Annotated in this window: 52 protein-coding genes and 2 pseudogenes (2 of these 54 cut by a window edge); 26 read left to right on the forward strand and 28 right to left on the reverse strand. The window is 54.0% G+C overall.

The genetic code is table 11. The features are described from left to right. The 3 genes from sucD to NNO04_RS01015 all read left to right on the forward strand — a co-directional run. A protein-coding gene (gene sucD / locus NNO04_RS01005) for a succinate--CoA ligase subunit alpha (protein ID WP_271443079.1) crosses the window boundary here: on the forward strand, positions 1–515 show its 3' portion. It extends 358 nt beyond the left edge of the window; 515 of the gene's 873 nt are visible here — the last part of the coding sequence; its start codon lies off the left edge, out of view; the stop codon is at positions 513–515. Between the two features lie 211 nt (positions 516–726). Continuing rightward, the gene (locus tag NNO04_RS01010) at positions 727–2,226 is read left to right on the forward strand and encodes a DASS family sodium-coupled anion symporter (protein WP_271443080.1); all 1,500 of its coding nucleotides are present in this window, start codon (positions 727–729) and stop codon (positions 2,224–2,226) included. Positions 2,227–2,237: 11 nt separating this feature from the next. Then, the gene (locus tag NNO04_RS01015; protein ID WP_271443081.1) at positions 2,238–3,311 is read left to right on the forward strand and encodes an Ldh family oxidoreductase; all 1,074 of its coding nucleotides are present in this window, start codon (positions 2,238–2,240) and stop codon (positions 3,309–3,311) included. Here the strand turns inward: NNO04_RS01015 and NNO04_RS01020 are convergent. Then, positions 3,300–4,658, reverse strand: a complete 1,359-nt coding sequence (locus tag NNO04_RS01020) for a sigma-54-dependent transcriptional regulator (RefSeq protein ID WP_271443082.1) — start codon at positions 4,656–4,658, stop codon at positions 3,300–3,302. The two genes, NNO04_RS01015 and NNO04_RS01020, sit on opposite strands and share 12 nt — an antisense overlap. Continuing rightward, entirely contained in the window at positions 4,648–6,396 is a 1,749-nt protein-coding gene (locus tag NNO04_RS01025; RefSeq protein ID WP_442870719.1) for an ATP-binding protein, read from the reverse strand. Before NNO04_RS01025 ends, NNO04_RS01020 begins: the two co-directional genes overlap by 11 nt. A 394-nt stretch (positions 6,397–6,790) precedes the next feature. On the opposite strand from NNO04_RS01025, the gene aphA reads away from it, so the two are divergent. Then, positions 6,791–7,504 (forward strand): acid phosphatase AphA, encoded by a 714-nt coding sequence (aphA, locus tag NNO04_RS01030; protein ID WP_271443084.1) that lies wholly within the window; start codon positions 6,791–6,793, stop codon positions 7,502–7,504. 140 nt (positions 7,505–7,644) lie between these two features. Beyond that, complete coding sequence (locus tag NNO04_RS01035) at positions 7,645–8,001, forward strand: MmcQ/YjbR family DNA-binding protein (protein WP_271443085.1); 357 nt, start codon at positions 7,645–7,647, stop codon at positions 7,999–8,001. Positions 8,002–8,091: 90 nt separating this feature from the next. Here NNO04_RS01035 and uvrA read toward each other — a convergent pair whose 3' ends face one another. Further along, positions 8,092–10,914: an excinuclease ABC subunit UvrA gene (gene uvrA, locus NNO04_RS01040; protein ID WP_271443086.1), complete on the reverse strand. Its 2,823-nt coding sequence runs from the start codon at positions 10,912–10,914 to the stop codon at positions 8,092–8,094. A gap of 250 nt (positions 10,915–11,164) precedes the next feature. Here uvrA and ssb1 point away from each other — a divergent pair, with 250 nt between their 5' ends. Continuing rightward, complete coding sequence (ssb1, locus tag NNO04_RS01045) at positions 11,165–11,695, forward strand: single-stranded DNA-binding protein SSB1 (RefSeq protein WP_192613760.1); 531 nt, start codon at positions 11,165–11,167, stop codon at positions 11,693–11,695. Between the two features lie 105 nt (positions 11,696–11,800). Here the strand turns inward: ssb1 and NNO04_RS01050 are convergent, their stop codons facing one another. Continuing rightward, positions 11,801–12,082: a YjcB family protein gene (locus tag NNO04_RS01050; protein WP_271443087.1), complete on the reverse strand. Its 282-nt coding sequence runs from the start codon at positions 12,080–12,082 to the stop codon at positions 11,801–11,803. 756 nt (positions 12,083–12,838) lie between these two features. Here NNO04_RS01050 and NNO04_RS01055 point away from each other — a divergent pair. Beyond that, positions 12,839–14,425: an EAL domain-containing protein gene (locus NNO04_RS01055; protein ID WP_271443088.1), complete on the forward strand. Its 1,587-nt coding sequence runs from the start codon at positions 12,839–12,841 to the stop codon at positions 14,423–14,425. A gap of 2 nt (positions 14,426–14,427) precedes the next feature. On the opposite strand, the gene soxS is transcribed toward NNO04_RS01055, so the two are convergent. After that, positions 14,428–14,751, reverse strand: coding sequence for a superoxide response transcriptional regulator SoxS (soxS, locus tag NNO04_RS01060; RefSeq protein WP_162381798.1), 324 nt, complete (start codon positions 14,749–14,751; stop codon positions 14,428–14,430). Positions 14,752–14,838: 87 nt separating this feature from the next. On the opposite strand from soxS, the gene soxR reads away from it, so the two are divergent. From soxR to NNO04_RS01085, 5 genes are all read left to right on the forward strand, one after another. After that, positions 14,839–15,297 (forward strand): redox-sensitive transcriptional activator SoxR, encoded by a 459-nt coding sequence (soxR, locus tag NNO04_RS01065; RefSeq protein ID WP_271443089.1) that lies wholly within the window; start codon positions 14,839–14,841, stop codon positions 15,295–15,297. Between the two features lie 357 nt (positions 15,298–15,654). Then, the gene (locus NNO04_RS01070; protein ID WP_271443090.1) at positions 15,655–16,323 is read left to right on the forward strand and encodes a glutathione S-transferase family protein; all 669 of its coding nucleotides are present in this window, start codon (positions 15,655–15,657) and stop codon (positions 16,321–16,323) included. Positions 16,324–16,653: 330 nt separating this feature from the next. Continuing rightward, complete coding sequence (ghxP, locus tag NNO04_RS01075; protein WP_271443091.1) at positions 16,654–18,003, forward strand: guanine/hypoxanthine transporter GhxP; 1,350 nt, start codon at positions 16,654–16,656, stop codon at positions 18,001–18,003. Positions 18,004–18,157: 154 nt separating this feature from the next. Further along, complete coding sequence (locus tag NNO04_RS01080; protein WP_271443092.1) at positions 18,158–19,804, forward strand: Na+/H+ antiporter; 1,647 nt, start codon at positions 18,158–18,160, stop codon at positions 19,802–19,804. A 249-nt stretch (positions 19,805–20,053) separates the two neighbouring features. Continuing rightward, entirely contained in the window at positions 20,054–20,545 is a 492-nt protein-coding gene (locus tag NNO04_RS01085; RefSeq protein WP_271443093.1) for an REP-associated tyrosine transposase, read from the forward strand. 57 nt (positions 20,546–20,602) lie between these two features. On the opposite strand, the gene NNO04_RS01090 is transcribed toward NNO04_RS01085, so the two are convergent. After that, positions 20,603–21,505: a LysR family transcriptional regulator gene (locus tag NNO04_RS01090; RefSeq protein WP_271443094.1), complete on the reverse strand. Its 903-nt coding sequence runs from the start codon at positions 21,503–21,505 to the stop codon at positions 20,603–20,605. A gap of 103 nt (positions 21,506–21,608) precedes the next feature. Between NNO04_RS01090 and NNO04_RS01095 the strand changes: the two genes are divergently transcribed. Beyond that, entirely contained in the window at positions 21,609–22,019 is a 411-nt protein-coding gene (locus tag NNO04_RS01095; RefSeq protein WP_271443095.1) for a CidA/LrgA family protein, read from the forward strand. Next, positions 22,012–22,701 carry an LrgB family protein gene (locus NNO04_RS01100; RefSeq protein WP_271443096.1) on the forward strand — a complete coding sequence of 230 codons (690 nt, stop codon included), beginning with the start codon at positions 22,012–22,014 and terminating at the stop codon, positions 22,699–22,701. Before NNO04_RS01095 ends, NNO04_RS01100 begins: the two co-directional genes overlap by 8 nt. Before the next feature lie 79 nt (positions 22,702–22,780). On the opposite strand, the gene NNO04_RS01105 is transcribed toward NNO04_RS01100, so the two are convergent. After that, positions 22,781–23,284, reverse strand: a complete 504-nt coding sequence (locus NNO04_RS01105; RefSeq protein WP_271443097.1) for a YbjP/YqhG family protein — start codon at positions 23,282–23,284, stop codon at positions 22,781–22,783. Then, positions 23,284–23,652, reverse strand: a complete 369-nt coding sequence (locus NNO04_RS01110) for a hypothetical protein (protein WP_271443098.1) — start codon at positions 23,650–23,652, stop codon at positions 23,284–23,286. Before NNO04_RS01110 ends, NNO04_RS01105 begins: the two co-directional genes overlap by 1 nt. Positions 23,653–24,002: 350 nt before the next feature. Between NNO04_RS01110 and NNO04_RS01115 the strand changes: the two are divergent. Together NNO04_RS01115 and NNO04_RS01120 are read left to right on the forward strand one after the other, a co-directional pair. Further along, positions 24,003–24,203 (forward strand): annotated as a pseudogene (locus NNO04_RS01115) (LrgB family protein); the annotation flags it as partial. Between the two features lie 82 nt (positions 24,204–24,285). After that, the gene (locus NNO04_RS01120; RefSeq protein WP_271443099.1) at positions 24,286–25,233 is read left to right on the forward strand and encodes a DUF4431 domain-containing protein; all 948 of its coding nucleotides are present in this window, start codon (positions 24,286–24,288) and stop codon (positions 25,231–25,233) included. A gap of 47 nt (positions 25,234–25,280) precedes the next feature. On the opposite strand, the gene actP is transcribed toward NNO04_RS01120, so the two are convergent. From actP to acs, 3 genes are all read right to left on the reverse strand, one after another. Next, positions 25,281–26,930, reverse strand: coding sequence for a cation/acetate symporter ActP (actP, locus tag NNO04_RS01125; RefSeq protein WP_162381818.1), 1,650 nt, complete (start codon positions 26,928–26,930; stop codon positions 25,281–25,283). Further along, positions 26,927–27,241: a DUF485 domain-containing protein gene (locus NNO04_RS01130; RefSeq protein WP_271443100.1), complete on the reverse strand. Its 315-nt coding sequence runs from the start codon at positions 27,239–27,241 to the stop codon at positions 26,927–26,929. The genes actP and NNO04_RS01130 overlap by 4 nt, the downstream gene beginning before the upstream one ends. Positions 27,242–27,474: 233 nt before the next feature. Next, positions 27,475–29,433 (reverse strand): acetate--CoA ligase, encoded by a 1,959-nt coding sequence (gene acs, locus NNO04_RS01135; RefSeq protein WP_271443101.1) that lies wholly within the window; start codon positions 29,431–29,433, stop codon positions 27,475–27,477. 434 nt (positions 29,434–29,867) lie between these two features. Here acs and nrfA point away from each other — a divergent pair, with 434 nt between their 5' ends. The 7 genes and pseudogenes from nrfA to gltP all read left to right on the forward strand — a co-directional run bounded on the left by nrfA (position 29,868) and on the right by gltP (position 38,295). Next, on the forward strand, positions 29,868–31,304 hold the full coding sequence (nrfA, locus tag NNO04_RS01140; RefSeq protein WP_271443102.1) for an ammonia-forming nitrite reductase cytochrome c552 subunit: 1,437 nt from the start codon (positions 29,868–29,870) through the stop codon (positions 31,302–31,304). Between the two features lie 43 nt (positions 31,305–31,347). Beyond that, positions 31,348–31,914, forward strand: coding sequence for a cytochrome c nitrite reductase pentaheme subunit (nrfB, locus tag NNO04_RS01145; protein ID WP_271443103.1), 567 nt, complete (start codon positions 31,348–31,350; stop codon positions 31,912–31,914). Continuing rightward, positions 31,911–32,582, forward strand: a complete 672-nt coding sequence (gene nrfC, locus NNO04_RS01150; RefSeq protein WP_162381823.1) for a cytochrome c nitrite reductase Fe-S protein — start codon at positions 31,911–31,913, stop codon at positions 32,580–32,582. The genes nrfB and nrfC overlap by 4 nt, the downstream gene beginning before the upstream one ends. Continuing rightward, positions 32,579–33,535 (forward strand): cytochrome c nitrite reductase subunit NrfD, encoded by a 957-nt coding sequence (gene nrfD, locus NNO04_RS01155; RefSeq protein ID WP_271443104.1) that lies wholly within the window; start codon positions 32,579–32,581, stop codon positions 33,533–33,535. Before nrfC ends, nrfD begins: the two co-directional genes overlap by 4 nt. A 4-nt stretch (positions 33,536–33,539) precedes the next feature. Further along, positions 33,540–35,907: pseudogene (gene nrfF, locus NNO04_RS01160) on the forward strand (heme lyase NrfEFG subunit NrfF). Between the two features lie 125 nt (positions 35,908–36,032). Next, positions 36,033–36,635: a heme lyase NrfEFG subunit NrfG gene (gene nrfG, locus NNO04_RS01165; protein ID WP_271443154.1), complete on the forward strand. Its 603-nt coding sequence runs from the start codon at positions 36,033–36,035 to the stop codon at positions 36,633–36,635. A 346-nt stretch (positions 36,636–36,981) separates the two neighbouring features. Next, positions 36,982–38,295 carry a glutamate/aspartate:proton symporter GltP gene (gene gltP / locus NNO04_RS01170; RefSeq protein ID WP_271443105.1) on the forward strand — a complete coding sequence of 438 codons (1,314 nt, stop codon included), beginning with the start codon at positions 36,982–36,984 and terminating at the stop codon, positions 38,293–38,295. A 101-nt stretch (positions 38,296–38,396) separates the two neighbouring features. Here the strand turns inward: gltP and yjcO are convergent, their stop codons facing one another. Beyond that, a complete protein-coding gene (gene yjcO / locus NNO04_RS01175) occupies positions 38,397–39,086 on the reverse strand; it encodes a Sel1 family TPR-like repeat protein YjcO (protein WP_271443106.1) in 690 nt (229 codons plus the stop codon). Positions 39,087–39,193: 107 nt separating this feature from the next. Next, entirely contained in the window at positions 39,194–41,341 is a 2,148-nt protein-coding gene (fdhF, locus tag NNO04_RS01180) for a formate dehydrogenase subunit alpha (protein WP_271443107.1), read from the reverse strand. Between the two features lie 287 nt (positions 41,342–41,628). On the opposite strand from fdhF, the gene NNO04_RS01185 reads away from it, so the two are divergent. After that, positions 41,629–42,360: a response regulator transcription factor gene (locus NNO04_RS01185; RefSeq protein WP_271443155.1), complete on the forward strand. Its 732-nt coding sequence runs from the start codon at positions 41,629–41,631 to the stop codon at positions 42,358–42,360. A 92-nt stretch (positions 42,361–42,452) separates the two neighbouring features. On the opposite strand, the gene NNO04_RS01190 is transcribed toward NNO04_RS01185, so the two are convergent. The 6 genes from NNO04_RS01190 to NNO04_RS01215 form a co-directional block, all read right to left on the reverse strand. After that, a complete protein-coding gene (locus NNO04_RS01190) occupies positions 42,453–43,460 on the reverse strand; it encodes a carbohydrate kinase family protein (RefSeq protein ID WP_271443108.1) in 1,008 nt (335 codons plus the stop codon). Continuing rightward, positions 43,457–44,317 carry a ketose 1,6-bisphosphate aldolase gene (locus tag NNO04_RS01195; protein WP_271443109.1) on the reverse strand — a complete coding sequence of 287 codons (861 nt, stop codon included), beginning with the start codon at positions 44,315–44,317 and terminating at the stop codon, positions 43,457–43,459. The genes NNO04_RS01190 and NNO04_RS01195 overlap by 4 nt, the downstream gene beginning before the upstream one ends. A 14-nt stretch (positions 44,318–44,331) precedes the next feature. After that, the gene (locus NNO04_RS01200) at positions 44,332–45,015 is read right to left on the reverse strand and encodes a D-lyxose/D-mannose isomerase (RefSeq protein WP_271443110.1); all 684 of its coding nucleotides are present in this window, start codon (positions 45,013–45,015) and stop codon (positions 44,332–44,334) included. Between the two features lie 123 nt (positions 45,016–45,138). After that, positions 45,139–46,080 carry an ABC transporter substrate-binding protein gene (locus NNO04_RS01205; RefSeq protein ID WP_271443111.1) on the reverse strand — a complete coding sequence of 314 codons (942 nt, stop codon included), beginning with the start codon at positions 46,078–46,080 and terminating at the stop codon, positions 45,139–45,141. A 115-nt stretch (positions 46,081–46,195) separates the two neighbouring features. Next, positions 46,196–47,191, reverse strand: a complete 996-nt coding sequence (locus tag NNO04_RS01210) for an ABC transporter permease subunit (protein ID WP_271443112.1) — start codon at positions 47,189–47,191, stop codon at positions 46,196–46,198. Beyond that, positions 47,188–48,708 carry a sugar ABC transporter ATP-binding protein gene (locus NNO04_RS01215; RefSeq protein ID WP_271443113.1) on the reverse strand — a complete coding sequence of 507 codons (1,521 nt, stop codon included), beginning with the start codon at positions 48,706–48,708 and terminating at the stop codon, positions 47,188–47,190. Before NNO04_RS01215 ends, NNO04_RS01210 begins: the two co-directional genes overlap by 4 nt. Positions 48,709–48,822: 114 nt before the next feature. Here NNO04_RS01215 and NNO04_RS01220 point away from each other — a divergent pair, with 114 nt between their 5' ends. Then, the gene (locus tag NNO04_RS01220) at positions 48,823–51,132 is read left to right on the forward strand and encodes a hybrid sensor histidine kinase/response regulator (RefSeq protein WP_271443114.1); all 2,310 of its coding nucleotides are present in this window, start codon (positions 48,823–48,825) and stop codon (positions 51,130–51,132) included. Between the two features lie 69 nt (positions 51,133–51,201). After that, positions 51,202–51,534 (forward strand): DDRRRQL repeat protein YjdP, encoded by a 333-nt coding sequence (yjdP, locus tag NNO04_RS01225; protein WP_271443115.1) that lies wholly within the window; start codon positions 51,202–51,204, stop codon positions 51,532–51,534. A 63-nt stretch (positions 51,535–51,597) separates the two neighbouring features. Here the strand turns inward: yjdP and NNO04_RS01230 are convergent, their stop codons facing one another. From NNO04_RS01230 to NNO04_RS01270, 9 genes are all read right to left on the reverse strand, one after another. After that, positions 51,598–52,068 carry a hypothetical protein gene (locus NNO04_RS01230; protein ID WP_271443116.1) on the reverse strand — a complete coding sequence of 157 codons (471 nt, stop codon included), beginning with the start codon at positions 52,066–52,068 and terminating at the stop codon, positions 51,598–51,600. Positions 52,069–52,137: 69 nt separating this feature from the next. Further along, positions 52,138–52,896 (reverse strand): phosphonate metabolism protein PhnP, encoded by a 759-nt coding sequence (gene phnP, locus NNO04_RS01235; protein ID WP_271443117.1) that lies wholly within the window; start codon positions 52,894–52,896, stop codon positions 52,138–52,140. A gap of 63 nt (positions 52,897–52,959) precedes the next feature. Then, entirely contained in the window at positions 52,960–53,394 is a 435-nt protein-coding gene (gene phnO, locus NNO04_RS01240; RefSeq protein ID WP_271443118.1) for an aminoalkylphosphonate N-acetyltransferase, read from the reverse strand. Then, positions 53,387–53,935 carry a ribose 1,5-bisphosphokinase gene (gene phnN / locus NNO04_RS01245; protein WP_271443119.1) on the reverse strand — a complete coding sequence of 183 codons (549 nt, stop codon included), beginning with the start codon at positions 53,933–53,935 and terminating at the stop codon, positions 53,387–53,389. The genes phnO and phnN overlap by 8 nt, the downstream gene beginning before the upstream one ends. Positions 53,936–53,937: 2 nt before the next feature. After that, positions 53,938–55,074, reverse strand: coding sequence for an alpha-D-ribose 1-methylphosphonate 5-triphosphate diphosphatase (phnM, locus tag NNO04_RS01250; RefSeq protein ID WP_271443120.1), 1,137 nt, complete (start codon positions 55,072–55,074; stop codon positions 53,938–53,940). Then, positions 55,071–55,757 carry a phosphonate C-P lyase system protein PhnL gene (gene phnL / locus NNO04_RS01255; protein ID WP_271443121.1) on the reverse strand — a complete coding sequence of 229 codons (687 nt, stop codon included), beginning with the start codon at positions 55,755–55,757 and terminating at the stop codon, positions 55,071–55,073. The genes phnM and phnL overlap by 4 nt, the downstream gene beginning before the upstream one ends. Before the next feature lie 119 nt (positions 55,758–55,876). After that, positions 55,877–56,635 carry a phosphonate C-P lyase system protein PhnK gene (gene phnK, locus NNO04_RS01260; RefSeq protein WP_271443122.1) on the reverse strand — a complete coding sequence of 253 codons (759 nt, stop codon included), beginning with the start codon at positions 56,633–56,635 and terminating at the stop codon, positions 55,877–55,879. Beyond that, positions 56,632–57,423, reverse strand: coding sequence for an alpha-D-ribose 1-methylphosphonate 5-phosphate C-P-lyase PhnJ (gene phnJ / locus NNO04_RS01265; protein ID WP_271443156.1), 792 nt, complete (start codon positions 57,421–57,423; stop codon positions 56,632–56,634). Before phnJ ends, phnK begins: the two co-directional genes overlap by 4 nt. A gap of 46 nt (positions 57,424–57,469) precedes the next feature. After that, positions 57,470–57,671 carry the final stretch of a carbon-phosphorus lyase complex subunit PhnI gene (locus NNO04_RS01270; protein WP_271443123.1) on the reverse strand. Its footprint extends 866 nt past the window's final position, so 202 of the gene's 1,068 nt are visible here — the last part of the coding sequence; the start codon falls outside the window, past its right edge; its stop codon occupies positions 57,470–57,472.

Raw genomic sequence — 57,671 nt, forward strand, 5'->3', positions numbered from 1 at the left:
TAATCGGCCCGAACTGCCCGGGCATTATTACGCCAGGGGCGTGTAAGATCGGTATTATGCCTGGCGATATTCATCGTCCTGGACGCATCGGCATTATTTCCCGCTCAGGGACATTAACCTATGAAGCCGTTGCACAGACCACGGCGCTGGGGTTAGGCCAGTCGACCTGTATTGGTATTGGCGGCGATCCGGTTCCCGGAACGAACTTTATTGATGCGCTACGTTTATTTGCTGATGATCCGCAAACCGATGCGGTCATTATGATTGGTGAAATTGGCGGGAACGCAGAGGAACGCGCCGCAGAATTTATTCGTCACGAAATGAATAAACCGGTCATTGGCTATATTGCGGGCGTTACTGCACCGAAAGGAAAACGTATGGGACACGCCGGCGCCATTATTTCTGGTGGTAGCGGAAGTGCCGAAGATAAATTCCGTGCCTTTGATCAGGCTGGAATGGCCTGGACACGAAACCCGGCATTAATTGGTGACACGTTGTGGAATGCCATTAAGTAATTAACGGCAGTGTAACAGGGGGCGATAAGCCCCCTTTTTTATGTGTGCGGTTTTATATTCACCTTTTTATACCTGTGCGGAAATTCACGCATTATACCGAGAGTGATTTTTATTAAAACCCTTTAATAACAGCGAGTTAATGTATTTTTAAAAGATGGCATAACACCTGCATTAGAGAAACAGGTCTTTTATCTTTCACGTTGAGGTGATTATGTCATCAGTCCCGAATAATGTTGCGCAAAAGCGTAGCATCATCCCTAATCCCGGTTTAATGCTCGCCATTATTGCCGGTTTAATTATTATGTTCCTGCCGTTAGGCGATTCATTACCCGTTGCCGGGCAACATATGATTGCGATATTGGTTTTTGCGATCATTGTCTGGATAAGCGAAGCGATGGATTATACCGCCAGCGCCATTGTTATTTCGGCGTTAATTATTTTCATGGTTGGCTTTGCTCCGGATATGAACCATCCGGATACTATTCTGGGGACAGAGAAAGCCCTGAAAATGACGCTCTCAGGGTTTTCTAACTCTGCGCTCGCGCTGGTCGCGGCGGCGATGTTTATTGCGGCGGCAATGACGATAACCGGTCTGGATAAGCGAATAGCGTTATTTACCATGTCAAAAATAGGCGCCAGTAGCCGGAGCATAATTATTGGCGCTATTGTCGTGACCATCGTCTTGAGTCTGGTGGTTCCCAGCGCCACGGCCCGTACTGCCTGCGTAGTGCCGATTATGATGGGGGTTATTGCAGCGTTTAAGGTCGATAAACACTCCCGCCTTGCGGCATCCATGATGATTGTTATCGCTCAGGCAACCAGTATCTGGAACGTGGGTATCCAGACTTCCGCCGCGCAGAACCTGCTTTCCATCGGCTTTATCAATAAAACCTTTGGTGCCGGCCATTCGATCAGTTGGCTCGACTGGCTGTTAGCGGGCGCTCCCTGGAGTCTGGCGATGTCAGTGATCCTCTACTTCCTGGCCCGAAAACTGCTGCCGCCGGAAACGGAAGCGGTCGAAGGAGGCAGCGATGCGATTAAAAAGGCGCTGGCGGAATTGGGGCCAACAACGGGGAAAGAAAAACGTCTGATTGCTATCTCGTTGTTGTTGTTGGTGTTCTGGTCTACTGGCGGAAAACTGCACAGCATTGACACGACCTCCGTGACGCTGGCTGGTCTGGCGGTCATGCTGATGCCGGGCATTGGCGTTATGCAGTGGAAAGAAGTTGAGAAGCGCGTGCAGTGGGGAACATTGCTGATGTTCGGTATCGGGATCAGCCTCGGTTCTACGCTGCTTGATACCCAGGCGGCATCCTGGATGGCGAATTACGTTGTGCAAGGTTTTGGTCTGGACGCGTTACCCCCGCTGGCGATTTTCGCCATCCTCGCCGCGTTCCTGATTGTCATCCACCTTGGATTCGCCAGCGCCACCGCGTTAACCGCTGCATTGCTGCCGATTCTGATCAGCCTGTTGAGCAGCCTGCCGCCGGAGTTGGGCGTTAACCCGATCGGTATGACCGTTCTGCTGGCCTTTAGCGTCAGTTTTGGTTTTATTTTGCCGATTAACGCACCGCAAAACATGGTGTGTCTGGGAACCGATACCTTCTCGCCACGTCAGTTTACCCGCGTGGGGATTTGGCTCACGGTGATTGGCTATTTGCTACTGCTGTTTTTTGCCGCCACCTGGTGGAAAGTTCTGGGTCTGATGTAAGGAGATACGCCATGTCACTGCAAATTGCACTGGAAAAAGTCCGTTGGTTAACGGCTGGAATACTGGAGTTGAATGGCTGCGATGCGGATATCGCCCAGGATGTCGCTGAACACATGATTGAGGCCGAACGGTATGGTTTTCCCAGCCACGGCGTCACGCTATTACCTAAATATCTTGAGAACATCGCCAGAGGCGATGTGACGCCGAATGCCCGGCCAGAAGCGCTGGTAAGCGAAGGCCATTTGCTGCGTTACCATGCCCATAATGGTTTTGGTCAGCATGCGGCAAAAGTGGCGATGAATGCGGCCATTGAGCGAGCAAAAGAGCATGGATTTTGCCTGCTCACTTTGTGCCACGCGCACCATTTAGGGCGCATGGGACACTTTGGTCAGATGGCGAGCGATAAAGGGCTGGCGATGCTGGCAATGAGCAATGTCACCGGAAGACCGGCGCTGGTCGCTCCCTGGGGGGGAGCGCAAGCCCGCATGACGACCAATCCGTTCTGTTTTGCCTGGCCGTTTAGTGATGGCAGACCGCCGATGCTGGTGGATTTTGCGACCAGCAGTATGGCGTTGAACAAAGCGCGGGTGATGTCTGTCGAGGGTAAACAAACTGAGCCAGGACAGGTGATTGATGCGCAAGGCAATCCCAGCACCGATCCGGGGGTGCTGTTTACCTCGCCATCGGGGGCGCTGTTGCCGTTTGGCGAACATAAAGGCTTTGGTCTGGCGTTGATGATTGAAATGATGGCGGGGATCTTGTCCGGTGGCGATACGATCGCAGAAGATCATCAGGCCGATGGCTCTGCGCATAACCATCTCTTTGCTTTAGTCATTGATCCGGCAAAATTCAGCGATCAGGCGGAGGCGAAAGGGCATTTTTTTGCCGATTACCTGCTGGCGACCCGGCCGCAGCCGGGGGGCAGGCCGGTCATTTACCCTGGGATACCGGAGGCTGAAACACGGGAACGCAACAGCAAAACCATCACGATCCCGGCGGCGTTCTGGTCATGGGTTGTGGAACACTACGCCCGCAAAGGCATTGATTTGGGTCTGCATCCCCAGACGCCTGCGCTAGCTGGTTGATTCCAGCCGATAGAGCTGGGGCTGGATCTGGTGCTTATTCAGTTTGTCATATAACGTCTTGCGCGGCAGTTGCAGTAGCCGCGCAGTCAAACTGACCTGGCCTTCTGTTTGTCGCAGCATATCCTCAATGAGCTTTTTCTCGAACGCATCAATACAGGCGGTCAGACCGCGTTCTTCTTGCTGGGTCATCGGCACTGACTGGTGCTGTGTCAATAATCCTAATACAAAGCGCTCGGCATTGTGTTTCAGTTCCCGCACATTGCCTGGCCAGCTTTGTGATTGCAGCCAGGCAAGCAGCATCGGCGAAATATCAGGGAGGGGGCGATTGTATTTTTGTGCGGCCTGACTGGCGAACCAGTAAAAAAGCTCCGGAATATCTTCCCGGCGCTGGCGCAGAGGGGGAATACTCAGGCTCACCACATTCAGGCGGTAATAAAGGTCAGCGCGAAAATTATTTTCTTCACTCTGGCGTAGCAGATCTTCTTTTGTCGCGGCAATAACGCGGCAGTTCACTGGGACTAACTGGTTGGCGCCAAGTCGCTCAATGGTGCGTTCTTGCAGTACACGTAAAAGTTTTACCTGCATGCCTGGCGGCATACCTTCAATTTCATCCAGAAATAATGTACCGCCGTTAGCGTGTTCTATTTTTCCAATCCGTTTTTTCAGTGCGCCGGTAAATGCGCCGGGCTCATGACCGAAAATTTCACTTTCAAAGAGGGTTTCAGGTAATCCTGCACAGTTTAATGCGACAAACTGACCTTTATGGCGGGTGCTCCAGTGGTGCAACATGCGGGCGACAACTTCTTTGCCACAGCCTGTTTCGCCGTAAATAAGCACATCGGCATCCGTATCCGCGACATTCATGATCATTTTGCGCAATTGCTGCATTTGCGGGCTACGGCCTATCAGAATTGGACCGTTTTCTTGTTGCAGGCGAGTGAGTAATTGCTTGTTCTCTAATACCAGTCGGCGTTTTTCCACCGCCTTTGCAATAATGCTGAGCAATTTATCGGAGCTACAGGGTTTTTCGATAAAATCGCAGGCGCCATTGCGCATGGCTTCAACGGCCATTTCAACATCGCCATGACCCGTGATTAAAATAACGGGGATTTTGGCATCGATTTCAATAATTCGGTTTAATAGCTCTAAACCAGATATACCGGGAAGTCTGACATCGGTGAGTACAATTATATTCGTTTGACTCTCAATGATGGGTAAACTCTGTTCAGCATGAGAACAAGAGATAACGCGATAACCTGCGAGAGTCAGCGTTTGCTCGCAGGCAAAACGCACATCATCGCTGTCTTCAATATAAATAATGGTAATATCGCTGGCATTATTTACCATTGTCTTCTCTCCATTCTGGCCATGATAAAGTAATCATCGCACCACCTTCCGGATGATTACTGGCGTGGATTGTTCCATTCGAGTTTCTGACTATTTCGTTGACAATAGCGAGACCGAGCCCAATACCTCGACGTTTGGTGGTGAAAAACGCTTCAAATATTCGCTCAATAATTTGGGGTGAAAATCCGCAGCCATTGTCTTTCAGTGTGATGATAACGTTATGGTCTTCCTTATAAATTGAAATATCCAGCCGTTTACTTGGCTGATCTTCCATGGCGTCCAGGGCATTGGTTATCAAATTACTAAAGATCTGCTCCAGACCCAATTCATCACAACCGACGAAGAGAGGGCTGGACGGGGTTTTAATCCGGCGTTCAAGATTATTTTTTTCCATGCTGTGATTCAACAGCGCAACTGCGCTGTACATGACTTTAATTACATCTGCAGAACCTTTTGGCACCCGATGGCGGGAGGCGAAGGTTTTTAGTTCCGACATTAATTGAGTCATTCGTTCGATAACGGAAATGATGTATTTGAGATTCTGGTCTGCCTGTGAATACATTTTTTTCGCCAGCATCGTGCGGGCGTTGTCCGTCAGGGCATGGATCGCGGCTAACGGCTGGTTTTGCTCATGGGCGATTTCTGTCGCCATCTGCCCTAAGGCGGCAAGCTTATTGGATTCTGCCAGTTCGCTGCGCGTTAACTGAATAATGTGCTCTGCCTGGCTGCGTTCTTTCATCTCCTGAAGCAACTTTTGGTTTATTGACTCAAGGGCATAAGTTCGTTCTTTAACTTGCATCTCAAGCGTTTCATTTGCCTGAGTTAATAACTGTTGAGCATGCGAGCGCATGCGCCAATATTTGATGATAACCAGTACCAGTAAATACAATATAAAGGTGATTACCAGTGAAATTGCCAATGTCCAGTAGAGATTATCTAGTGGCACAATGATGGTCATCTTCCAGTTGAATTCAGGAATGGAAATGTGCTGGGTATAAAAACGGGGTAATAAACAAAATTGATTTTCTTTCTCTTTTAAAAAAATGAAATTATTGAATTTAAAACAGGGGTAATAGTCGGCAGGTAAAAGATTATTTAAACTGTATTGCCGTGTTAATTGTAATTTTTCTTTTGTCTGAGAAGGTAATGGTTCTAAAGTTCTCATCCGCCATTGTGATTTTGAACTTAAAAATATAATGCTGTGCTCATCACTCACGATAATATTTTCAGGGCCTTCTGCCCATACATTTTCAATGTCGTTAAGACTAATTTTAACGACAACGACGCCGACGATTTTTCCCTCGTGCCTGATACCGGTAGACAGGAAGAATCCTGGGGTATTCGTGGTGCTACCGATACCGTAGAATCTGCCGTTCAGTCCCATCATCGCTTGTTTATAGTAGGGACGATAACTATAGTCCTGACCCACATAACTTCCGGGGGTTTTCCAGTTACTGGAAGCAATTGTTTTTCCTTGCGCATTAAGAATAAATATTGCTGCTGTTTTTAATTGTGTATTGAAATACTCAACATGCTTATTAAGACTCTCCTGAATATTATTATCAGAATGCTCCATAGATTGTTTTATTATATTATCCATCGACAACATATAAGGTAAGATATAATATTGATCTATTGTTGAGTATAATGTTGACTTGTACATTTCTAAACGCATTTTATCAGTGCCGACTAATGTCATAAAACGCATGTGTAAAAATAAAACAGAGACAGTCAGCATTAATAGCAGGAGGAAAATACTTGTGATGTGAAAGCGCCACCTATTTTTTATAATAAAAGAGCATGGTGTTCTCATTAAGTACCCATGGACGTGTAATGATAAATGCGACGAGTATATTCCTTACGCATAGATGATGAGAAATGAAATAGTACCATTGTGTGAGTAAGTGAGCAGAATACTTCAGGTATTGTGTGGTTTATCACACAGGTTGTTATATCGATGAATATTACATTCCGTAACATAAATTAAGGAGCGGATGTGATCATGCTCTTTTTCTATAACAAAACCGGAGATAATTCTTCCCTTAACCCCCCTGGGGGGTTATGGTCGGAGGGTTTTGTTGAGTACTTCCTCAATTTTATAATCATAACTAGCTGACTATTTAGGGAAAAATATGCGCAAGATTACGTTGGCATTGAGCGCCGTTTGTTTATTGTTCACACTAAACGGCCCCGCCGAAGCTCTGGCCTCTTCTCCTTCTCCGTTAAACCCCGGAACCAATGTCGCTAAACTCGCAGAGCAAGCCCCTATTCACTGGGTCTCTGTTGCGCAGATTGAAAACAGTCTGACAGGACGCCCCCCGATGGCGGTCGGATTTGATATTGATGACACCGTGCTGTTTTCCAGCCCAGGCTTCTGGCGCGGCAAAAAAACCTGGTCTCCGGACAGTGAAGATTACCTGAAGAATCCGGCGTTCTGGGAGAAGATGAATAATGGCTGGGATGAGTTCAGCATTCCGAAAGAGGTCGCGCGCCAACTCATTGACATGCACGTTCGCCGCGGCGACAGCATCTTCTTTGTCACCGGACGCAGTCAGACGAAAACAGAAACTGTCTCCAAAACGCTGGCTGATAACTTCCATATTCCGGCAACGGCGATGAATCCGGTGATTTTCGCGGGTGATAAAGCAGGCCAGAACACCAAAACTCAGTGGTTACAAAGTAAAAATATCCTGATGTTCTACGGCGACTCAGATAACGATATCACCGCTGCTCGTGATGTGGGGATTCGTGGTGTTCGTATTCTGCGTGCGTCTAACTCAACCTACAAACCGTTGCCACAGGCGGGTGCGTTTGGTGAAGAAGTGATCGTCAACTCAGAATATTAAAACAGCGGGGGAGCGTTGCGCTTGCCGGTTTGCTGTTTTTTTAAACAAAATTGAGCTGTTCACTTTTACCTTTCGCTGACTTGCTGCACACTGAATAAAAGATGTTCTCAGTGGGCGGCACGCTTGTAAGGGGAATAAAGATGACCAATTCGGAGTTACTGCAATATTGCATGGCAAAAACAGGCGCAGAGCAGAGCGTGCACAGCGACTGGAAGGCCACACAAATTAAAGTGGAAGATGTCCTCTTCGCGATGGTGAAAGAGGTGGAAGAACGTCCTGCAGTCTCTCTGAAAACCAGCCCTGAACTGGCAGAGTTATTGCGCCAGCAACACAGCGACGTGCGTCCCAGTCGACATCTGAACAAAGCGCACTGGAGCACGGTATATCTGGACGGCTCGCTGCCGGATTCGCAGATCTATTACCTGGTTGACGCCTCTTATCAGCAGGCAGTGAACACGTTACCTGAAGAGAAACGCCGGATACTGGCGCAACCCTGAGCCGTTTTGCCGGATGGCGTCGCCAGCGACTTATCCGGCCTACAGGATATGTGCCCGTAGGCCTGATAAGCGCAGCGCCATCGGGCATGATTACAGCATCGGTTTGAGGAAACGGGCAGTGTGTGAGGCTTCGCACTCTGCAACGGTTTCTGGCGTACCGGAAACGAGGATTTCCCCGCCGCCGCTGCCGCCTTCCGGGCCTAAATCGACAATCCAGTCCGCCGTCTTAATCACGTCCAGATTGTGCTCAATCACCACAATGGTGTTGCCCTGATCACGCAACTGATGCAGCACGTCCAGCAACTGCTGGATATCCGCAAAGTGCAGACCCGTCGTTGGTTCATCCAGAATATAAAGTGTCTGCCCGGTGCCGCGTTTGGATAACTCGCGCGCCAGTTTCACACGCTGCGCTTCACCACCGGAGAGCGTCGTCGCCGACTGACCGAGACGAATGTAGGTCAGGCCAACATCCATCAGAGTTTGCAACTTACGCGCCAGCGCCGGAACGGCATCAAAAAACTCGCGTGCCTCTTCGATGGTCATATCCAGCACTTCGTGGATGGTCTTGCCTTTGTACTTAATCTCCAGCGTTTCGCGGTTGTAGCGTTTACCTTTGCACTGGTCGCACGGCACATAGATATCCGGCAGGAAGTGCATTTCGACTTTGATCACGCCATCGCCCTGACAGGCTTCGCAGCGCCCGCCACGCACGTTAAAGCTAAATCGTCCTGGCGTATACCCGCGCGAGCGTGATTCCGGTACACCGGCAAACAGTTCACGTACGGGGGTAAACACGCCGGTATAGGTCGCCGGGTTGGAACGCGGTGTACGGCCAATTGGGCTTTGGTCGATGTCGATGACCTTATCAAAATGCTCAAGACCCTGAATATCGCGATACGGCGCGGGTTCAGCAAGCGTTGCGCCATTCAATTGCGTTTGCGCAATCGGGAACAACGTGTCGTTAATCAATGTGGATTTACCGGAACCGGAAACGCCGGTAATGCAGGTAAACAGACCCACGGGCAGCGTCAGCGTCACGTCTTTCAGGTTGTTGCCTCGCGCGCCCGTCAGTCTCAGCACTTTCTCCGGGTCCGCCGCAACGCGCTGTTTTGGTACTGCAATCTTACGTTTACCGCTCATGTACTGGCCGGTGAGAGATTCCGGAACCGCCATGATATCGTCGAGCGTGCCTTCTGCGACCACCTGACCGCCATGAACCCCTGCGCCAGGACCGATATCGATCACATGGTCTGCGGCCCGAATCGCATCTTCGTCGTGTTCTACGACGATAACGGTGTTACCAAGATTACGCAGATGGACAAGCGTTCCCAGCAGACGTTCGTTGTCACGCTGATGCAAACCAATCGACGGTTCATCCAGCACGTACATCACGCCGACTAACCCCGCGCCAATCTGGCTCGCCAGACGGATACGCTGTGCTTCGCCGCCGGAAAGCGTCTCCGCAGAACGGGAAAGCGTCAGGTAATTCAGGCCGACGTTGACGAGGAACTTGAGGCGATCGCCGATCTCTTTAAGGATTTTCTCTGCGATCTTCGCCCGCTGACCGGCGAGTTTGAGGTTGTTGAAGAAGTCCATCGCATGGCCGATGCTCATGTCGGAAATCGCAGGCAGCGGTGTGTTTTCAACAAACACATGACGTGCTTCACGACGCAGGCGCGTACCTTCACAACTGGCGCACGGGCGGTTGCTGATGAATTTAGCCAGCTCTTCGCGTACCGCACTGGATTCCGTCTCTTTATAACGTCGTTCCATATTGTGCAGCACGCCTTCGAACGGATGGCGACGGACTGAGGTATCACCGCGATCGTTCATGTACTTAAATTCAATGTTCTCTTTACCCGAACCGTACAGCACGACTTTGTGAACATTCGCACTCAGGCTGGCCCACGGCGCATCCACATCGAACTTGTAGTGCTCAGCCAGTGATTTCAGCATCTGGAAATAATAGAAATTACGACGGTCCCAGCCGCGGATAGCGCCGCCTGCCAGCGACAACTCGGGATTCTGGATAACCCGGTCGGGATCGAAATATTGTTGTACGCCAAGACCGTCGCAGGTCGGGCAGGCGCCCGCCGGGTTATTGAATGAAAACAACCGGGGTTCCAGTTCGCGCATACTGTAGCCGCAAATCGGACAGGCGAAGTTGGCGGAGAAGAGCAACTCTTCCGCTTTTGGATCGTCCATGTCGGCCACCACCGCCGTACCGCCGGAAAGCTCCAGCGCCGTTTCAAACGATTCGGCCAGCCGTTGGGACAGATCGTCGCGCACTTTGAAGCGGTCAATCACCACCTCAATGGTGTGTTTCTTTTGCAGTTCCAGTTTTGGCGGGTCGGAGAGATCGCACACTTCGCCGTCAATACGGGCGCGAATGTAGCCCTGGCTCGCCAGATTCTCCAGCGTTTTGGTGTGTTCGCCTTTACGCTCTTTGATCACCGGCGCCAGCAGCATCAGGCGCTTTCCCTCTGGCTGCGACAACACGTTATCCACCATCTGGCTGACGGTCTGGGCCGCCAGCGGAACATCGTGGTCCGGGCAGCGCGGCTCACCGACGCGGGCGAACAACAGACGCAGGTAGTCGTGGATTTCGGTAATTGTCCCTACCGTGGAGCGCGGGTTGTGGGACGTCGATTTCTGTTCAATTGAGATGGCGGGCGACAGCCCTTCAATATGGTCGACGTCCGGTTTTTCCATCAGCGACAGAAACTGACGCGCATACGCGGAAAGGGATTCAACGTAACGACGCTGCCCCTCGGCATACAAGGTGTCGAAAGCGAGCGAGGATTTGCCAGAACCTGAAAGCCCGGTCACGACAATTAATTTGTCGCGGGGGATGACGAGGTTGATGTTTTTGAGATTATGGGTGCGGGCGCCCCGAACTTCGATCTTATCCATTCACCTTTCCCGGATTAAACGCTTTTTGCCCGGTCGCATGGAGCCACCGGTGACTACAAACGGTTAATTATGACACAATAAAACCTGAATGGATATCCAGTATTGGAATGCAAAACGCAGGTGCCTGTGCAACAATGTCTGGCTGAGGTTGTTGACCGGAATCGACCTCGCAACGTAGTAAAAGCGCTATTGGAAATGCTACAATCCCGCGCTTACACTTATTAAGAAACGTTTTTCAGGAGACACGATCATGGCCAGCAGAGGCGTAAACAAGGTGATTCTCGTCGGTAATCTGGGCCAGGACCCGGAAGTACGCTATATGCCAAATGGTGGCGCAGTTGCCAACATTACGCTGGCTACTTCCGAATCCTGGCGTGATAAAGCGACCGGTGAGATGAAAGAGCAGACCGAATGGCACCGTGTTGTGCTGTTTGGCAAACTGGCGGAAGTGGCCAGTGAATACCTGCGTAAAGGTTCTCAGGTCTATATTGAAGGTCAGTTGCGTACCCGTAAATGGACCGATCAGTCCGGCGTAGAAAAATACACGACGGAAGTGGTGGTTAACGTCGGCGGCACCATGCAGATGCTGGGTGGCCGTCAGGGTGGCGGTGCTCCGGCAGGTGGAAGTGCTGGTGGTCAGCAGCAGGGTGGTTGGGGTCAGCCTCAACAGCCTCAGGGCGGCAATCAGTTCAGCGGCGGCGCACAGTCTCGTCCGCAGCAGTCTGCGCCTGCACCGTCTAACGAACCGCCGATGGATTTCGATGACGACATCCCGTTCTGATATTAATAGGTCAATACGGTAACGTGTTTTCTGCAACCCCCTGTCTCGACAGGGGGTTTTTTATTGCCTAATAAAAAGCCTCCACAAAGGAGGCTCTTCTCAACGTCAGACTAATACCATCGGCCACTCGGGGGGCGTATGGCTCATCACCTCTACCATCACTGATTCGATATTGCTCCAGATGGTCGAGATATCCACCAGAGTAATACCAAGCAAACCGGTAGCAAACCAACAGGCGGAGGCCACGCCCAGTGCGCTACTGATGACAGACAGCCCAACCGCGTCTGATTTACGAAACTGAATATTCAGCGTGCTGGCTAAAAACATGAGCACGGCGCTCAGCAATTGCCAGCGGAGAAGAACCACGCCAGTGGTGATGGTTGCCATGAAACGAATCCTCTGAGAGTAGCTGCTGCCCTGGACAGCACGGTGTTGTTCACGGGAGACGTGGTGCACTCTGGCTATCGGCGGGCTGTGAGAACAAGATTTAATGAAACGTTGTTTTTGTTTCATTTGTTTTGTGAACTATATCACATTGAGTGATTTGTTCGCCAGCGTGGGACACCCTTTTTTGTCTGTTTTATATCCACATAAAACACATGGTAAATAAGGGGGGAGGCATTCTGGTGGTCATGTTTCAGGCTGAATGCGCTGTTACTCTAATTATTTTGCGCCGAGCTTTGGAAAATAAAGATGTATCTTTATTACTCGTTTATATTTTTAGTAAAATTAACCATTCAGAAAAGTTAACGAAATTTTTTTAAAATACGCATGTCATTTTTATAAGAAAAATCCGAATCCTTGCTGGGCGCGTATTCCTTAATAAAAATAAGCGTAACTTTAAGTTTACCTTACGGGAAAATATTATCATCATCCGTCAATATCAGACTTTTACTAAGAAAAGTCTGTTGCTAATGTTGATAGATTCATGCAATTTAATCACCTGTTTGTTATAGACTCGACGTGCTTCAAGTTGCATGTGCGACGGCAGCATTCGTTACCCCGGTCATTGCGTTTTGTTAGTCGCCTGGGTTCGCTTTTACGTGCCGCGTCACTACGCGTTGTCATGCAACTCGAATTATTGAGCCAGAACATCCAGCCTGATGATTACAGTCACACAAACTGCAGGGAAATAGGGCTGAAATGAATCGTAGCGCGCACAGCAAGATGCTGAAGTTCCTCGGAACAATCATGGTGGCATTGCTCCCCGTGATGCTGGCGCTATGGTTCGCTCACGGACGCGCGGTATCAGAAACGCATAACCAGCTTCACTCTTTTGCACAACTGGCGTTAGATAAAACAGAGCTGGTGATCTTACAGGCCGATTTAGCACGTGACGCCGCAGAACAGTATCATGGCAAAGCATGCACTTCTGCGCATCAGCAACGTATGCTGAATATTATTCGTGGTCGCTTGTATATTAGCGAGCTAATTTATGCCCAGGGCGATCATTTTTTGTGTTCGACCGTTATGGCGCCCGCCAGCCCTTATATTATTCCCTCTGCTAATTATCAACGAAAACCTGATACCGCTATTTATTACTATCGCGATACCCCTTTTTTTGCAGGCTATAAAATGACGTATATGCAAAGAGGAAACTATGTAGCGGTGATAAATCCGTTATCTTACAGTGAAGTGATGTCTGACGATCAGTCCCTGGCCTGGGGGGTGTATGATACGGTCACCGAATCATTTTTCTCTGTCAGTGAGTGGGCCAATGTTGAACAATTACTCCCGATGATACGTCGTGATAAATTAGTTTTTCAGGAGGACAATCGTTTCTACACTATTGTGCATTCCGAAAAACGCCCGATAGCGGTGATTGTTTCGACTTCAAGCGCTCGTTTTTACCAGAACCTATATCACCAGGCCACCCTGACATTACCGTTAGGCATTATCTGTAGCATTATTTTGCTATTGATGGGGTGGCGTACCCGCCGGGAATATCACTCTCCCCGCCGTTTGCTGCAGCGTGCGATTGATAAACGTCAGCTCTGTGTGCATTACCAGCCGATCATTGATGTCAAAAATGAAAAATGCGTCGGTGCGGAGGCGCTGTTGCGCTGGCCGGGATGTGAAGGTCAGGTCATGAGCCCCACGGAGTTTATCCAACTGGCAGAAAAAGAGGGCATGATTGAACAGCTTACGGATTACGTCGTAGAGGGGGTGTTCAATGATTTGGGCCATTTCCTGGCGCGGCATCCCCATCTGTATATTTCGATCAACCTCTCGGCTTCCGACTTTCACTCCTCGCGCCTGATTGCGTTAATCGCTGACAAAGCACGCCAGCATTCGGTGCTTGCGCAACAAATTAAAGTGGAAGTGACGGAGCGCGGATTTATTGATGTGCCCAAAATGACGCCGGTAATTCAGGCGTTTCGTCAGGCCGGATACGAAGTCGCCATTGATGATTTCGGCACGGGGTATTCGAACTTACACAATCTGTATTCGTTGAATGTCGACATTCTGAAGATCGACAAATCGTTTGTTGATACGTTGACCACCAATAGTACCAGCCATCTTATCGCGGAACATATTATTGAGATGGCGCAAAGCCTGCGCCTGAAGACCATTGCGGAAGGTGTGGAGACGGCGGAGCAGGTCACCTGGCTGCTTAAGCGCGGCGTCCATTATTGTCAGGGATGGCACTTTGCGAAAGCGCTACCGCCGCAAGAGTTCATGCAATGGTTGCAACGACCGCCCGTGAGCATGATGCAGCACGAGCAGTAACGTTACAGGCTATGGCGGTAGTCGCTGGGGGTGCGATCAAACTCACGGCGGAAGACGCGCGAAAAGGTTTGTTGCGACACATATCCCAGATCCATCGCAATATCAAAAATCGGGCGCTCGGTCGTTCGGAGTTCCACGGCAGCCAGCAGGAGCCGACGCTGGCGAATATAGTCGCCCAACGTCTGGCGCATCACCGTTCGGAACATTCGCTGTAAGTACCATTTCGAATAACCTGATTTTTTTGCGACCACATCAATGTTCAGCGGTTGGTCGATATGTTCATCAATCCATTCAATAAGGGTTTGAATAATCTGCTGATGGGACATATTGCTGCCTCTTTCTCAGTGTTCAATTCGTCGTTTTGTCTGCGGGCGAGTATAATTCCTCAAGTTAACTTGAGGTAAAGCGATTTTATGGAAAAGAAATTACCCCGCATTAAAGCCCTTTTGACGCCGGGCGAGGTGGCGAAGCGTAGCGGCGTGGCGGTATCCGCTTTGCACTTTTACGAAAGCAAAGGGTTGATCAGCAGTATTCGCAACAGCGGCAACCAGCGACGATATAAACGCGATGTGCTGCGTTATGTGGCGATCATTAAAATTGCGCAGCGAATTGGCATTCCCCTGTCGACCATTGGCGAGGCGCTGGGCGTGCTGCCGGAAGGGCATACGCTGAGCGCAAAAGAGTGGCGGCAGCTTTCATCCCAGTGGCGTGAGGAACTGGACAGGCGAATCCACACGCTGGTGGCGTTGCGTGATGAGCTGGACGGTTGTATTGGCTGCGGTTGCCTTTCACGTAGTGACTGCCCATTGCGTAACCCAGGCGATCAGTTGGGTGAGCAGGGGACGGGCGCGCGATTGCTGGAAGATGATTAAAAAGTTCGTGTTTACCTGGCGGCGCGATGCTTTTCAGGGTTGTCATTGACGCGCTTTTGCAGGACGGAAAACGCGCGCTTCAGCAATAAAAGGACAAAACTAAAGCGCCACAGGAGGGCGCTTTAGTTTGTTTCCGGTCTTTGTCTTTCACTCTATCCCGCTGGTTCACGGGAGGGTTTCCCCCGACGTCAACACCCCTCAGTCGAGCACGTGGTGGAGGTTCCGGTCTGTGTTGATACTGTAATTGTATGCCACAACCGCAGGTTTGCCACTGTTATGCCGATTATTTAGCCGAAATTTTTACGCCATCTTCGACAATTTTCTATAGTTAATTGGAATGAATAACAGGAGGCAAACATGCTGACAGTACATCACTTGAATCAGTCCCGATCCCAGCGCGTACTGTGGGCACTAGAGGAGTTATCGCTGCCGTACCAGATTGTTCGTTATCAGCGTGAAAAGACGATGCTGGCACCACCGGCGCTGAAAAAAATCCACCCTCTTGGTAAATCCCCGGTGATTGAAGACAACGGCGCCATCCTCGCTGAATCCGGGGCAATACTGGAGTATTTGCAGGAAACCTATGACAGCGCAGGGCACTTTAAACCGGTTGATAGTGAACAGAAACGGCAGTACCGGTTCTGGCTTCATTATGCTGAAGGGTCGCTGATGCCGTTGCTTCTGATGAAACTGGTTTTTGTGAGCCTCGGTAAACCTCCCGTCCCCTTTGGGTTGCGTACGCTGGGCGGCGTGCTGGGACAAGGGGTGCAAAAAGCCTGGCTCAATCCGCAACTGGAAACGCACGCCCGCTATATTGATGCGCATCTGGCGGGACGCCCCTGGTTTGCCGGAGAGCATATCAGCATGGCGGACATTCAAATGAGCTTCCCGCTGTTTGCGCTGCTTGCCAGAAGCGGGATTGATGACCTGACGCACATCAGCGCCTGGAAAACACGGGTGGAGACGCGACCCGCCTGGCAGCGTGCGATTGATCAGGGAGGCGCATTTGAGATCCCCGGTGGGTAAAACGGCATCGGATTGTTTTTTATTCAACCGGGAAAAAATTGTTATCAGATTGCGCATTGACGATAACGTTTGCGCATCGATTGTTGGTTTCTTCACCATTCTAAAAAGAAATGCGTAAAAAGGGACAAAGTTCAGTTGAAAACCCCCGTAGAATCGCTGGATAATCGTTTGCTTTTTTTTACTACCCGTTTTGTATGCGCGGAGCTAAACGTTTGCTTTTTTGCGACACCCCTATTGTCGCAAACGTAGCACATGGAGATGACGTTTCGCTGGCAGTGGATTGTCCACCACGCATATCGACGAAAAATAAACTCTCAGGGGATGTTTTCTATGTCTACGCCTTCAGCGCGTACCGGCGGTTCACTCGACGCCTGGTTTAAAATTTCACACCGCGGAAGTACCGTCCGTCAGGAAGTGGTTGCCGGATTAACGACGTTTCTGGCGATGGTCTACTCTGTGATCGTCGTTCCGGGGATGCTGGGTAAAGCAGGATTCCCGCCCGCCGCTGTATTTGTGGCGACCTGTCTGGTGGCGGGTATTGGTTCGATTGTGATGGGTCTGTGGGCGAATCTGCCGTTGGCCATTGGCTGTGCGATTTCTCTGACCGCCTTCACCGCGTTTAGTCTGGTGCTGGGCCAGCACATCAGCGTACCGGTCGCGCTTGGCGCGGTGTTCCTGATGGGCGTTCTGTTTACGGTTATCTCTGCAACGGGTATCCGTAGTTGGATCCTGCGAAACCTGCCGCAAGGTGTGGCGCACGGGACCGGTATTGGTATCGGCCTGTTCCTGCTGTTGATTGCCGCGAACGGCGTGGGTCTGGTTATTAAGAATCCGCTGGACGGTCTGCCGGTTGCGCTGGGTCATTTTGACTCCTTCCCGGTGATCATGTCGCTGATTGGCCTGGCGGTGATTATCGGTCTGGAAAAACTGAAAGTGCCTGGCGGCATCCTGCTCACCATCATCGGTATTTCCGTTGTGGGCCTGATCTTCGACCCGAACGTGCATTTCTCCGGTATTTTCGCCATGCCTTCTCTGAGCGATGAAAACGGCAACTCGCTGATTGGCAGTCTGGATATTATGGGCGCGCTGAACCCTGTTGTGCTACCGAGCGTACTGGCGTTAGTGATGACGGCGGTGTTTGATGCCACAGGCACGATCCGCGCGGTCGCCGGTCAGGCAAACCTGCTGGATAAAGACGGGCAGATTATCGACGGCGGCAAAGCGCTGACCACGGACTCCCTGAGCAGCGTCTTCTCCGGGCTGGTCGGTGCGGCTCCGGCGGCGGTGTACATTGAATCCGCAGCGGGTACGGCGGCAGGCGGGAAAACCGGCCTGACGGCCATTACCGTTGGCGTACTGTTCCTGTTTATCCTGTTCCTTTCTCCGCTCTCTTATCTGGTGCCGGTCTATGCAACCGCGCCAGCGCTGATGTATGTCGGTCTGCTGATGCTCAGCAACGTGGGCAAAATCGACTTTGCTGATTTTGTCGATGCGATGGCAGGACTGGTCACGGCGGTGTTTATCGTTCTGACCTGCAACATCGTAACCGGCATTATGATCGGTTTTGCGACGCTGGTGATCGGTCGTCTGGTCTCGGGTGAATGGCGTAAGCTGAACATCGGTACGGTGGTGATCGCGGTGGCGCTGGTCGTATTTTATGCAGGCGGCTGGGCTATCTGATCCTGTCGAACCCTCTAAAAACGGGTGGCTTTTGCCGCCCGTTTTTATTTTTGGGGCACATCCCATTGTCTTTTGCGTTACCCTGAGGAAGATAGAAGTGAGGCACGACGCCTTCTCAGTACTTATCATAAGAAACATCGCAAACAGGGATCGCATGGAAATTTTCTTCACGATACTCATTATGACCCTTGTGGTCTCGCTGTCCGGGGTAGTGACGCGCGTATTACCCTTCCAACTCCCTCTCCCCCTCATGCAGATCGCCGTTGGCGCATTGCTGGCGTGGCCAACGTTTGGTTTGCATGTGGAATTTGACCCGGAACTGTTCCTGGTTCTCTTTATACCGCCACTGCTGTTTGCGGATGGCTGGAAGACGCCGACCCGCGAATTCCTTGAGCACGGACGAGAGATTTTGGGGCTGGCGCTGGCGTTAGTGATCGTCACGGTGATCGGGATTGGTTTTATGATCTACTGGCTGGTGCCCGGCATTCCGCTGATACCGGCCTTTGCGCTGGCGGCGGTCCTGTCGCCGACCGATGCGGTGGCGCTCTCCGGAATTGTGGGTGAAGGGCGTATCCCGAAAAAAATTATGGGCATCCTGCAGGGCGAAGCGTTGATGAATGACGCCTCTGGCCTGGTGTCGTTAAAGTTTGCGGTGGCCGTGGCGATGGGCACGATGGTGTTTACCGTCGGCGGCGCAACGGTAGAGTTCTTTAAGGTGGCGGCTGGCGGGATTCTGGCGGGGTTTGTGGTCAGCTGGCTCTATGGTCGCTCTCTGCGTTTTCTGAGTCGCTGGGGTGGCGATGAACCGGCAACGCAAATCGTTCTGCTGTTCCTGCTGCCGTTTGCGTCCTACCTGATTGCGGAACATATTGGCGTGTCCGGTATTCTGGCGGCGGTGGCGGCCGGGATGACCATCACCCGTTCTGGTGTGATGCGCCGTGCGCCGCTGGCGATGCGTTTGCGTGCTAACAGTACCTGGGCGATGCTGGAGTTTGTGTTTAACGGCATGGTCTTCCTGTTGTTGGGGCTGCAATTGCCGGGCATTCTGGAATCTTCGCTGGTGGCGGCAGAAGCCGATCCAAACGTCGAAATGTGGATGCTGTTTACCGATATTGTGCTGATTTACGTGGCGCTGATGTTGGTACGCTTTGGCTGGTTGTGGACGATGAAAAATTTCAGCCAGCGCTTCCTGAAGAAAAAACCGATGGAGTTTGGCTCCTGGACGACGCGTGAGATTTTGATTGCCTCTTTTGCTGGTGTTCGTGGGGCGATCACGCTGGCGGGTGTTCTTTCTATCCCGCTGCTGCTGCCGGATGGCAGCGTCTTTCCCGCACGCTATGAACTCATCTTTTTGGCCGCAGGGGTGATTTTATTCTCGCTGTTTGTCGGTGTGGTGATGCTGCCGATTCTGCTGCAACATCTGGAAGTGGCCGACCACTCTCAGCAGCAAAAAGAGATACGGATTGCGCGGGCAGCGACGGCTGAGGTGGCGATTGTCGCCATCCAGAAAATGGAAGAGCGTCTGGCGGCGGATAGTGAAGAGAACATCGATAACCAGTTGCTGACGGAGGTCAGTTCCCGCGTAATTGGTAATTTGCGCCGTCGTGCCGATGGGCGTAATGATGTCGAAAGTTCAATGCAGGAAGAAAACCTTGAGCGGCGATTCCGTCTGGCGGCATTACGCTCCGAACGCGCCGAGTTATATCACCTGCGCGCCACGCGCGAGATCAGCAATGAAACGTTGCAGAAACTGCTGCACGATCTCGATTTGCTGGAAGCGCTGCTGATCGAAAATCAATAAGTCTCGTGTTGCCCGGTGGCGTTCGCTTACCGGGCCTACAGGGCATGCACATCCGGAACGATGCGCAGGTGCTCGTGCCTGATGGCGCTTCGCTTATCAGGCCTACAATATCTGTTGGGCTCTTCGTAGGCCGGATAAGGCGCGAGCGCCGCCATCCGGCAACCCGCTTTGCGAGCCGCATTCCTGAATGGATCTGGCTATCTTGCTGCTTCCCCCTGATCCTCCTATGTTGCGAAAGAAGGAGGGAATATGTCTGACTATCGGCGCAACTATATTAACGGTGGGACATGGTTTTTCACGGTTAACCTGCGCAATCGCAAGAGCCATCTTTTGACAACGCAAATCACTGCGCTTCTCGATGCCATTTGGGTGGTTAAAAGAAATAAGTCATTTCACATCAATGCCTGGGTCATCTTGCCTGAGCATATGCACTGTATCTGGACGTTGCCTGACAACGAATATGACTTTTCCTGCCGTTGGCGAGAGATTAAAAAACGATTCAGTAAGACACTGCGCTTAAACCAGATCTGGCAACCGCGATTCTGGGAACACACCCTCCGGGATGAACGTGATTACCATCACCACATTGATTATATTTATCTCAATCCCATTAAACATGGCTGGGTTAAGCAGGTGAATGAATGGCCTTTTTCCTCGTTTCATCGCGATGTGAATCTTGGTTTGTATCCAGAAAACTGGGCCGGTGAAGTGACTGACTTATGTGCAGGTGAACGTGCCTGATGGCGCTGCGCTTATCAGGCCTACGCGTCCTGCCTGTGTGCCCGGTGGCATTTTTGCTTACCGGGCAATGCGCCGTTCCTGCGTTAACCAAAACCCTTCGCAACATTTCAGCCATGCCTGGGCGCTATGCGACAGGTAAACGCCTTCACGCCAAATCATTCCCAACTGCCAGCGTAAATCGCTCTCCAGCGGGAACCAGCGCAGCGTGTTCTTATCCAGACGCTGACAAATCGGTTCCGGCAAAATGGCAATGCCAACGCCCGCCTGCACCATGGCCGCCAGAAAATCCCACTGCCCGCTGCGCACGGCAATGCGCGGTTTCACGCCATGCTGGTGAAAAAGCTGCATCAACTGGCGGCTCAATGCAAAATCTTCGTTATAGATAAGCAAGGGGTGTTCCGCCAACGCCTCTGGAGAGATCGACTCGCGCTTTATCCACGGGCCGGAGCGCGGCACCAGCACGCACAGGGGATGGCTAAAGAGCGGCAACGTTGCCAGCCCGCTTTCCTCTTCGACAGGTAGTGCGGTCATGGCGACATCCAGCTCGCCATTGCTCACCGCCTGCTGCACCGTCAGACCGCCAAATTCTGAAATCTTCAGCTCCACGCCGGGGTAGCGTTGGCGAAACAGGCTAATCGGTCCCGCCATTAACATGCCTACCATCGGGGGAATACCGAGTCGCAACACGCCCTTGTTGAGATGGTTAATATCGCCCAGCTCGTCTTCCAGTTGGCGGAACTCCGCGAGAATGGCCAGTCCGCGCTCAAAAACTACGCGTCCCGTATCGGTCAGTAACAGACGCCGCCCGTCGCGGATCAGCAGTGTACAGTTGAGCTCATCTTCAAGGTTCTTCAGCATTTTGCTGATGGTAGGCTGGGTGACAAATAACTTCTCCGCTGCGCGGGTGAAACTTTGCTGGCGCACCACCTCGACAAAATAACGCAGCGTTCTGATATCCATGATTATTCCTTAAGACTATGCCTGCAATGAGTTTAATTCATTTCAGTCGAGGGCGGAGGCTCTCTATACTGGCGCTTCGTATTATTTTTCAGGACATTTCCTCATGGCTGTGGCGATAAGCCGCGTTACGCCTGCCGTTGTGCAACGACTCCAGGTACCGGTTCAGGTACTGCTGTATGCAGGTTTATTTGTTTTTGCCCAATATCTCGTCTCCTGGCTGCATCTGCCGTTACCTGCCAATCTGGTTGGGATGGTGTTGATGTTGGCGTTGATTGTCTGTCGGGTGGTCCCGCTCAAATGGGTGCGTGCGGGGGCGCACTGGTTGCTGGCGGAAATGCTGCTGTTCTTTGTTCCTGCGGTGGTCGCTGTTGTTAACTACACGCAACTTCTGCTGGTGGACGGATGGCGTATCTTCGCGGTGATTGCCATCAGCACTCTGATGGTGCTGGGCACCACGGCATGGGTGGTGGACAAAGTGTATCGCTACGAGTTAAGCAGGTTAAACCGTGAGTAATTTCCAGTTAAGCATACTGTGCCTGGCTGTCACGCTGGTTATCTATTTCGCCAACAAACGTCTGTACCGTCGTTTTCGTAAACTGCCGTTAATGCCGCTGGTACTCACTCCTGCGCTGCTGGTGTTGATGCTGGTGTTTGGACATATCTCCTGGCAAAACTACATTGGCGAATCGCACTGGCTGTTGTGGCTGCTCGGCCCGGCGACCATTGCGTTCGCGGTGCCGGTTTACGATAACATCGCGATTATCAAACGCCACTGGATGTCGCTGACCGCAGGGGTGGTGACGGCGACGGTGGTGGCCGTCACCAGTTCCGTATGGCTGGCGCGCTTATTTACGTTGCCGGATGAGATCCAGCGCAGTCTGGCGGTGCGCTCCATCACCACCCCCTTTGCGCTGGCGGCGGCAGAACCGTTGGGTGGGCAACCGGATCTCGTCGCGCTGTTTGTCGTGGTCACCGGAGTATTTGGCATGGCGGTCGGCGATGCGCTTTTTTTGCGGCTCTCGATTCGCGAAGGAATGGCAAAAGGAGCCGGATTTGGCGCCGCTTCCCACGGTGCGGGAACCGCGCGCTCCTATGAACTGGGTCAACAGGAAGGCGTAGTGGCCAGCCTGGTGATGATGCTTTCAGGGGTTGTGACCGTGCTGGCCGCGCCGCTGGTCGCAAGGGTGATGTTCTGATAAATCGGGTAGCGAAGCGCTACCCGACATACGGCAAGCCCTTACTTTTTTCTCTGGTTCAGAAAATGACAACGAATGGCTAGTGTTGGGACAGCGTGGCGGCCTGGGCTCTGGCCGCGCTAATGGCTTGATCGTCAAATATATTTTGCTCATACCCGTTCGAAACATCGACCACCCGGTAAATTTTCCAGGTGCCGTCTTCCTTGCGTAAATAGTCACGAAGTTTGAGTTTTTTGCCATCCTGAATACCAAGCCAGACATCCAGTACTTTTCCCCCTGTGTCATCCCTGGCGGTTCCGACGTCGAGCGCGGCTACCCATTCGGCAGCATAATCCTGGCAGTAGGTGAAATAGTCCGCTTCTACGATCTCTTGCTCGTCGATATCCTGAATGGCTTTAAGTCTGGTCAGCGTCTCTTTCGCGACGTAATGCTGCATTTTGGCGGAATTCAGAGGGTTTTCGTGGCTATCAGAGACAAAATCCGTCAGGTAAAAATGATAGAAATCTCTGACGGTTGCTTCAGGCGTCTGTGCGTGAGTGGTGATACCCATCAGCAGGAGTGATACTAAAAGTAGTGCGCGCATTAATTTTTCCTGTAGATAACATACGATGGATGAGCGCTGCGATAACCTGGTCCTGCCCACATATCACGTTGGCGAAAATCAGAGTACCAAGTGGTGCCATCAAAAATCGCCATATGCCCGTTTCGGTTTCCGCCCGGATAGGGTTGTATGATGACAACATCTCCTGCGAGCAAATTTTCTCCTATGCCTATGGCTCTAAAACCGGCGTTCTCCAACAATATTCCATAGTCTTTAGCTGAATTGGTGTGACCAATTTCTACTCCACCTGCACTGATTGCTTCTCTTGTGTACTCAGCACAACGACCAAGAGACCTGGCGTTTGCGTGCCCTTTGGCGTGATCAACCGCTGCATTTCTATTCCATTCCATACTTATTTCCGTTTTTAACATGGCGAAAAACACAAATAATCCGCTGATTTATAATTATTTTTTTACACAAGGTGCCATAGGTAAAAAGTATGAGAATTGTAAAAGCATGGGGAATGTGGATAAATTTTAATAGGGGTATTATCACGTTAATATTGAACAATTCTTTTGCAGAGAGGGTTTCTTTCAGCGCCGTTTAACATGGGTACAGCCATTGAAATATCCCCTCCATATACCAGGGGGATAATCTTAACGGTCGCGGAACGGCTCGCGCTCGCGATTTATTTCAATCGGGAAACCAGTTCAAACTCGGTAAAGTTCACCGGACGCTGTTGCTGTATAGGGATATTCCCGGCGACGCGCTGTTTTTGCGGCTCTCGATTCGTGAAGGGATGGCAAAAGGGGCCGGATTTGGCGCCGCTTCCCACGGTGCGGGAACCGCGCGCTCCTATGAACTGGGTCAACAGGAAGGCGTAGTGGCCAGCCTGGTGATGATGCTTTCAGGGGTTGTGACCGTGCTGGCGGCACCGCTGGTCGCCAGAGTTATGTTCTAATTTCGCTGTAGGCAATGTTCATTACTCTGTGTACTCATTACACTGGCGGGTAACTCTACTCGCTGGTGTAAGGATACAAAGTGTGAAGTATTTATGGCTGTCTGTTCTCTTATTTAGCCAGTCCGTTCTGGCCTGGTGTCCTGATGAAAATCAACACATCACCTTACAGGGTAAGCTGGTGCAGCACACTTATCCTGGGCCGCCGAATTTCGAAAGCATCAAGGATGGCGACGAAGCGCTGACGTACGATTTTTTGCAGCTTAACTCGCCTTTTGAATGCAATATCGCCAGCGCAGGCGAAACGGTTCCGGAAGTGCAGCTTATTTTCATCGATAAGACGAAAGTCACATATGCCGACATCGCGCCGAGTCTGGGCAAAGAGGTGATCGTGACGGGGGAAACGATGTACCAGCAGTCTGGCTGGCACTTCACGTCCGTATTACTCCTGCTGGATGATGTAAAAGAGGTCAGCGGGGCGGACACGCCAGAGCAGAAAAAAAGTATGTTGGTTCAGTTGCAACAGTTTCAGCAGGCGCTGCGTGAAAAAAACGTGGCTGCGCTGAAAGCGTATTTTGTGTTTCCGGTTGAGGGCGATACGTGGGGCTTTTTCCCTCATATTGATTCGCAGGAGCCGGAAAAACTCACCGAAGCCGTTTTTGACAAAAATGCGACAAAAGTCATTGATAGCGTGCAGATGCTCAGTGAAATCGCGGTGGACCCTAATGCGCAGACCCTCGGCGAGCGCAGGATAAACGCGTTGTCTGAAGCAGAACAAAAACGCCACTACTTTCCAGCAGAAGACGATGGGATGTTCTTTTACGAGGAAAATGGGCAAAAGCATACGGTGGAAGGAACGTGCGATACCGTTGCGGGCGGCGAGTTCGAAGAGGGAGGTTTGCGTCTTTATCTGGGGACCAGCGCGAACAAACAGCTCCCCGGACTCTCTGAGTACTGCGATGGCGCGTCGACTTACATTTTTAAGCTTATAGACGGAAAACTCAGACTGGTTGCCAGCTTTACCGTGGGGTAAACATGTATTGATGATTCCCCGGCCAGGACGGCCGGGGAATGGGGAGATTAATGCGCCCGACCCTGCTCTACGCCGAGACCGGTCTGGGAACGGATAAACTGGGCGCGGAACTGTTCGCGCTCACGATTACCTTCTTCGGAGTTATCGGTGGCTGAGAAGAACCAGATCCCGAGGAAAGCGGCGGAGATAGAGAACAACGCCGGGTATTCATACGGGAAGACCGCTTTTTCGTGACCGAGGATTTGCACCCACACGGTTGGGCCAAGCACCATCAGCACTACGGCGGTTAACAGACCTAACCAGCCGCCCATCATCGCACCCCGGGTGGTCAGTTTTGACCAGTACATCGAAAGCAGGATGATCGGGAAGTTACAGCTTGCCGCAATCGCAAATGCCAGGCCCACCATGAAGGCGATGTTCTGGTTTTCAAACAGTACGCCCAGAACGATGGCAATCACGCCCAGCACCAGTACGGTGATCTTCGACACCCGCAGTTCTTCACGTTCGGTTGCGCCTTTACGGAATACGTTGGCGTACAAATCGTGAGAAACCGCCGATGCGCCGGCCAGCGTCAGACCCGCGACCACCGCCAGAATGGTGGCGAAGGCGACCGCAGAGATAAAACCAAGGAACAGGTTGCCGCCCACTGCATTAGCCAGGTGGACTGCCGCCATGTTGTTGCCGCCAATCAACTTGCCCGCCGCGTCTTTATACTCGGGGTTAGCGCCGACCAGCATGATGGCGCCAAAACCGATGATAAAGGTCAGGATGTAGAAATAACCCATAAAACCCGTGGCATAGAACACGCTCTTACGCGCTTCGCGGGCATCGCTGACCGTGAAGAAACGCATCAGAATGTGCGGCAAGCCCGCCGTACCGAACATCAGCCCCAGCCCCAGCGACAGTGCGGAAATCGGGTCTTTCACCAGTCCACCAGGACTCATGATGGCAGAGCCTTTCGGGTGTACCGCCATCGCTTCGGTGAACAGATTGTTGAAGCTAAAGCCGACGTGTTTCATCACCATAAAGGCCATGAAGCTTGCGCCGAACAGCAACAGCACCGCTTTGATAATCTGTACCCAGGTGGTTGCCAGCATGCCGCCGAACAGCACGTACATCATCATCAATACGCCGACCAGCACCACCGCAACGTGGTAGTTCAGACCGAACAGCAGCTCGATCAATTTACCCGCGCCGACCATCTGAGCGATTAGATACAGCGCCACAACGACCAGTGAGCCGCAGGCGGAAAGTATACGGATCGGCCCTTGTTTCAGGCGATACGAGGCCACATCCGCAAAAGTATAACGTCCCAGGTTACGCAGGCGTTCTGCGATCAGGAACAGAATGATCGGCCAGCCGACCAGGAAGCCCAGCGAGTAGATCAGCCCGTCATAGCCGGAGGTAAAGACCAGCGCGGAGATCCCAAGGAACGAGGCGGCGGACATATAATCGCCCGCAATCGCCAGCCCGTTCTGGAAGCCAGTAATATTGCCTCCGGCGGTGTAGTAGTCATTACGGGAGCGCACGCGTTTAGAGGCCCAGTAAGTAATACCAAGCGTAAACACGACGAAAATCAGGAACATGATGATCGCTTGCCAGTTGGTTGGCTGGCGTTGAACTGCACCGCTAATCGCATCCGCTGCGTTGGCAGCGTAAGGTAGTGTGGCGGCAAGCGCCGTCAGGACTCTCTTCATGATGCTTTTACCTCGTGCAGTACCGCGTTGTTAAGGCGGTCGAATTCGTTGTTCGCTCGCCAGATATAAATACCGGTCAGAATGAAGGAGATAAGAATCACCCCTACGCCAATGGGAATACCCCGGGTGACGCTGGTGCCGGCGTGTAACGGAGTGCCCAGCCAGCCAGGCGCGAAAGCAATCAGAAGGATAAAGCTGATATAAACCACCAGCATGATAATCGACAGAATGGTGGCAAACCGTTGCCGTTTTTCAACTAATTCCCTGAAACGCGCGCTGTCTTCTATCCGCTGATAAATTTGGTCATTCATCACAGACTCTCCAGAGGCCCCCTGCGTCTTTCGCGCCACAGGTTCGTTGGCCGCACTCACCCACCCCAGTCACATAGTGGGCTATGCTCCTGGGGATGTGCTCGCTTGCCGCCTTCCTGTAACACGAAATCCTTTGGGGGAGGTTTTTATATTTCCCTCCCGGTGAAGAGAGGGTAGGGGTAGATTTGTAGGCCGGATAAGACGCTTATGCGTCGCTATCCGGAATATTTTTCTTACGATGGCATCGCGATGGCCTGCTTCTCTTCGAGCAGTTTCTCTACCACGCCTGGATCGGCGAGAGTTGAGGTATCGCCCAGATTGCTGGTATCGCCCGCCGCGATCTTGCGCAGAATACGGCGCATAATCTTGCCTGAACGGGTTTTAGGCAGAGAGTCGGTCCAGTGCAGCACATCTGGCGTCGCCAGCGGGCCAATCTCTTTACGCACCCAGTTGCGCACTTCTGTGTACAGCTCCGGTGACGGTTCTTCGCCGTGATTCAGCGTCACGTAGGCATAAATCGCTTGCCCCTTGATGCTGTGCGGAATACCGACCACCGCCGCTTCGGCGATTTTTGGATGCGACACCAGCGCTGACTCAATCTCCGCCGTCCCCAGACGGTGACCGGAGACGTTCAACACGTCATCGACGCGTCCGGTGATCCAGTAGTAGCCGTCTTCGTCACGACGCGCGCCATCACCGCTGAAATACATATTTTTGAAGGTAGAGAAGTAGGTTTGCTCAAAGCGTTCGTGATCGCCAAACAGCGTGCGCGCCTGTCCGGGCCAGGAATCCGTGATCACCAGATTGCCTTCGGTTGCCCCTTCCAGCGGATTGCCTTCGTTATCCACCAGCGCTGGTTGTACGCCGAAGAAGGGATGTGTCGCAGAGCCTGCTTTCAGTTCGGTCGCGCCCGGCATTGGCGTGATCATGAAGCCACCGGTTTCCGTCTGCCACCAGGTGTCTACTACCGGGCATTTCTCGTTACCGATCTTCTTCCAGTACCATTCCCAGGCCTCCGGGTTGATCGGCTCGCCAACCGAACCGAGGATGCGCAGGGAAGAGCGGTCAGTACCTTCAATGGCCTTATCGCCTTCCGCCATCAGGGCGCGAATAGCGGTAGGTGCGGTGTAGAGAATGTTGACCTGGTGTTTGTCCACCACTTGCGACATTCGCGCAGGGGTCGGCCAGTTCGGTACACCTTCAAACATCAGGGTGGTCGCGCCGCAGGCCAGCGGTCCGTACAGCAGGTAGCTGTGCCCGGTAACCCAGCCCACATCGGCGGTGCACCAGTAGATATCGCCCGGGTGATAGTCAAAGACATATTTGAACGTCGTGGCGGCATACACCAGATAACCCCCGGTTGTGTGCAGCACACCTTTGGGTTTGCCGGTAGAACCGGACGTGTAGAGGATGAACAGCGGATCTTCGGCGTTCACTTCGACAGGCTGATGATCGGCGCTGGCTTGTTCAATCAGATCGCTCCACCACAGGTCGCGACCTTCCTGCCAGTCAATTTTTCCGCCTGTGCGTTTCAGCACCACCACATGCTCAACGCTCTTCACGTTGGGATTTTTCAGCGCGTCATCGACGTTCTTTTTCAGTGGGATGCTGCGCCCGGCGCGTACGCCTTCATCGGCGGTAATCACCAAACGTGAGCTGGAGTCGATAATGCGCCCGGCAACGGCTTCCGGTGAGAAGCCGCCAAAGATAACCGAATGCACGGCGCCGATACGGGCACAAGCCAGCATTGCGACCGCCGCTTCCGGCACCATCGGCATGTAGATTGCCACGACGTCGCCTTTTTTAATGCCCAGCTCAAGCAGGGTGTTGGCGAAACGGCAGACGTCGCGATGCAGTTCGCGATAGGTAATGTGTTTGCTCTGTGAGGCGTCGTCGCCCTCCCAGATGATGGCGGTGCGATCGCCATTTTCCTGTAGATGCCGGTCAAGACAGTTTGCCGCCAGATTCAGCGTACCGTCCTCGTACCATTTAATTGAGACGTTACCTGGAGCAAAGGAGGTGTTTTTCACCTTCTGATACGGTTTGATCCAGTCGAGAATTTTGCCCTGTTCGCCCCAAAAGGTATCGGGATCGTTGATGGATTGCTGATATTTGGCTTCGTACTGCTCTGGGTTGATCAGGCAACGATCCGCAATGTTTGCGGGAATAGCGTGTTTATGGATTTGGCTCATGGTTTTTGTTCTCCTTGTAAGATGTTAATAATATGTCTCATAAACGTTAAATGTAGGGGCTTTGACAGTTTTGTTTAGTATTTGCGCGGCAGATCACGCAAAAACAGAATTGTGCAAATTAGCGGCAAACTGATTTTTGAAGGGAACTCGCAAAAATGAGTTAATTCTTTCTATAACATGACGTTATAAGTAATTTTTTGAAAATGTGCGTTGTGTCGAAAGTTGAGCAAAGAAGTGGGCGATAAAGGCGGTTAATAACTCTAAAGTGGTATTTAACATGCACTTACAATTGATTAAAGACAACATTCTTAACAGGGTTATTTGTTACACATAGAGGGGAGCAATGTCATAACAGTGTTCGTGCGGTTGCTGTTATGGAAGAACAATAAAAGAACCGCCATTGCAGACAATGGCGCAATCTGGATGAGACCTCTATGGCAAGGATTACACAACGCGCACGCCGTTTCTTCAGCCTTATATTGCCTTTTTTATTTATTTCAACTGTTTACGCTGAGCAAACGCCCGTACCCGCAAAAACCGTTACCGTTGAAGCGAAGAATGAAACTTTCGCGCCTCAACATCCCGATCAATACCTCTCTTGGAAAGCCACTTCGGAGCAATCCAAACGTGAAGACGCACTGGCTGAAGATCCACGTCTGGTGATCCTGTGGGCGGGATATCCCTTCTCCCGTGATTACAACAAACCGCGTGGCCACGCGTATGCGGTCACCGATGTGCGCGAAACACTGCGTACCGGTGCGCCGAAAAACGCGGAAGACGGCCCGCTGCCGATGGCCTGTTGGAGTTGTAAAAGCCCGGATGTCGCACGCCTGATCCAAAAAGAGGGCGAAGACGGCTACTTCCACGGTAAATGGGCGCGTGGCGGCCCGGAAATCGTTAACAATTTAGGCTGTGCCGACTGCCATAACACCGCCTCGCCAGATTTTGCCAAAGGTAAACCGGAGCTTACGCTGTCGCGCCCCTATGCTGAACGTGCGATGGACGCCATTGGTAAACCGTTTGATAAGGCCAGCCGTTTCGACCAGCAATCCATGGTTTGCGGTCAGTGCCACGTGGAGTACTACTTTGACGGTAAAAAGAAAGCCGTTAAATTCCCGTGGGACGACGGTATGACCGTTGAAAATATGGAGAAATACTACGACACCATCGCCTTCTCCGACTGGACCAACTCACTGTCGAAAGCGCCAATGCTGAAAGCGCAGCACCCGGAGTATGAAACCTGGAGCGAGGGCATTCACGGCAAAAACAACGTGACTTGCATCGACTGCCACATGCCGAAAGTGCAGAACGCAGAAGGCAAACTCTACACCGACCATAAGATTGGCAATCCGTTCGACAACTTCGCTCAGACCTGCGCCAACTGCCATACGCAAGACAAAGCCACGCTGCAAAAAGTGGTCGCCGACCGTAAACAGGCGATTCATGACCTGAAAATCAAGGTTGAGGATCAACTGGTTCGAGCCCATTTTGAAGCGAAAGCGGCATGGGATGCCGGAGCGACAGAGGCGGAAATGAAGCCGATTCTCGAAGATATCCGCCATGCTCAATGGCGCTGGGATCTGGCGATTGCTTCGCACGGTATTCATATGCACGCCCCGGACGAAGGTCTGCGGATGCTGGGTAGCGCGATGGACAAAGCCGCTGATGCGCGAACCAAACTGGTACGTCTGCTGGCGACCAAAGGCATCACCCATGAAATCCCGCTGCCGGACATCTCCACCAAAGAGAAAGCCCAGCAAGCGATTGGTCTGGACGTGCAGAAAATCAACGCCGAGAAGCAGGACTTCATTAAAACGGTGATTCCGCAATGGGAAGATCAGGCGCGTAAAAACGGTCTGTTAAGCCAATAACCCCTTCTGCCCCGCAAGGGGCAGATAACTCAACGGAGTGAATATGAGCGTATTACGTTCGTTATTAACTGCTGGGGTGCTGGCGTCAGGTCTGTTCTGGAGCCTGAGTGGAATGAGCGCCACGCCAACGCCGCAGGAGTCTGAACAACGCTGGACGGTGACTCAGCAGCGCAGCCCTGATGCGGCATGCCTGGACTGCCACAAGCCGGACACCGAAGGTATGCATGGTAAACATGCCTCCGCCATTAACCCGAATAACAAATTGCCGGTCACCTGCACCAACTGTCATGGCCAGCCGTCACCCCAGCACCGCGAAGGGGTGAAGGATGTGATGCGCTTTAACGAGCCGATGTATAGCGTCGAGCAGCAGAACAGCGTCTGTATGTCCTGTCACCTGCCCGAGCAGTTGCAAAAAGCGTTCTGGCCGCATGATGTCCATGTGACGAAAGTGACGTGCGCCAGTTGTCACACGTTGCATCCAAAGCAAGACACGATGCAGACGTTAAATGATAAAGAACGGATCAAGATTTGCGTCGATTGCCACAGCGATCAGCGTAACAATCCGAACTTTAATCCGGCGTCCGTTCCCTTGCTTAAGGAGCATCCATGAGTTGCTCCCGTCGCCAGTTTATCACCCGCGTCGGCGCGCTGGTGGCGGTTAGCGCAACGGCAGGACGCGTGGTAGCAAAAACGTTGAACATCAACGGAGTTCGTTACGGTATGGTGCATGATGAAACATTGTGCATCGGCTGTACCGCCTGTATGGATGCCTGTCGGGAAGTGAATAAGGTGCCGGAAGGGGTATCGCGTCTGACGATTATTCGAAGCGAGCCGCAGGGCACATTTCCAGATGTGAAATATCGCTTCTTCCGTCACTCGTGCCAGCACTGCGAGCATGCGCCCTGTGTTGACGTCTGCCCGACGGGGGCCTCATTCCGCGATGCCGCCAGCGGTATTGTGGATGTGAATCCGGATCTCTGCGTCGGTTGTCAGTACTGTATCGCCGCCTGTCCGTATCGCGTGCGGTTTATCCACCCGGTGACGAAGACGGCGGATAAATGCGATTTCTGCCGGAAGACCAATCTGAAAGCGGGCAAGCTGCCCGCCTGCGTCGAGTCCTGCCCGACGAAGGCGCTGACGTTTGGCAATCTGGACGATCCCAACAGCGAGATTTCCCGTCTGTTGCAGCAGAAAACGACCTACCGCTACAAGCTGGCGTTGGGTACCAAACCGAAGGTCTACCGCGTTCCCTTTAAATTTGGGGAGGTGAGCCAATGACGCACGCTTCTGCTTTCCATTTTGAATCGCTGGTGTGGGACTGGCCCATTGCCATCTACCTGTTTTTGATCGGGATCTCCGCCGGCGTGGTCACGCTGGCCATCCTGCTGCGCCGTTTCCATCCGGAAGCGGGCGGGGCGGACAGCACGCTACTGCGCACGACGCTGGTAGTGGGGCCGGGCGCAATTATTCTCGGCCTGCTGATCCTCGTCTTCCACCTGACGCGCCCGTGGACCTTCTGGAAGCTGATGTTCCACTACAGCTTCACCTCGGTGATGTCGATGGGCGTCATGCTGTTCCAGCTTTATATGGTCGTTCTTGTCCTGTGGCTGGCAAAAATCTTTGAAAAAGAGGTGATTGCCCTGCAACAGCGCTGGCTACCAAGGCTGGGACTGGTGCAGAAGGTTCTCACGCTGTTGACGCCGTTCCATCGCTTGCTTGAAACAGTGATGCTGATTCTGGCGGTGCTGCTCGGGGCATATACCGGTTTTCTGCTCTCGGCGCTGAAGTCCTATCCGTTCCTGAATAACCCGATTTTGCCGGTTCTGTTCCTGTTCTCGGGGATCTCTTCCGGGGCGGCGGTGGCGCTGATCGCGATGGCTTTGCGTCAGCGCGGCAATCCGCACAGCACCGAAGCGCACTTTGTACACCGCATGGAAACCCCGGTGGTGTGGCTGGAAATCTTCCTGCTGGCGGCGTTTTTCGTCGGGCTGGCGCTGGGTGATGACGGCAAAATGCGCGCGCTGTCGGCGGCGCTGGGCGGCGGATTCTGGACCTGGTGGTTCTGGCTGGGTGTGGCGGGATTGGGATTGATTGTGCCGATGCTGTTAAAGCCCTGGGCGAATCGCGGTTCGACGTTTCATGGCGTGCTGGCGGTCTGCGGCGCCAGTCTGACCGGCGTTTTGTTACTGCGCTTCTTTATTCTTTATGCAGGGCAACTGACGGTGGCATAGTTTTTTGGAACTCTTCCTTCCTGAAGCCGGGTTTCTGGCGCTGCTACTGAGTCTCGGGGTCAACGTGTTGACCCCGCTTGTTACTCTGGCAGGCGTTCGCCTGCGCTGGCTGGGTGTTATGCGTCTGGCGACGGCGGGTGTGCTGGCGCAATTTGTCCTGCTACTGCTCGCGTTTTCCATCCTGGTCATCTGCTTTCTCACCAGCGATTTCTCGGTCATTTACGTTGCCCAGCACAGCTACCGTTTGTTGCCGTGGGGATTAAAACTGGCGGCAGTGTGGGGCGGTCACGAAGGATCTTTGCTGCTGTGGGTGCTGCTGCTTTCTGGTTGGGGAGCGCTGTTTGCCTGGCGCTATCGGAGGGCGTCTGATCGTCTGTTCCCTCTGACGCTCAGCATTTTGTCGATCATTACGGCTTTACTGCTGCTGTTCGTGGTGGTGTGGTCCGATCCGTTTGTGCGCCTCTTTCCGCCTGCAATTGAGGGGCGCGATCTCAACCCGATGCTGCAGCATCTTGGGTTAATTCTCCATCCTCCGCTGCTCTATCTTGGCTACGGCGGTTTGATGGTGGCGGCGGGCGTGGCATTAGCGTCGTTGTTGTGTGGTGGTTTTAGTGCGGCAACGGCCTGGGTCTGCTGGCGTTGGGCATTACCCGGCTGGTGTGCGCTGACGCTTGGCATCATTCTCGGATCATGGTGGGCGTATTGCGAACTGGGCTGGGGTGGCTGGTGGTTTTGGGACCCGGTGGAAAACGCCTCCTTATTGCCCTGGCTTTCCGCCAGCGCGCTGCTGCACAGCCTGTATGTCTCACGTCAGCGTGGGATTTTCCGCCACTGGTCGCTGCTGCTGGCTATTCTGACCCTGATCCTCTCGCTGTTAGGCACGCTGATTGTGCGCTCCGGCATTTTAGTTTCCGTACACGCCTTTGCGCTGGATAACGTGCGCGCCGTACCGCTGTTTGGACTCTTCTGCGCCCTGAGTCTGGCATCGCTGGGGCTGTACAGCTGGCGGGCGCGGGTTACGCAGCAGGCTGCGCGGTTTACCCTCTGGTCGCGCGAAATGCTGATTCTGGCGGCGCTGCTGTTTTTTAGCGCGGTACTGCTGATTGTGCTCATCGGAACGCTTTATCCCATGCTCTACGGCCTGTTGGGGTGGGGAAGACTCTCTGTCGGCGCCCCCTATTTTAACCGCGCTACGTTGCCATTTGGTCTGCTGATGCTGGTGGTGATAGGACTCTCGGCGGGCGGATTCTGGAAACGTTCGCCGCCCATCTCCCTGCGCCGTCGGGTATGGCCCTTTGCGATTGGCTTGCTGGCGGTGGCGCTGTGCTGGTCGCTCGGTGCGGCAGAAGCGTTGGCGTGCGGCCTGGTGGCGGCGGTGATGCTGCGGCTCTGGTTTCAGCCCGCAGATGCGTTGCGCCGTCAGCTTCCGGCGCTGCTGGCGCATAGCGGAGTACTGATTGTGGCGGCGGGGATTATCTTCTCCAGCGGTAGCCGACAGGAGGTCAGTCTTAATCTAAGTCCTGGGCAGCAGGTTGAGCTGGCGGGCTATACCTTCCGTTATGAACGCCTCGATCTCGAAGCAAAGGGGAACTACACCACCGAGAAGGCGCTAATTACGCTGTGGCAGGATAACAAGCGCATCGGCAGTCTGCTGCCTGAACGGCGTTTCTATGCCGCGCGTCGCCAGCAGATGATGGAGCCGGGTATTCGCTGGAATCTGCTCCACGACTGGTATGCGGTGATCGGTGAAAAAACCGGGCAGGAGCGTTACGCCATGCGTTTGTACGTGCAGACCGGCGTGCGCTGGATATGGGGCGGTGGGCTGTTGATGGTGCTCGGCGCGCTGCTCAGCGGCTGGCGAGGGAGAAAACGCGATGCCTGAGATGACTCCATTTTTGCTTACGCATATCCGGCCTGGAATTGACGCATACCGTAGGCCGGATAAGGCGCTAACGCCGCCATCCGGCATCACACTTTTACTTTTAGCCTTGATGCTGTTTTTCATTTCCTTTACCAGCAACGCCCAGGTTGTAGACACCTGGGTCTTCGAAAGCCCGCAACAGCAGGAAAAATCCCTGTTTATTGCCAGCCAGTTGCGTTGCCCGCAGTGCCAGAATCAAAACTTACTGGAATCCAATGCGCCTGTTGCGGTCAGTATGCGCCACCAGGTTTTTACTATGGTCGCGGAAGGGAAAAGTGAAGAGGAGATCACGCGCTGGATGATGCAACGTTACGGCGAATTTGTCCTCTATAACCCCCCGTTGACGGGACAAACGATCTTGCTGTGGGCGTTGCCCTGTGTGCTGTTATTGCTGGCAGGCGTCCTCTTATGGCGGGCGAGCGTCAGCCAGAACAAAAAGGAGGGTGAATGAGTTTGCATCAGGTGAGCGTACTGCTGTTGCGTCACAGCCAGCAGCAGGCCCGTCAGCAGTTGTCTGAGGAGGCCTCAGCACCATTGCTGCGTGAGCTACATCACTGCCTGGCCGAACCGGCGGTAATGGGAGTACCATTACGTCCATTGCCTGTGAAAGCGCTGACCGTCGCGGTGGCAGGCGTGTTGCTGCTCTGCGTCGGCGGCTATCTGCTTAGCCCTAAATGGTATGCGGTGCGCCAGGAGCAGCAGCGGCTGGCGGACCCGTTACACGTTTTTGCCGATGAGCCGACTCCTGAAGAACAGCTGCTGGCCTTGCAGGCGAAGATCCGTGCGAATCCGCAGGACAGTGAGCAGTGGGCGATGCTTGGCGAGTATTATCTGTGGCGCAACGCGTATCAGAATGCGCTGCTGGCTTACCATCAGGCACTGCGCCTGAAGGGAGAAAACGCGGAACTCTATTCGGCGCTGGCAACGGTGTTGTACTACCAGTCCGGGCAGCATATGACGCCCAAGACGCGTGAAATGATTGATAAAGCGCTGGCGCTGGATGCGACGGAAGTGACTGCCTTGATGTTGTTGGCCTCTGACGCGTTTATGCAGGCAAACTACGTACAAGCCATTTCATTGTGGCAACAATTACTGGATTTGAACTCGCCGAGAGTTAACCGCGTGCAGCTCATTGACGCTATTAATATGGCGAAATTGTTACGGAATCAGCAGAAATAATTTCACTTTTTTGTGATTTTGGTCTTTTTTGATGTTTATAAAATAAGCAATTGAACAAAAAGATTAAAATGATTCCAAAAACGGATTATTCAAAATCGCAGGTATAAAAATCTTTTCATAACAAATAGTTATTCATGATTATCGCGATAAACTCGCGTTATTATGCATTAAATTAGCGAAAAGCCCTGTTCTTAAAGGGTTGCGTAAGATGCCATGCAAATGGTACTGATTATGCCCGTTAAAAAACACTACAAACGTACGCAACACAATTCATATCCTTTCAGTATGTAACCATTCTTACGTCAGCGCACGTAGAAATGGCGCTCCATTGAGGAAGTTTGTCGTTATGAAAAACATGAAAATTAGCCTGGCCTGGCAAATTTTGCTGGCTATGGTGCTGGGTATTCTGCTGGGCAGTTATCTGCATTATCACAGTGACAGCCGCGAATGGCTGGTCGTAAACCTGCTCTCTCCGGCGGGTGATATCTTTATCCACCTGATCAAAATGATCGTTGTGCCGATTGTGATCTCGACCCTTGTGGTCGGTATTGCAGGCGTCGGTGACGCGAAACAACTGGGGCGTATTGGCGCCAAAACCATTATCTATTTCGAAGTGATCACCACCGTCGCCATTATCCTTGGCATTACCCTGGCGAACGTGTTCCAGCCCGGCTCCGGGATCGATATGTCGCAACTGGCGACGGTGGATATTTCGAAATATCAGAACACGACGGCAGAGGTGCAGAGCCACGCGCATGGCTTGATGGGCACTATTTTGTCGCTGGTACCGACCAATATCATCGCGTCGATGGCGAAAGGTGACATGCTGCCGATTATCTTCTTCTCGGTACTGTTTGGTCTCGGCCTGTCATCGCTGCCGTCAACGCACCGCGAACCGCTGGTGGCAGTGTTCCGCTCTATCTCAGAAACCATGTTCAAAGTGACGCACATGGTGATGCGCTATGCGCCAGTGGGTGTGTTTGCGTTGATTGCCGTCACCGTCGCTAACTTTGGTTTTGCTTCGCTGTGGCCGTTGGCGAAACTGGTGCTGCTGGTTCATTTCGCGATTCTGTTCTTTGCCCTGGTGGTGCTGGGAATTGTGGCGCGAGTATGCGGGCTGAGTATCTGGATCCTGATCCGTATCCTGAAGGATGAGCTGATTCTGGCGTACTCGACGGCCAGCTCTGAGAGCGTGCTGCCGCGCATCATTGAGAAGATGGAAGCCTACGGCGCACCGGCGTCGATCACCAGCTTCGTGGTGCCAACTGGCTACTCCTTTAACCTCGATGGTTCAACGCTGTACCAGAGTATTGCGGCAATATTTATCGCGCAGCTATATGGCATCGACCTGTCGCTGTGGCAGGAAATCGTGCTGGTGCTGACGTTAATGGTGACATCGAAAGGGATTGCTGGCGTGCCGGGCGTTTCTTTCGTGGTGCTGTTGGCAACATTGGGTAGCGTGGGGATCCCGCTGGAAGGTCTGGCGTTTATTGCGGGTGTTGACCGTATCCTCGACATGGCGCGTACGGCGTTGAACGTGGTGGGCAATGCGCTGGCGGTGCTGGTAATTGCCAAGTGGGAACACAAGTTTGACCGTAAAAAAGCGCTGGCGTATGAGCGCGAAGTGCTGGGCAAATTCGATAAAACAGCCGATCAATAATTGAGTGCGGGTTGATTGCCGGATGGCGCTTCGCTTATCCGGCCTACACTTCCTTTGTAGGCCTGATAAGACGCGAGAGCGTCGCCATCAGGCAATCTGATTCACCCATTGGTTAACTTTTCAAACTCTTCGCAGCCGGTATCAAACCCTTCCATACAACTCAGATTCAGCCAGTGCAGCGCCTTCTGTTTATTCTTCTCGATAAAACCTTGTTCACCGTTCAGAAAGATCATTCCGGCCCAGTATTCGGAATAACCGGTACGGGAAATCGCGGAGCTACGCTTGAAGTACCAGGTGGCTTTCGCGTCGTCTGCGGGGATCCCCACACCGTTGGCATAAATCAACCCGAGCAGCATTTGCGCGTCGACAGCAGAGTCATTTTCCAGATTTTCAGAGGCGTTTTGCAGCAGTGAAATCGCTTTTGGATAATCCGGGCGACCCGCCTGAGTGTTGACCAAAATGCGCGCCAGCGTAATCTCGCCCGGTAAGCTCCCCGCCTGTACGGCTTTTTCGGCGAGCGTCCTGGCCTCGGGGTAATCCAGGCTCACTGGGTTGGTTATCTTGATTTGCGCCAGTAATGCACAGGCGTCCGCATCACCATTATCTGCCGATTTTTGCGCCCAGAATTCGGCCTTGCTCAGGTCGCCGGAGCTAAACCAACTGTCTGCAAGATAGTATTGCGCACGTCGGTCTCCGGATTCGGCGGCCTTCAAATACTGGCTACCCGGCTCAGGCTCTTCGGCATGGGCAACGCAGGCCATCATTAACATCAATGCGAAAAGTCGTTTCATATTATTTTTATGTGTAGGGTACGGAATAGGCAGTATAGAGCGATCTTTTAGATAAAAAAACAGCCTCCAGAAGGAGGCTGTTGAGGCGGATATCAAACTAAAATTGATTAGCCCATCGCACTTTCGCGCAGGCGGTTTTTCAGCTTGGTGTACTCGTCAATCACATACTGTTCGGCAGTACGCTGATCGGCAATGCGTTCAACGTTGACGGCACAGTATTTATACTCAGGCGTTTTGGTAATCGGGCTTAAGTTCTCGGTCACCAGCTCATTACAGGCACCAATCCACCACTGGTAGGTCATGTAAATCGCGCCTTTGTTCGGACGATCGCTCACGGCTGCGCGGGTGATGACTCTGCCCTTGCGTGAGTTAACCCACACCAACTCTTCATCTTTAATACCCAGACGCTCAGCGTCGTCGGTATTGATTTGCGCATAGCCTGGTTCATCCGCCAGCGCTGCCAGCGCCGCACAGTTACCGGTCATCGAACGGCAAGAGTAGTGGCCGACTTCACGCACCGTCGAGAGCACCATCGGATACTCTTCGGTGAGCTTGTCGATAGGTGCTACCCAGTCACAGGTAAAGAACTGCGCCAGGCCGTTCGGGGTGTCGAACTTCTCTTTAAAGAGGTAAGAAGTCCCCTGATCGGCATCCGACGTATCACGGCATGGCCACTGGATATAACCCAGTTCGCCCATCTTCTCGTAGGTGGCACCGTAGAAATCCGGACACAGGTGGCGCAACTCATCCCAGATTTCCTGAGTGTTGTTGTAGTGCATCGGATAACCCATACGGGTCGCGATTTCACTGATGATTTGCCAGTCTGTTTTCAGATCCCACTTCGGCTCAACCGCTTTGAAGAAGCGCTGGAAGCCACGGTCAGCAGCGGAGAAGACGCCTTCATGCTCACCCCATGACGTAGACGGTAAAATAACGTCTGCGGCAGCGGCGGTTTTGGTCATGAAGATGTCCTGCACGATGACCAGTTCCAGGTCCTCAAACCCTTTGCGCACTGCAGAGAGTTCCGCATCAGTCTGAAGTGGATCTTCACCCATAATGTACGCTGCGCGAACTTCGCCATGCGCCGCACGGTGCGGCAGTTCGCTGATGCGATAGCCGGTATGTGCAGGCAGGCTTTCCACGCCCCAGGCTTTGGCGAATTTCTCGCGGTTTTCCGGGAACTTCACGTACTGGTAGCCCGGATAGGTATCCGGCAGCGCACCCATGTCGCACGCGCCCTGAACGTTGTTCTGACCACGAACCGGGTTAACGCCCACGCTTGGCTTACCGAGGTTACCGGTCAGCATGGAGAGGCTGGTCAGTGAACGTACAGTTTCAACACCCTGATAGAACTGAGTGACGCCCATGCCCCACAGGATTGTCGCGTTTTTCGCGGTCGCGTACATACGCGCGGCCTGACGAATTTCCTGCGCGCTAACGCCAGTAATCTCTTCGACTGACTCCGGCGTATAGCCTTCGACAATCTTACGATACTCTTCAAACCCTTCCGTACGGGAGGCGACGAACGCCTGGTCGTGCAGGTTTTCTTCAATAATGACATGCCCCATCGCATTGAGCAGCGCGATATTCGAGCCGTTTTTCAATGCAATATGCATATCGGCAATACGCGCAGTTTCGATTTTGCGCGGATCGCAGACGATAATTTTCGCCCCGTTACGTTTAGCGTTGATCACGTGATTCGCCACGATAGGGTGGGAATCCGCCGGGTTATACCCGAAGATGAACACTAAATCTGTGTTATCAATTTCATTGATAGCATTACTCATTGCGCCGTTACCGACCGATTGGTGCAGACCTGCAACCGATGGGCCGTGTCAGACGCGAGCGCAGCAGTCAACGTTATTGGTACCAATAACGGCGCGCGCGAATTTTTGCATTACATAGTTGGTTTCATTACCGGTACCGCGGGAGGAGCCGGTAGTCTGAATGGCATCCGGGCCATATTTCGCTTTGATAGCGCTCAGGCGGTCAGCAACGTAATTCAGCGCTTCATCCCAGGACACGGATTCCAGTTTGCCGCCACGCTGGCGACGGATCATAGGGGTTTTCAGGCGCGGGGTCAGGATCTGGGTATCATTGATAAAATCCCAGCCATAATAGCCCTTCAGACACAAGGTACCCTGATTGGTTTTCCCCTGCGCCGCCTCCGCCCGAACGATTTTGCCGTTATCGACCACCAGGTTGATTTTGCAACCTGATGCGCAATACGGGCAAACCGTGACGACTTTTTTCATCGGTCTCGCTCCAGTTAATCAAATCGCGCATACGCGCTGTCGCCTTCAGTATGCATCTTTTATGCCATCTTTTTACTGTGGGCATTCCCTGATATTACGGGCAAATTTTGTGCGAAATGCTGACGAAAAGCAGGCTGTCGTCAGTTTTGACGTGACGAATTCAAAATATGTGACAGCCAGTCAATGTGACGGTGCTTATGTTTCCGGCATCTCTTTCTGCGCAATTTCTGTTACTCCGGGCAGAATCATTCACACTCATCTGAGTGAGAGACGAAAGGGGAAGGATGATGAAGCCTGCTGTTTTGATCGTGGATGATGACACCGCAATCTGCGCACTGCTGCAGGATGTGTTGAGCGAGCATGTTTTTGCGGTCACTGCCTGCCACACCGGACAGGAGGCGATACGCTGCGTCGAAGAGCGTCCCGATATTGCGTTGATACTGCTGGATATGATGCTACCCGACATCAACGGATTGATGGTGTTGCAGCAGGTCCAGAAAATCAGACCGACGCTGCCCGTGGTGATGCTGACAGGGATGGACAGCGAATCTGATGTGGTGGTAGGGCTGGAAATGGGGGCGGATGATTACATCAGCAAACCGTTTAATCCCCGGGTGGTGGTGGCGCGCGTCAAAGCTGTGCTGCGTCGGGGCGGTGTACCGGTCGCAGAAAGCGGTATGACGCCAGTATCCGGCCTTTCTTTTAATGGCTGGCATCTGGATACCGGGCGTTGCCAGCTGCGTAATCCGCAGCAGCAGACGATAGATCTGACGCAAGGGGAGTACAGCCTGCTCGTGGCGCTGGCGCAAAATGCCCGTCGGGTTCTGAGCCGCGAACAGTTGTTGGCGCTCACGCACAGCGACAGCATCGAGGTCTTTGACCGCACCATCGATGTGTTAATTATGCGTTTGCGCCGCAAAATTGAAGCTAATCCGCATCAGCCGACGCTAATCAAAACGATACGCGGTCTGGGGTATGTGTTTGCCGCCGACGTGCAGCATCACGACAAGGCGGCATAATGTTGTTGCTCCGAACGTAGGACTCATCAGCGTAGCGCCATCAGGCACCTTTGCTGGATGGCGGCGCGAACGCCTTATCCAGCCTACAAACTTCATCCTGCACCGGGTATTTCCGCTTTTAACTCCGCCAGCGTTTTGGCACCGTCAATGGCGTTTGCACACAGCAGACTGGCCCGTGCGCAGGCATGCGCCAGCGTAATGCTGTCGGCCAGCGGCCATGACTCATGACAGCCGTACAGAAAACCCGCGCAAAAGGCGTCACCTGCGCCAACGCTGCCGACGATCTCCTCCTGCGCCAGTTTTTGCGACGGTATCCAGACGCCAGGCTGGTCCGGCGTTTCCCCCCACGCCCCTTCCGGGCAGTGGATCACCACGCGCTGTCGAACGCCGGCATTGAGCAGCTCTTGCGCGATGCAGGCGATGTGCGGAATATGCGGTCCGCCGTCCGGATAGCGAACCTCCAGACCGCTGAACTCTCCGGCTTCCAGCTCGTTAATCACCAGATAATCAAGATGACGCAATGTGGGCATCACCAGCGGCTGATAACGCGGATCGCCCTTACGCGAGACCAGATCCAGCGACGTTTCAAACCCATTCTCGCGCATCTGCGCTAATAACCGCGCGCTACGCGTACCGTACTGACCATCCGGCATATCCAGACTGTCGAGCAGCAGCAGATAACCGAGATGGAAGATTTTCATCGAGTTATCGAGCTGATCAAAGGCGGGCAGATCCAACAGGCGGTTCGCGCCAGGCGAGTGAAAAAAAGTGCGCTGGCCGCTGGGATCGGTCATCACTTGCGACATTGAGGTCGGGGCGAAGGTGGTGCGCTGCACATGCTGGCGATTGACATGATACTGCTCCAGCATCGCCATAATGTAGTCGCCGTCACTGTCCTGACCGATGAGCCCCACGGCCTGCAAAGGCAAACCGGTGTGCATTTTTGCCAGTGTCAACAAGACGTTAAGCGGTGCGCCGCCCGTAGAACGCTCGCTGTGAATAATTTCTGCCAGCCAGCCGCGCTCCGGCCACTGCACAATTTGATGCACGTGATCGACCAGCATATTGCCCGCAGCGATGATACCTTTGCGTTCCATCACACTTTCCCCACGCTGCCAAAAATGCGCATCTGCTCAGAGACGGTATCGGTAATCGCGGCCTCAATGCCCAGCAATAGCTCGGCAAATTCATCGTACAGCGGCTGGCGGTTCGCCATGCGAGACTCGATGGCGGCCAGCGCCGCCTGCGACATGCCGGTGTAGAAGTTGATTTTGTGAATGCCCAGTTCGATGGCGCGACGAAAATCAGCGTCGCTGATGCCGGAACCGCCGTGCAGTACCAGGGGGATCGCCGCCTGCTGGCGGATCTCATCCAGACGTGGGAAATCGAGTTTCGGCTCGCCTTTGTATTTACCGTGTGCGTTGCCGATGGCGACCGCGAGAGCGTCAATCCCGGTTCTGTCGACGAAGTCCCGCGCCAGCAGCGGATCGGTAAACAGCGATTCGTCGGCATGACCATACAGCGCGCCGCCTTCGTCACCGCCGACGGCCCCCAGTTCAGCCTCTACGGATACGCCCACTGCGTGGCACATTTTCACCACTTCGCGGGTCTGGCGAATGTTTTCTTCATACTCCAGCGTCGAGCCGTCAAACATCACCGAACTGAAGCCCAGACGCAGCGCCTGCACTACCGATTCAAAATGCAGTCCGTGGTCGAGATTCAATACCACCGGAATGTCGTGGCGCGCCGCCTCGAATTTAATGGTCTCGACCAGCGAATCCAGCGAGACATACTTAAAATGCACTTCGGCAATATTGATGATAAACGGCGAACGTTCTTGCTTCGCCGCGGCAAACAGCGCGCGCAAGAAGTGGGAGTCCAGCACGTTAAACGCCCCTAAAGCGTAGCGATGCTCACGGGCATGGGCGAGCCCATCAGCAAGAGAAATCAATGGCATAACAGCCTCCTTGTTCAACGGAACAGTCGATACTCGTTACACAGCACCAGTTGCGCCGGTTCATCTTCTTCAATGTTGTTATAACGGGCGAGAGGCTGCAGGAAGTGATTGTCGTGGTCGTCGTCATTGACGGAAGAGACTTCGCCGACCAGTACATCGCCAAATCCTTGTTCCGCCCAAAAGCTGTGATACAAACCGGGCGTCAGGCAGATGCTCTCCCCAGGCGTCAGGCGTAGCTGGCTTCCTGCCGCGTGGGTTTGTCGACAGCCATCAATCACCACCGTGACGGCGCTATTATCGGTTTGATCGTGGGCGTTGGCGTTCCACAACTCAACGATCAGATTACCGCCGCCGCGATTGATGATGTCTTCCTGCTTGCGCCAGTGAAAATGCATCGGCGTGATTTGCGCGTCCCGCACATGCATGATTTTTTCGGCGTAGCACTTTTCGTAAGGGAAGGCTTTGGGTGAACCGTTGCGCAGGGTAAACAGCGTTAGCCCTAAGGCGGCGAAGTTTTCCCCGCCAAATGCGGTCACATCCCAGCCGAGCTTGAGATCGAACACTTCACGCCAGGCGTCGGCATCCAGCTGTCGCCACTGCGTTGGCGCAAAACTGGCGAAGGGCGGAAGGTGGATGTCATGCATGGAAAAAAACTGCCGTGTATGACCGAGAATTTCGTTTATTTCGGAGCGCTTCATGGAGAGGATTCTCCTTGTGTAATGTCACCTTGTAGGCCGGATAAGGCATTTTGCCGCCATCCGGCACGAATTTATTGCCTGATGGCGCTGCGCTTATCAGGCCTGGACAGAGGCCGCTTTCCGCTATTTCACCGTCCAACCCTTATAGCCGCTGACGTTGCTCTTATCGATCATCGTCACTGGGATCAGCACTGGCTCTTTCGGTGCGGGTTTCCCCTGTAGAATGTCATAGCCGATTTCTACCGCTTTTGCCGCCATCACCTGCGGATCTTGTGCAGGCGTTGCGACAAACAGCGAATTCTCACGCTTCAGCGCCTCTTCACCATCCGGGCTGCCATCGACGCCGACAATAAAGAACTCGTTACGTTGCGCCTGTTTTGCTGCGAGATCGGCACCGATCGCCGTCGGATCGTTAATCGCAAACACGCCGTCGATCTTCGGATTCGCCGCCAGCAGAGCGGTCATCACTTCCAGTCCGCCTTCACGGCTGCCTTTGGCGTTCTGGTTATCGGAAAGCACCTTGATATCCGGATGCTTTTTGAATTCGCTCTGGCAGCCTTCTACCCGGTTCTGCACCGCAGACACTGGCGGTCCGTTAATGATCACGACATTGCCTTTGCCTTTCAGGCGATCGGTGATGTATTTACACGCCATTTCCCCCGCCTGGGTGTTATTAGAGGTAATGGTGGCGTCTGCGCCTTCTGCTGCGACGTCAACTGCGACGACCACAATCCCCGCGTCTTTTGCCCGCTTCACCGCCGGGCCGATCCCTTTAGAATCTGCCGCGTTAAGGATTATCATGTCGACTTTGGCGGCGATAAAGTTGTCGATCTGCGACACCTGCTGGCCCAGATCGTAACCGCTGGAAACCAGCGTTACTTTCACGCTGTCGCCCGCCAGCTTGCGTGCTTCCAGCTCCGCCCCTTTGGTGATCTGCACGAAGAACGGGTTAGCAAGATCGCCCACCGTCACGCCGATCGATTTGAGATCTTTGGCCTGCGTAAACGGTGCTGCGGTCAGCAGCGCGCCTGCACAGAGCGCGGTCACTAATGGCTTCAAACGCATAGTCTTTTCCTCACGTAGGGTACTTTTTGTTGTCATTGCCTGATGGCGCTTCGCTTATCAGGCCTACGGGGTTGTAGGACGGATAAGGCGTGTGCGCTGCCATCTGGCAGATGTGTTATGCACTTTGATGATGTCGGGTACGGTATTTGTCGATCAGCACTGCAATGATGATCACCGCCCCTTTGATCACCAGTTGCCAGAAGTAGGAGACGCCCATCAGCGTCATGCCGTTGTTGAGGGTGGCAATGATCAACGCCCCCACCAGCGTGCCGGTGATCGTACCGATCCCGCCGACAAAACTGGTGCCGCCGAGGATCACCGCGGCGATGGCGTCCAGTTCGTAGCCCATCCCTAAGTTGCCGTTGGCGCTGTACAGACGTGAGGCGCTCATCACCCCACCAAGCCCGGAGAGCAGGCCGCTCATGCCGTACACAAACAGCAGCACCAGCCACACTTTGATACCGGTTAAGCGCGCCGCCTGCATATTGCCGCCGACAGCGTAGATATGAACTCCCAGCGTGGTGCGGCGGAGAATGAACCAGCACACCACAATGACCGCCAGCGCAATCACCACCAGCCACGGAATCGGCCCGAGATAGTTATTGCCGATCCACTCGAAACTGATGTTGGAGTTGATGACCGTTGTGCCATCTGCCAGCAGATAGGCCGCTCCGCGCAACGCTGTATAGGTGCCGAGAGTGACAATAAACGGCGGCAGTCCGGCAAAGGCCACCAGCGCGCCGTTAAACAAGCCCAGCAGCATGCCGAGCATCAGCGCGACGGGTACAGAGAGCATGGCGAATTCGGGGATCAGTGAAACCGCCATCGCCGCCACTGCGGTGGTGCCAAGAATCGACCCGACAGAAAGATCGATACCGCCGGTCAGAATGATGAAAGTCATTCCCGCCGCTAACACGATGTTAATCGACGCCTGGCGGGTAATATTCAGCAGGTTGCTCTCGGTAAAAAAGTTGGGCGCGATAAAGCCAAACACGGCAACAATCAGGATAAGAATGGGCAGGATACCGACGGTTTGCATCAGATCGCCCATCAGCATTTTTTTGGCGGAGGCGGATTTCGCCACCTGCTGGGGAGTGGTTGAATTATTCATGATTGCCTCGCCTGAGGGTGGGAATCGTTCGCGCCGGTGGCCAGCGTCATAATGTTTTCCTGAGAAATGTGTTTACCGTCCAGCTCTCCGGCTATGCTGCCTTCGTGCATGACGTACACCCGATCGCTCATGCCGACGACCTCCGGCAGTTCGCTGGAGATCATCAGGATCGCCACGCCCTGGCGCGCCATGTCATTCATAATGCGGTAGATCTCGCTTTTGGCGCCGACATCGACGCCGCGCGTCGGTTCATCAAGGATCAAGATGCGTGGGCCAATCGCCACCCAGCGTGAAATCAATAGCTTTTGCTGGTTGCCGCCGGAAAGTCCGCCCGCCCGTACCTGCGCATGGGGCACTCGGATGTTGAGTAACTGAATGGCATCGTCGGAGATCGTCTGCGCTTTTTTGCGGTTGAGCATGCCCCAGGTAGCGTCACGCTCCAGCGTCGCCATCGTGATGTTCTCTGCCGCCGCCAGCTCTAAAAACAGCCCCTGTTCTTTGCGGTTTTCGGTGAGATAACCGATGCCATAGTCGATAGCTTCGCGTGGGGAGTGGATCACTACCGGTTCGCCATCCACTTCAATCATGCCGCCAGTGGCTTTGCACACGCCAAAAATCAGTTGCGCCAGTTCAGAGCGTCCGGCGCCGACTAAACCCGCCAGGCCGACAATTTCCCCGGAACGCACCAGCAAACTGCACGGCTGCACTTTGCCGCCGTCGGTCAGGTGATGCACATTCAGGCGCGCTTTTCCGAGTGGAATATCACGCTCTTTGTTAAACAGATCGCTCAGTGGCCGACCCACCATCATGCGCACCAGTTCAGCGGCGTTGAGCTTGTCGCGGGTCAGGCTGCCAACGTACTGCCCGTCGCGCAGCACGCTGACGCGATCCGAAAGCTCGTACACTTCCGCCATGCGGTGGCTGATGTAGATAATTGCCATCCCTTCATCACGCAGACGCATGATCAGTTCAAACAGACGGTGGGTTTCACGCGAGGAGAGGGCGGCGGTGGGTTCATCCATCACCAGAATACGGCTGTTGCGGTGCAGGGCGCGGGCGATTTCCACTTGTTGTTGTTCGGCGATGGTCAGCCGCATCACTTTATCGCTGGCTTTAAACTGCGCGCCGAGGCGATCGATAACCTGCTGCGCCTGCAGAACCATCTCTTTGCGTTGCACCAGCCCGCCGCGCGACAGCTCGCTACCGAGGAAAATGTTCTCCGCGACCGTCAGGTTGGGGGCCAGCTGCATTTCCTGATAAATCAGGGTAATGCCAGCGCTCAGGGCCTCTTTTGGGCCTTTGATATGGAAGGGCTGACCGTCAATCAGGATCTCGCCGCTGGTGGCGCTGTACGCCCCGGCAAGCACCTTCATCAGGGTACTTTTTCCCGCGCCGTTTTCCCCCATCAGGGCGTGAATTTCGCCGGGATATACCGTCAAATCGACCCCTTTCAGTGCGTAAAATTTGCCAAAGGCTTTGGCAATATTGCGCATTTCCAGAACCGGTGCCCTGCTCATGGCGGATCTCCTGCGGGGTTGTCGATATCAGCAGTCCATCACAGGAAAGTAAATGCAAAATGTCAGAAGCCGTTCATATTTGTCATAGTGATATTTTTCTTCATGGAGCGTGATATGCCGCAGCCTGGGCGTCACTTTTTCGCCAGCGCGCGCGGGCGATTGCTGTTCTTTAACCTACTGGTGGTGGCGGTCACGCTGATGGTGAGCGGCGTGGCGGTGCTCGGTTTTCGACACGCCAGCCAGATTCAGGAGCAGGTACAGCAACAAACGGTCGATGACATGACTGGCAGCATGAATCTGGCGCGCGACACCGCCAACGTAGCGACGGCGGCGGTGCGACTGTCACAGGTGGTCGGCGCGCTGGAATACAAAGGTGAGGCGGAACGCTTACAGGAGACGCAGCGTGCGCTGAAACAGTCGCTGGAACAACTGGCCGCCGCCCCGCTGGCGCAGCAGGAGCCGGACCTGGTCGCCCGCATTATTCAGCGCAGCAACGAACTGCAAACCAGCGTGGCGGGCATGCTCCAGCGCGGGCAGCGACGGCATCTTGAGCGTAATGCGCTACTGAGTTTGCTGTATCAGAATCTGAGCTACCTGCGACATCTACAAACGATCAATGCGGCGCAGAACGGCGTTTTGTTCGCTCAGATGGACAGACTGATCGTGGCGGCTATCGAAACCCCCACGCCGCGCTCAGTCGTTAAACAACTGGATGGCGTGATGCCCTTGTTGCCGACGCATAACGTTAACCCACTGGTCAATGGCATCCTCAGTGACTTCAATCAGGAATTACGCCAGCTCGAACCGCTTTCGGCGGCGCTGGAACAAAGCGATCTGGCGATCATCTGGTATATGTTCCACATCAAAGCGCTGGTGGCGATCCTCAACAGCGACATCAATCAATATGTGGCGCAGGTGGCGGCCAGTTCAGAGCAGCGCGTGGCGCAAAGCCATCAGGAATTGCAGTCTATCATTATGTTTATCATGACATTTGCCCTGCTGGCGATTGTCATTACCGGGTTTGCGGGCTGGTATATTTATCGCAATCTCGGCTCCAATCTGACGGCAATCTCGCGGGCGATGTCCCGCCTGGCGCACGGGGAATCGGACGTCAGCGTCCCTGCTTTGCAGCGGCGCGACGAACTGGGAGAACTGGCGCGCGCGTTCAACGTTTTTGCCCGAAATACCGCCTCGCTGGAGCACACCTCGCGTCTATTGAAGGAAAAAAGCACGCAACTGGAAATCGACAGAATCGAGCGCAAAGGACTGGAGGAAGCGCTACTGCACAGCCAGAAAATGAAAGCGGTAGGGCAACTGACGGGAGGGCTGGCGCATGACTTTAACAATTTGTTGGCGGTGATTATCGGCAGTCTGGAGCTGGTTAACCCCGACTCGCCGGAGGCGGCGCGAATTTCGCGGGCGCTGAAAGCGGCGGAGCGTGGGGCGCTACTGACCCAGCGGCTACTGGCTTTCTCCCGCAAGCAGTCCCTGCATCCCCATGCGGTGGAGCTGAGAACGTTACTGGAGAATCTTGGCGAGCTGATGCGCCACTCGTTGCCCGCCACCCTGACGCTGGACATTGAAGCTCAGTCGCCTGCCTGGCCCGCGTGGATTGACGTCAGCCAACTGGAAAATGCCCTCATCAACCTGGTGATGAACGCCCGTGATGCAATGGAGGGGCAAATGGGCACCATCAAAATTCGCACCTGGAATCAGCGCGTCACGCGAAGCAGCGGGCGTAAAGAAGATATGGTTATCCTGGAGATTGCGGATCACGGTTGCGGTATGTCGCAGGAGATCAAAGCGCAGGTTTTTGAACCGTTCTTCACCACCAAACAGACCGGCAGCGGCAGCGGCCTCGGGCTCTCGATGGTGTACGGATTTGTGCGCCAGTCCGGCGGACGGGTGGAAATTGAGAGTGCGCCGGGGCAGGGAACGACGGTCAGATTGCAACTGCCCCGCGCGATTGTACCTGTCGCGACCGCTGCGGAACCGTTGGCAGAAGAGGACGTTGCCCGCACGGATAAACTGGTTCTGGTTCTCGAAGATGAAGCCGATGTACGCCAGACGCTGTGTGAGCAGCTGCATTTATTAGGTTATCTGACGCTGGAAGCCGCCAACGGCGAGCAGGCGATGCAGATGCTGGCAGCCTCTTCAGAGATCGACATTTTTATCAGTGACTTAATGCTACCTGGCGGGTTAAGCGGCGCGGATGTGGTGAACCATGCGCTGAAACACTATCCCCATCTGACGCTACTGCTGATCAGCGGTCAGGATTTACGTCCGGCAAACAACCCCGCGCTGCCGGATGTGGCGCTACTGCGTAAACCGTTTACCCGGGGGCAGCTTGTGCAGGCGCTGCATCAGGCAGTAATAAAAAGCGACAGCGCGCCAGTGATGTGGCAACAGAACAGCATGAATTGAGATTCCTCCGCTACTCCCCGCGTTTACCTTTCATTAACCTAAAGCCAGCTCATCTGCGAGACTGGTCCTATGAAACGTTATGCTATCGCTCTGTTACTGAGTTTGTGCTCTTTAGGCAGCCCACTGGCCTATGCCGACATTATCGATGATGCCATCGGCAACATTCAGCAGGCGATCAGCGATGCCTACAAGCCCGATAATGGTCGCCGCTATGACGATGACTCTCGGGATGACAACTGGCAACAGCAGATGAGCGACGATCGCCGCAGGCAGTACGACGACAGGCGTCGCCAGTTTGAAGACCGGCGCCGCCAGCTGGATGAGCGCCAGCGCCAGCTCGATCAGGAGCGTCGTCAGCTAGAAGATGATGAGCGAAGGATGGAAGAGGACTACTATCGCTAGCTGCTAATCCTTGCGGTTTCGGCGCAGTCCTTTCCAGCGCTCTCGGGAATTCAACGCGCGCGTTTACCCGTTTGTTTCGGGTCGAACCGTGTTGAGGCGATTGCCATGCCCGGCGAGACGAGGGGCGAAAAAGCCCAATACGCCGCCTGCGAACAGGCCAGTACAGAACACAATCCACACAAACTCTTCACTGAATAATGCCCTGGCGCTGAGCGCGTGGGGAATCAGTTCGTAAAGCATCGCGAGCACACCGCCAATCGCCGCGCAGGCGAGGCTACGCCAGTAACGTGATTCGTAAATTTTGTCCGCCAGGCAGGCGCTAAGTATCCCTGTCGCCAGCGCCGGGAGTGCGCCAAGTAACCACGTTATTACCAGAAACTGTGGCAACACTCTGCTGATATCGAACAGCAACTCCCACGGGGAATCTCTAAAATAGAGCGCCGTGATGGCGATAGTGAGGGGGACGCCAATAAACGGCCCCAACAACGTAAACCAGCAGGCATGATGGATAATACGGCGTGTTTTTATTTTCACAGGATCCCCTCAGCGTGTTTTCTCTGAAGGGACAATAAGTCGCGTAAGTGAAGAGACGATGAAGTGTGGCTAATCCAGCACAATTTCCATCCCATCGAAGCCCGCTTCAATGCCTTCCGGCAGCGGGTTCTCCATCAGCCACAGGTCGAACTGATGGCTGATGTGGGTGAGGATCACCCGTGGGCTGCGGATGACGTCGTTCAGCGCCAGCACCGTGTTTACGTCACAGTGGTTACGTGGCGGCGTTTCGCGCGGCGGGTGGCTACAGTCGATAATGATCGCCTGCGGCTGATTGTTCTGTAAAAATTTCAGTGTTTTGTCTGGCAATCCGGCGGTATCGGCGAGCCACGCCACACGGCTGTGCGCCGTTTCCAGCAGATAGCCAAACGTCAGCTTTGAGTGATTCAACGGCAGTGGCGTGACCTGCAATCCCTGCAAATCAAACACCACAAACGGCTTCACCGTGTGACTGAAATCCAGAATACCAGGATGTTTAAACAAATCATCACAACCTTGATCGTCCGGCGGGCCGTATACCGGGATCGTCGCCCCCACACCCCAGCGGAGCGGAAACAGCCCTTGGACATGATCCATATGGTAGTGAGTGAGCAGAAACTGCCGGAAAGAGCCGGCAGGCCAGTTGTCCATCAGATCGTGCAGACCGGCGTCCAGCAGCGTTACTGCGTCGTTGAATTTGAGTGATCCACTACAGGGGCGGCGGCGATAGTGCGGCTGCACGCGCGCGCGACGACAGGCGGCGCAGTCGCAACCAAACACGGGCACCTGCTGTGCGCCACCGGTGCCGGTTAAGGTGATGGTCAAACTCATCGTGACTCCCCTTGTCGTATCGTGCCGGATGGCGACGCGAGCGTCTTATCCGGCCTACATACCTCACAGTGCTTTGGTGAAGCGGAAATGGCTCCGTTCATAGCCTTCGCGCAGGTAAAAACGGTGCGCGTTGTGACGCGTCACGCTGGTAGAAAGCTCAGTCATTTCTGCCCCCGCCTGGCGCGCTTCCTCCTCTGCCCACGCCAGCAGCCGACTGCCGACTTTGCCACCGCGTGCATGCGGCATCACCACCAGTTCCTGAATTTCGCCAATCCAGTTGGCGTGATGCAGATGAAACTGCAGATGCAAACCAATCATGCCAACCACCTGGCCGTCGAGCAGCGCCAGTTGGTAGCGCAGATTGCTATCCTGCAAATTGGCGGCAAACCCGGCGTTAAAGGCCTGGCGGTTAAATTCGGCCTGCTTCAGTTCGCAGATAAGCGCGTAGACGGCCTCGGTATCGCCTGGCGTGGCGCGGCGTAGTTCACAGTTAAACATCTATTTTCTCCTTGTGACCCATCAGCGCGAGTAACGCATCGACGGACTGCAGTAAACTTCCGTCGTTATTCAGCGTATGACAGTTAAATGGCGCGTAACGGGCGGCGCGCTCGAGGCGGGCGGCGATTTCCGTTTCATTTTCTCTCCCGCGAGCCTGTAAGCGCTGGCGCAGGATAGCAGAAGATACCTGTAAACAGACAGGAAACAACGATACGCCATAGCGCGCCCGCGCTTGCGCCAGATGCGCGCGTGAACCGTTGACCACGACGTCGAAACCGGCGTGGAGCCAGAGGTCAATTTCTATCCCTATACCGTAGTAAAAACCGTTGGCGTGCCAGCTTAGCGCCAGCAGATTCTGCCCGGCGCGGGTAAAAAACTCGTGTTCGCTGAGGGCAATATGGTTTTCATGCCCGGCGTTGGCTGCCCGGGTGATGTAGCGATGCGCCACCAGCAGCTGCGCAGGTTCCTGTTGGCGAAGTGCCGTCAGCAGGCTGTCCTTCCCAGAGCCGGACGGCCCCATTAACCAGATCAGTTTTCCCATCGTCAGAACACCCTTTTCCCCTGCCGCCAGACGTGGTCGATATGAATGTTGCCGCCTTTGCGGTGCGCCAGCACCAGGTCGGCACGTTTGCCTTTGGCGATCACGCCGCGATCGTCGAGGTTCAGCGCCCGCGCCGGGTTACGGGTGACCAGTTGAATGGCCTGCGGCAGCGTAAAGCGGTTGGCAGTGTCATCTGCGACGCGAAATGCCGCATCAAGCAGGCTGGCAGGGTAGTAGTCGGAAGAGAGGATATCCAGCAGTCCCATTTCTGCCAGCGTATGCGCCGCCACGTTGCCGGAGTGGGAACCGCCGCGCACGATGTTGGGTGCGCCCATCAGCACGTTCATTCCGTGCTGGCGCGAGGCTTCTGCGGCTGTGAATGTGGTGGGAAATTCAGCGATTACGCTGCCAAGTTGATGCGATTCCTGCACATGTTCTTGGGTGGCGTCATCATGGCTCGCCAGCGCGATATGCCGCTCGCGACACAGCTGCGCAATGGCAGTGCGGTTCGGCTGCGACCAGCGCGCCGCAAGCTGAAGCTGTTCCTCTTCGTAGCGGGCCATCTGTTCATCGGTGAGAGAATATTTGCCCTGATAATATTCGCGGTATTTTTCTCGGCTGGCGAACTGACGCTGCCCCGGCGAGTGATCCATCAGCGACACCAGCGTCACCGGTTCGCGACCCACTAGCTTTTCAAACAGCGGCAGGGTGGTGTGGTGCGGTAACTCGCAGCGCAGATGCAGACGGTGTTCGGCACGGTTGACCCCGCGCTTTTGCGTCTCCTCCACGGCATTGATCATCTTCTCCAGATTTTCCAGACGGTCGCCGCCGTCGCGCACATCGCCAATCGCCACCGCGTCGAGCACGGTGGTGATGCCGCTGGCGACCATCAGCGCGTCATGGCTGCTCATCGCCGAATGGGCGGGCCAGTCCACCTTCGGACGCGGGGTGAAGAATTTGTCGAGATTATCGGTATGCAGCTCAATCAGCCCCGGCAGCAGCCAGCCGCCTTCGCCGTCCAGCGCCTCAGGAAGACGGCTCTGACTTTGCGCAAAGGCGCGAATCACGCCATCCTGCATTTCCAGCGAACCGTGCACCACTTCATCTTCCAGCACCAGTTTTACATTGTTGATAATCATGCTGTTGTTCCCATCAGATGCAATCGATCCGCCACGCGCTCGCGCACGGTGCTATCGTGAAAAATGCCGACAATCGCTGCGCCGCGTGTTTTCGCCTCTTCAATCAGCACCACCACCGCCGCGCTGTTTTTAGCGTCCAGCGAGGCGGTGGGTTCATCAAGCAGCAGAATGGGGTAATCGACAATAAATCCACGGGCGATGTTGACGCGCTGCTGTTCACCGCCGGAAAAGGTGGATGGGGCGAGATGCCACAGCCGTTCCGGCACGTTCAGACGGGTCAGCAGGTTTGCCGCTTTGGCGGCGCACGCCTCGCGCGGTTCGCCGAGATCCAGTAGCGGCTGCATCACCACGTCCAGCGCGCAGACGCGCGGGATCACCCGCAGGAATTGGCTGACCCAGCCAATCGTAGAGCGACGGACTTCCAGCACCTTGCGGGCCGGTGCCTGTACCAGATCCACCCATTCGGCGTGATGGCGAATGTGAATATGCCCTTCGTCGGGCAGATAGTTAGCGTACAAGGAGCGTAACAGCGTCGATTTGCCGCTGCCGGAGTGGCCGTGCAGCACCACGCATTCGCCCTTTTTTACCTCCAGCGAGGCATTTTGCAGCACCGGCAGGCGCACGCCGTTTTGCTGGTGAAGCACAAAGGTTTTACTCACGTTTTCAACGCGGATCGCGTTCATTTTTAGCCTCTTTAAGCATTTGTGCATTCAATTGCCTGATGGCGCTTTGCTTATCAGGCCTACAGGTTTCGTAGGCCGGATAAGACGCGTTAGCGTCACCATCCGGCAAAACAGCGACATCAATTCTGTAAAACCGACGACACCAGCAACTGGGTATAAGGGTGATGCGGATCGTCGAGCACACGGTCGGTTAACCCACTTTCCACCACCTGGCCCTGCTTCATCACCAGCAGACGGTCCGCCAGCAGGCGCGCGACGCCCAAATCATGGGTGACAATCACCACCGCCAGATCCAGCTCCACCACCAGCCCGCGCAACAGGTCCAGCAGTTTGGCCTGTACGGAAACGTCCAGCCCGCCGGTGGGTTCATCCATAAACACCAGCTTCGGGTGAGTGACGAGGTTACGGGCAATCTGCAAACGCTGCTGCATACCGCCGGAAAAGGTGGTTGGCAGATCGTCAATACGTGAGGCGGGGATCTCCACCTCCTCCAGCCAGCGTTTCGCGGTAGTGCGAATCTCACCGTAGTGACGCGCGCCGGTCGCCATCAGGCGTTCGCCGATATTGCCGCCCGCCGACACCTGACGGCGCAGACCGTCCAGCGGGTGCTGATGCACCACGCCCCATTCGGTGCGCAGCAGGCGGCGACGGTCAGCTTCGTGCATGCCGTACAACGAACGGTTCTGGTACTGAATCTCGCCCGACTGCGGCGTCAGGCGTGAAGAGATCGATTTCAGCAGGGTGGTTTTGCCGGACCCGGACTCCCCGACAATGCCCAGCACTTCGCCGGGCCACAGGTCAAAAGAGACCTCGCTGAAGCCTTTGCCCGGCGCGTAGAGATGGGTCAGGTTGTTAACCGAAAGCAGCGGTTGCGTCATTGGCTGAGGGCCTCGCTCTGTTGGCGGCAATAGTCGGTGTCGGAGCAAACAAACATCCGTTTGCCGGTGTCATCGAGCACCACTTCATCAAGATAACTGTGGGTCGAACCGCAGAGGGCGCAGGGCTCATCCCAGGTTTGTACGGAAAACGGGTGATCGTCGAAATCGAGGCTTTCCACGCGGGTATACGGCGGCACGGCATAGATCCGTTTTTCGCGTCCCGCGCCAAACAGTTGCAGGGCTGGCATCCTGTCCATCTTCGGGTTATCGAATTTCGGGATTGGCGAAGGGTCCATCACGTAGCGGCCGTTGACCTTCACCGGGTAGGCGTAAGTTGTCGCGATGTGACCGAAACGGGCGATATCTTCATACAACTTCACCTGCATGATCCCGTACTCTTCCAGCGCGTGCATGGTGCGGGTTTCCGTTTCACGCGGTTCGATAAAGCGCAGCGGTTCCGGGATCGGCACCTGGAAGATAATGATCTGATCTTCCACCAGCGGCGTTTCCGGGATCCGGTGACGGGTCTGGATCAACGTGGCATCTGCCGTGCGCTCGGTGGTGCTCACTCCGGTGACGCGTTTGAAGAAGTTGCGGATCGACACCGCGTTAGTGGTGTCATCCGCGCCCTGATCAATCACTTTCAGCACGTCCGGTTCGCCAATCACGCTGGCGGTCAACTGGATGCCGCCAGTCCCCCAACCGTAAGGCATCGGCATTTCGCGCCCGCCAAACGGCACCTGATAACCGGGAATGGCCACCGCTTTCAAAATGGCGCGGCGGATCATGCGTTTGGTCTGTTCATCCAGATAAGCAACGTTGTAGCCGGAGAGGTTAGTGGTCACGGGCGGCCTCCTGTTGCAGGCGTTTGAGCAGCTCCAGCTCGGCCTGGAAATCGACGTAATGGGGAAGTTTGAGGTGCGAAACAAACCCCGCCGCCTCGACGTTATCCGCATGCGCCAGCACGAACTCCTCGTCCTGCGCCGGTCCGGTGACCGTTTCATCGTAGTCGGGTGCCTGTAGAGCGCGGTCTACC

It is taken from the genome of Citrobacter sp. Awk 4 (assembly GCF_028069725.1).
Lineage (GTDB): Bacteria > Pseudomonadota > Gammaproteobacteria > Enterobacterales > Enterobacteriaceae > Citrobacter_D.

Excerpts from the sequence above, each read along its gene's own strand:
- nrfG (WP_271443154.1), top strand. The coding sequence starts at position 36,033 with ATGGGAGTACCATTACGTCCATTGCCTGTGAAAGCGCTGACCGTCGCG.
- NNO04_RS01130 (WP_271443100.1), bottom strand. The coding sequence starts at position 27,241 with ATGAATGACCAAATTTATCAGCGGATAGAAGACAGCGCGCGTTTCAGG.
- nrfB (WP_271443103.1), top strand. The coding sequence starts at position 31,348 with ATGAGCGTATTACGTTCGTTATTAACTGCTGGGGTGCTGGCGTCAGGT.
- NNO04_RS01095 (WP_271443095.1), top strand. The coding sequence starts at position 21,609 with ATGGCTGTGGCGATAAGCCGCGTTACGCCTGCCGTTGTGCAACGACTC.
- nrfA (WP_271443102.1), top strand. The coding sequence starts at position 29,868 with ATGGCAAGGATTACACAACGCGCACGCCGTTTCTTCAGCCTTATATTG.
- NNO04_RS01015 (WP_271443081.1), top strand. The coding sequence starts at position 2,238 with ATGTCACTGCAAATTGCACTGGAAAAAGTCCGTTGGTTAACGGCTGGA.
- NNO04_RS01035 (WP_271443085.1), top strand. The coding sequence starts at position 7,645 with ATGACCAATTCGGAGTTACTGCAATATTGCATGGCAAAAACAGGCGCA.
- nrfC (WP_162381823.1), top strand. The coding sequence starts at position 31,911 with ATGAGTTGCTCCCGTCGCCAGTTTATCACCCGCGTCGGCGCGCTGGTG.
- NNO04_RS01010 (WP_271443080.1), top strand. The coding sequence starts at position 727 with ATGTCATCAGTCCCGAATAATGTTGCGCAAAAGCGTAGCATCATCCCT.
- yjcO (WP_271443106.1), bottom strand. The coding sequence starts at position 39,086 with ATGAAACGACTTTTCGCATTGATGTTAATGATGGCCTGCGTTGCCCAT.
- ghxP (WP_271443091.1), top strand. The coding sequence starts at position 16,654 with ATGTCTACGCCTTCAGCGCGTACCGGCGGTTCACTCGACGCCTGGTTT.
- phnL (WP_271443121.1), bottom strand. The coding sequence starts at position 55,757 with ATGAACGCGATCCGCGTTGAAAACGTGAGTAAAACCTTTGTGCTTCAC.
- NNO04_RS01205 (WP_271443111.1), bottom strand. The coding sequence starts at position 46,080 with ATGCGTTTGAAGCCATTAGTGACCGCGCTCTGTGCAGGCGCGCTGCTG.
- ssb1 (WP_192613760.1), top strand. The coding sequence starts at position 11,165 with ATGGCCAGCAGAGGCGTAAACAAGGTGATTCTCGTCGGTAATCTGGGC.
- actP (WP_162381818.1), bottom strand. The coding sequence starts at position 26,930 with ATGAAGAGAGTCCTGACGGCGCTTGCCGCCACACTACCTTACGCTGCC.
- NNO04_RS01090 (WP_271443094.1), bottom strand. The coding sequence starts at position 21,505 with ATGGATATCAGAACGCTGCGTTATTTTGTCGAGGTGGTGCGCCAGCAA.
- soxS (WP_162381798.1), bottom strand. The coding sequence starts at position 14,751 with ATGTCCCATCAGCAGATTATTCAAACCCTTATTGAATGGATTGATGAA.
- phnJ (WP_271443156.1), bottom strand. The coding sequence starts at position 57,423 with ATGATCCGCCGCGCCATTTTGAAAGCGGTGGCCATTCCCGGTTATCAG.
- NNO04_RS01080 (WP_271443092.1), top strand. The coding sequence starts at position 18,158 with ATGGAAATTTTCTTCACGATACTCATTATGACCCTTGTGGTCTCGCTG.
- phnO (WP_271443118.1), bottom strand. The coding sequence starts at position 53,394 with ATGTTTAACTGTGAACTACGCCGCGCCACGCCAGGCGATACCGAGGCC.
- NNO04_RS01025 (WP_442870719.1), bottom strand. The coding sequence starts at position 6,396 with ATGCTGACTGTCTCTGTTTTATTTTTACACATGCGTTTTATGACATTA.
- aphA (WP_271443084.1), top strand. The coding sequence starts at position 6,791 with ATGCGCAAGATTACGTTGGCATTGAGCGCCGTTTGTTTATTGTTCACA.
- NNO04_RS01070 (WP_271443090.1), top strand. The coding sequence starts at position 15,655 with ATGCTGACAGTACATCACTTGAATCAGTCCCGATCCCAGCGCGTACTG.
- NNO04_RS01055 (WP_271443088.1), top strand. The coding sequence starts at position 12,839 with ATGAATCGTAGCGCGCACAGCAAGATGCTGAAGTTCCTCGGAACAATC.
- NNO04_RS01220 (WP_271443114.1), top strand. The coding sequence starts at position 48,823 with ATGCCGCAGCCTGGGCGTCACTTTTTCGCCAGCGCGCGCGGGCGATTG.
- NNO04_RS01110 (WP_271443098.1), bottom strand. The coding sequence starts at position 23,652 with ATGGAATGGAATAGAAATGCAGCGGTTGATCACGCCAAAGGGCACGCA.
- phnP (WP_271443117.1), bottom strand. The coding sequence starts at position 52,896 with ATGAGTTTGACCATCACCTTAACCGGCACCGGTGGCGCACAGCAGGTG.
- uvrA (WP_271443086.1), bottom strand. The coding sequence starts at position 10,914 with ATGGATAAGATCGAAGTTCGGGGCGCCCGCACCCATAATCTCAAAAAC.
- phnK (WP_271443122.1), bottom strand. The coding sequence starts at position 56,635 with ATGACGCAACCGCTGCTTTCGGTTAACAACCTGACCCATCTCTACGCG.
- phnN (WP_271443119.1), bottom strand. The coding sequence starts at position 53,935 with ATGGGAAAACTGATCTGGTTAATGGGGCCGTCCGGCTCTGGGAAGGAC.
- phnM (WP_271443120.1), bottom strand. The coding sequence starts at position 55,074 with ATGATTATCAACAATGTAAAACTGGTGCTGGAAGATGAAGTGGTGCAC.
- NNO04_RS01020 (WP_271443082.1), bottom strand. The coding sequence starts at position 4,658 with ATGGTAAATAATGCCAGCGATATTACCATTATTTATATTGAAGACAGC.
- nrfD (WP_271443104.1), top strand. The coding sequence starts at position 32,579 with ATGACGCACGCTTCTGCTTTCCATTTTGAATCGCTGGTGTGGGACTGG.
- yjdP (WP_271443115.1), top strand. The coding sequence starts at position 51,202 with ATGAAACGTTATGCTATCGCTCTGTTACTGAGTTTGTGCTCTTTAGGC.
- NNO04_RS01210 (WP_271443112.1), bottom strand. The coding sequence starts at position 47,191 with ATGAATAATTCAACCACTCCCCAGCAGGTGGCGAAATCCGCCTCCGCC.
- NNO04_RS01105 (WP_271443097.1), bottom strand. The coding sequence starts at position 23,284 with ATGCGCGCACTACTTTTAGTATCACTCCTGCTGATGGGTATCACCACT.
- NNO04_RS01185 (WP_271443155.1), top strand. The coding sequence starts at position 41,629 with ATGAAGCCTGCTGTTTTGATCGTGGATGATGACACCGCAATCTGCGCA.
- NNO04_RS01200 (WP_271443110.1), bottom strand. The coding sequence starts at position 45,015 with ATGAAGCGCTCCGAAATAAACGAAATTCTCGGTCATACACGGCAGTTT.
- NNO04_RS01215 (WP_271443113.1), bottom strand. The coding sequence starts at position 48,708 with ATGAGCAGGGCACCGGTTCTGGAAATGCGCAATATTGCCAAAGCCTTT.
- NNO04_RS01195 (WP_271443109.1), bottom strand. The coding sequence starts at position 44,317 with ATGCCATTGATTTCTCTTGCTGATGGGCTCGCCCATGCCCGTGAGCAT.
- acs (WP_271443101.1), bottom strand. The coding sequence starts at position 29,433 with ATGAGCCAAATCCATAAACACGCTATTCCCGCAAACATTGCGGATCGT.
- gltP (WP_271443105.1), top strand. The coding sequence starts at position 36,982 with ATGAAAAACATGAAAATTAGCCTGGCCTGGCAAATTTTGCTGGCTATG.
- NNO04_RS01085 (WP_271443093.1), top strand. The coding sequence starts at position 20,054 with ATGTCTGACTATCGGCGCAACTATATTAACGGTGGGACATGGTTTTTC.
- NNO04_RS01050 (WP_271443087.1), bottom strand. The coding sequence starts at position 12,082 with ATGGCAACCATCACCACTGGCGTGGTTCTTCTCCGCTGGCAATTGCTG.
- soxR (WP_271443089.1), top strand. The coding sequence starts at position 14,839 with ATGGAAAAGAAATTACCCCGCATTAAAGCCCTTTTGACGCCGGGCGAG.